Here is a 54678-nt window from a genome sequence, read left to right as displayed (position 1 = left end):
CGACTCCCTGGTCGGGTCGATGCACCAGGGTTCCGCCAACCAAGGCGCTTTCGCTTCCCTGGTCGCGACGGATTGGCCGGAGCGGCTGCTCGACTGCGCAGCCTTCGACCCGACCTGCTTGACCTTCGTCAGCGTGCTCGGCCTCAGCTACTACTTGCCGCGGGAGGCGTTTCTCCGTCTGCTGCGGAAGCTGGCGAACCTGCTGCCTGCAGGCAGCGGCCTCGCGTTCGACTACCCCGACGAGCTGACCTTCACGCCAAAGGCCTGCGAGCGCGCCCGCAAGCAGGTGATGATGGCGGCGCAGGCCGGCGAGCCGATGGTCTCCTCCTACTCCTCTGCCGAGCTGGAGTCGCTGCTGAAGGAGGCGGGACTGCTCGCGTACGAGCATCTGGCGTCTGCTGACATCGACGCCCGGCTGCTCGCTGCCTGCAACGCCAGCCGGACGGGCGAGCCGCTGGCCGCCTTCGACAACGTCCATTATTGCCTGGCGGTCAAGCGGTCCTGAGTTCTGCCTGATATGCGCCGCAGGCCGATGACGCCCCAACGGCAAAAAAGAGCTGCGGCATCTTGGCAGATGCGGCAGCTCCTTGCGTTGGTCGAGTCTCGCTCATGAAGGGATTGGAGGAGATCTTGTTGGTTATACCGGCGGAATCTGTGGGATCGGTGGGATCGGCGGAATCGGCGGGATCGGTGGAATTGGTGGGATCGGCGGAATCACTGGCGGAACCGTCAGCTCGACTACGCCTGCGCAAGAGGTCTGCTCCAGCACAGCTCCGGAAACATCCTTCCAAGCTCCCGGCTTGAGCGTCACAACGACGGTTTGACCTGATGCAAACGTCGCCTCGGGAAGCTGCACAAGGAAAGTGGAGGTCATGGAATCCCATATTACGAAGCTGGATTGAATCCAGCCCGGAGCCGATTCACCGCCGATGGAGATAGATTCCAGCAAATCAGCGGTATTTGTCAGGGAGGTCGTGTCGGCATGCAGTTCTCCGCTTGCACGAAGGCTCAACTGGCCTACACCGGCATGGAGCGGACCCAAAGTGACCTCAACGGCAGGTTCTGGAATGTAAACCGCCACAGCGTAACGGATAACGCGATTGTCTGCATCGGTGGCCGCCACCAGGATGAGCGGATGCTCTGTGTCGAGGTCAATGTCTTGGCCGGATGCATAATCGACGCCATCGAAAAAGGCTCCCGACGCCGGAGTATACACATTTTCCCCAACTGTGCGGATACGCCATTTCTCTGCGCCTACGCTGCTCGGGTTCACCAGCGTCAGCTTGGCCGTGCCGGGAACGGAACCTGCTGAAACATAGAATTGCGTATGCAGCAGCTGTTCTGCCGCCACACCGATCTGCGCGGCCGTCAGCGTGATGTCGCTGAACCGGACGACCTTACAGGCGACGGCATCGACCTCAAAGACGCCGATATGCTCGCCCGCCTCGACGTCCCGGATATCGGCGCCCGGCTCGTATTCATCGCTGATCTCGCCTGCGAAGAATCCGACATTCGGCACCTCGAACGGACCTGGCTGCCGGACGATGCGCAGGATGTTGCCCGAAGCCGGCTCGTAGACGAGACGAACCGAGCCGGCTACCGTCCCGGATTCGACCGTAAGCCCCGTGATTGCTGGCGCCGGGGTCGCTGTCGGCGACGCGGTTGGCGTCGGCTGAACGGTCGGCGTGGCCGTCGGTGTCGGTGTCGGCTCCAGCGTCGGCCACACGATAGGCGGCGTTGCGCTCGGCGTCGGGCTTGGACTTGGCGAGGCGCTCGGCGTCGGCGTCAGGCTCGGCGAAGGAGTCGGCGTTGGCGTTGCGCCACGCGGAACGTATTGCTCCTTCGCCTCATAAGCGCCCAGCACGAGCAGATCGCGGGTCGCGTTGGAGCCTCCGCCGAATTTGCCGTCCGCGCCGTTGCTGAGCAGCTTCAGCTCCAGGGCGAGCTCGACGTAGCCTTTGGCCCAGTCCGAAACGGTCTGGTCGTCCACGCCGGGAGCTGACTTGGCGTCGTCGTCCTTGCCAAGGCCCCTCACCAGGAACGTGGCGAGCTGCTCTTTCGTGACTTTTCCTGCCGGGTCGAACTTTCCGCCGCCATATCCTTCCGCGATGCCCGCGTTCTTGAGGGCCTCGATGTAAGGCAGCGCATAGCCGGTTCCCTTGTCGTCCGGCTTGACGTCATTGAAGCTGGACGTCTTCAGGCCCGAGTCGACCTCCAGGCCGAAGATCATCGCAGCGACCTTGGCGAACTGGGCGCGGTTCATTTCGCTCTTCAAGTCGAACGTGTCCTGGCTCACGCCGTTGAACACGCCCGCGCTGAGCAGCGCGTCAATCTTCGCTTTCGTCGCGGCATCGAGATCCTGCAAGTCTTTGAAGTCAGCCGATGTTTTGGCCGCGAGCGCAGTCGTTCCCGGCAAGCTCAGCGCTAGGGCGAGCCCCAGGATCAGACTCCTGCTTTTCCTCATTCAGACTATTCCTCCCTATTTTAAATCAACTCTTTCAAAGGGATCTATCGGCATAGGCCGGAGGTGTTATAAGAGGCGAGGCGAAATCATTCGCCGCCCCGCATCATCCGCATCATCCGCCGCGAGCTCGACGACAGCCGGCCCAGATCCGCGGCGAGCATCCGGACCTGCTCGCGGAGCACAGGCGCTTCATCCGTGCCTTCCCAGAAGCGGCTGACGAAGTGCAGGAATACGTCTGCTTTGCGGAGCTGCATCAGCAAAGGCACCGCTTCCATCTCCTCGCGGGACAGCCGGACGACGCCGCTGAAGCCGCGCCAGAACGCTTGCGCCGCCGCCTCTTCCTCCGGATGTCCGACAAGGCCGGAAAGAACGACCGCCGGCTCCATCGCCCGCAAGTCCCACGTGCAGAACTCGAAGTCGAGCAGCGCGGCTACCTGCCGGCGATCCGCCGGCTGCAGCAGCAGGTTCGACGCGTTCAGATCCCCGTGCACGAGCTGATGCGGCAGCCGCTCCAGCTCCGCCAGGCGACCGAAGATGTCTCCGCACGCTTCATACAGCGCCCCGAGCTCCGCAGCCAGATGGCGGAAGGGCTCGGGCGGCTCGAGGCACAGCTCGCGCAGCGCTTCGTCGGTGCAGAGCGGATAGGCCGCTCTCAGCTCGTAATACGGGCGATACGCCGGAGACAAGCTCGGGCGGACGCCGGCAAGCGCCGCCGACAACAGGCCCGCCGCTTCGCCGAACGACGCCTCGTAGCCCGACTCCTCCTCCGCCGGGGAGTCGCCTTCGATATAGCGGAACAAGCAAGCGAGCTTGGGAGGCTCGTCCTCCGTCTCGGCCACGGTCGCCCCGTTCCGGGCCGGGATTGGCTGCGGCACCTGAAACGGCAAGGAGAGCTCCGCCAGCCGCTTCAGCACCTCGTGCTCGAACTCGATCTTGTCCCGGTCGCGATGCGTCTCGTAGATGCGCAGCACCGCGCGCCCGGCTCGGCTTTCCATGAAATACGTGCTGTTGTTCCACCCGCCGCTCCGCCGCCGCAGCGTTCCGCTCCACTCCGGCCACAGCCGGCTCATCCAGGATTCCATCATCCGCATCGTTGCCGCTCCTTCATCCGGTCCGGGAGCCTTCATGCCAGCGGCGGCAGGATCCGGCTGAACGACCGGAAATCCTCCGGGCGGAATCCGGCCAAGCGGCAGAGCCTGAGGTAGCTGTAAGCGTACTTGCCGTAATGCCCGTGCCGGCTGTCCGCAAGGGCTTCTTCCCAATAAGACGGCTCCAGCGGATTACGCGCGCCGGCCACGGCGTTTGAAGCGGGTTCCGTCTCTTCCTTTTCGAGCGCATTCGCATAAGCCAACAGGGCTGTTCTTTTGAAAAAAGACTGATCCAGAATCGGCCCGTGCTCCTCCAGAGCCTCGGCACGCAAGGCCCGCTTCAGCTCCACGACGGCATGTCCGTGCGTGAGCAGATGGCCGAGCTGCATGTCTCCTCTCTCCATCCGTTCCGGTCTGGAGAAAGCATGGAACAGCTCCAGCACGGATGATGGAGCAAGCTCAGGCTGATTTTCCGCTTCCGGCACCTCGCCGGGTTGAACGACCGTATGGATGCCGTTGATCGTGACATAACCGGGACCGGAGTCGGCAAAGCCCTGCAGCATCGTCGCCATCGCGTCGAACAGCTCTTGCGTCGCCGGAATGCCGGAGCGCTCGATCAAGTCGAGCATGTAGGACGCATAGATGGCATCGTGGCCAAGCGAGTTGTCTTTGCCGCCATTTCGAATCAACAGGCGCAGCAGCTCCGGCCGAAAGCCGATCTTCGGCTCCCCTTCATCGTCATAGATGCCCTGGTTCCCCTTCTCCTTGACGATCTGATCGAGATTGCGGCGGACCAAAGGCTCCAGACCCGCGGGCAGAAGCCGCTCGTCCAGCAGCCGGGCCATGGAGAGGACCGCGCACGCCCAGTGGCCGTCCCATAGGTTCGACGAAGCCGACTCGATCATTTTTTGGCAGGCCCACCTGCCGTAGAACGCTGACTTTTCCATTTTCCTCCCCCTCCTTAAAGGTTAAGCATAGCGGGAAAGGCGCGATTTGAACATGCCGGCGGCTCGTCAAGCAGGGACAGCCAAAAGGCCTGCGCCAGCTGCCCCCTAGGCAGCCGTCACAGACCTCTGTGCTGACCTTCGCATCGACAAGCGTTCGCTGCGGAGCAGAGCCTACAGCGCCTCTACCAGCATGGAGACGCCTTGCCCGCCGCCGATGCAGAGCGAGGCGAGGCCGAGCCGGCCCTCGCGGCGGCGCAGCTCATGCAGCAGCGTGACGAGGATGCGGGCGCCGCTCGCGCCGATCGGATGCCCGAGCGCGATGGCGCCTCCGTTCACGTTGAGCTTCTCCGGCGGCAGCTCAAGCTCGCGGCCGACGGCGATCGCCTGCGCCGCGAACGCCTCGTTCATCTCGAACAGGTCGATGTCGCCCATCGACACCCCTGTCCGCTCCAGCAGCCGGCGCGTCGCGTGCACGGGGCCGAGCCCCATGAAGGCCGGGTCGAGCGCCGCGCTCGCGTAGCCGCGAATGGCGGCGAGCGGCTTCAGGCCGAGCGCGGCCGCCCGCTCCGCCGACATGACGACGAGCGCGGCCGCGCCGTCGTTCAGGCCGGACGCGTTGCCGGCCGTGACGGTGCCGCCCGCGCGGAACGCCGGCCGCAGCCGGCCGAGCGACTCCGTCGTCGTGCCGGCGCGAGGATGCTCGTCGGCGCCGACCGACAGCGGCTCGCCCTTGCGGCGAGGGACGTCCACCGGCACGATCTCCTCGGCGAAGCGGCCGGCCGCGATCGCCGCCTCGGCCTTTTGCTGGCTCCATGCCGCGTACTCGTCCTGCTCCTGGCGGCCGATGCCGTACTTGTCCGCGATGTTCTCGGCCGTCTCCCCCATGTGGATGTCGCCCATCGCGCACCAGAGCCCGTCCCGGATCATCGAGTCGACGAGCTTGGCGTCGCCGAGGCGCAGGCCGGTCCGCCCGCCGGGCAGCAGGTAGGGAGACTGGCTCATCGACTCCATGCCGCCGGCTGCGACGATCTCGGCGTCGCCGAGCCGGATCGCCTGCGCGGCCAGCATGACGGCCTTGAGGCCGGAGCCGCACACCTTGTTGACGGCCGCCGCCGGCACCGAGGACGAATAGCCGTTTTTCAGCCACGCCTGGCGAGCCGGATTTTGTCCCACTCCCGCTTGCAGCACATGGCCGAGGATGACCTCGTCCACCTGCTCCTGGCCGACGCCCGCCCGGGCGAGCGCCTCCCGGATCGCCGCCGCGCCCAGCTCGGGCGCCGGCACCTCGGCGAGCGCCCCCTGAAAGCTGCCGATCGGCGTGCGGACGGCGCTGACGATGACCGCCTCATGCAAGCTCGACATCACGCTCTCCCCCTCTCCAATTCCGCTGCGACCGCGTAGCGGGCCTCGGTATGGTCCCGCACCTGCTCCAGCGTCGCGCCCTCCTGCAGCTCCACGAGCACCATTCCCTGCTCGGTGAAGTCGAATACGGCCAAGTCCGTGATGAGCCGGTCGACGACCCGCTGCCCGGTCAGCGGCAGCGTGCAGGCGGCCTTGACCTTGGACTCTCCGTGCTTGCTCATATGCTCCATGACGACGACGACGCGCCGCGCTCCGTGCACGAGATCCATCGCGCCGCCCATGCCCTTGACCATCTTGCCGGGGATCATCCAGTTGGCGAGGTCGCCCTGCTCCGACACCTCCATGCCGCCGAGGATCGCGAGCTCGACGTGGCCGCCCCGGATCATGGCGAACGACTCCGCGCTGTCGAAATAGGATGCGCCCGGCACGGCCGTCACCGTTTCCTTGCCCGCGTTGATCAGATCGGGATCGGCCTCGCCCTCCAGCGGGTACGGCCCGATGCCGAGCAGCCCGTTCTCCGACTGCAGCAGCACCTGCATGCGGGCCGGAATATGGTTGGCGACCAGCGTCGGCATGCCGATGCCGAGATTGACGACCATGCCGTCCCGGATCTCCTGCACCGCCCGCATGACGATCGCGCTTCGGCTGCCGCTCATCGGCCTTCCCTCCCTTGGACTTGGACGCCTGCGCCGCGCACGGTCAAGCGCTCGATCCGCTTCTCATAGCCGAAGCCCTGGACAACCCGCTGCACGTAGACGCCCGGCGTATGGATCTCGTCCGGATCAAGCGCGCCTGCCGGCACGATCTCCTCGGCCTCCGCGATCGTGATGCGGCCGGCGGCCGCCGCGAGCGGATTGAAGTTGCGCGACGTCTTGCGGTAGACGAGGTTGCCGAGCGTATCCGCCTTCCACGCCTTGACGAGGGCGAAGTCGCCGACGATGCCTCGTTCGAGCAGGTAGGTCCTTCCGTCGAATTCCTTCTGCTCCTTGCCGTCCGCGACGACCGTGCCGACGCCGGTCGGCGTGTAGAAGCCGGGGATGCCCGCCCCTCCGGCGCGGATGCGCTCCGCGAGCGTCCCTTGCGGGACGAGCTCTACCTCCAGCTCCCCGCTCAGGTACTGGCTCTCGAACGTCTTGTTCTCCCCGACATAGGAGGAGACCATCTTGCGGATCTGCTTCGTCCGCAGCAGCAGCCCGAGCCCCCAGTCGTCGACGCCGCAGTTGTTGCTGACGGCCGTGAGGCCGCTCGTCCCCTGCTCGACCAGCGCCTGGATGAGCGTCTCGGGGATGCCGCATAGGCCGAATCCGCCGACGATCAGCGTCGATCCGTCCGGGATATCGCGCACGGCGTCCGCAGCCGAAGCCCATGTCTTGCTCATAAGTTCCATCCTTTCTGTTGTCGCGCCCCGGCCCTCCCGCTCTACTGCGCGGTGTAGCCGCCGTCGATCAGCAGCGTCGCGCCGGTGACGCCGCGCATCCGGTCCCCGGCGATGAGCGAGGCGAAGTCGGCGATCTCCTCCACGGAGAGCAGCCGCTTCTGCGGAATGAGCGAGTACAGCACGTCCTCCAGCACCCGCTCCAGCGGAACGCCGCGCGTGCGGGACAGGTCCTCGAGCTGCCCGCGCACGAGCGGCGTGTCGACGTAGCCCGGGCAGAGCGCGTTCACCGTGATGTTGTGGGCCGCGCCCTCGAGCGCCGCCACCTTGGTCAGGCCGATCAGACCGTGCTTGGCGCTGTTGTAGGCCGCTTTGCCGGCGAAGCCGATGACGCCGTTGATCGACGCCATGTTGAGGATGCGGCCGTACTGCTGGCGCTTCATGATCGGGAACGCATGCTTGATGCCGATGAACGCCCCCGTCAGCATGACCCGCAGCATGAAGTCGAATTTCTCCACGGGGAACTCCTCGATCGGAGCGACATGCTGCAGGCCGGCGTTGTTGACGAGGATGTCCAGCCGGCCGTAGGCCGCCTCCGCGCGGGCGATCGCCTGCGCGTACTGGCCTTCGTCGGTGACGTCGCAGGCGAGGCCGAGGCACTCTCCGCCTACGTCCTGGAGCGAGGAGGCCGCCTGCTCCGCCGCCTCCCCGCGGATGTCGGTCAGCACGACCGCCGCTCCCTCCGCCGACAGCTTGCGGGCAATCTCGAGTCCGATGCCGCTGGCCGCGCCCGTGACGAGCGCGACCCTTCCTTTCATCTCCGGCTGCATATGGATTCAGGCCTCCATTCCTCTGATGCGATGAAGCGTTCTAGACGATGACGGTCAGCACCGCGGCGAGCGCGAATACGACGACCGTCTTGATGATCGTGATGGCGAAAATGTCCTTGTACGACTGGCGATGCGTCAGGCCGGTAATCGCGAGCAGCGTGATAACGGCGCCGTTATGCGGCAGCGTGTCCATGCCTCCGGACGCCATCGAGGCGATCCGGTGCAGCAGCTCGGGGCTGATGCCCATCGCGTTCGCCGCATCGAGATACGTCTTGCTCATGACCTCCAGCGCGATCGACAGGCCGCCGGAGGCGGAGCCGGTGATGCCGGCGAGCAGGTTGACCGAGACGGCTTCCGACAGCAGCGGCGCCCCGTTCATGCTGTGGATGCCGTTCTGGATCGCCTGGAAGCCGGGCAGCGTCTTGACGACGTTGCCGAAGCCGACCTCGGAGGCGGTGTTGAAGATCGCCAGCAGCGCGCCCATCGCGCCTGCCGTCAGGCCGGCGGCGAGCTTGCCCTTCACCTGGCGGACGTTGATGCAAAGCGCGGCGATGACGCCGACCGTCAGCGCGATGATGAGCGCCCAGATCGAGGAGACGGACTTGACGTTCGCGATGTTGAACGACTGGAGCAGCTCCTCGTCATACCACGTCGTGACGGTCAGCGCGCCGCGGCTCAGCAGGAAGTTCAGCACCAGCACGAGCGCCAGCGGCAGCAGCGCCAGCCACAGCTTCGGATAGTTCGTCTCCTCCGCCGCCTCGGGCTCGTTCTTGTGGTTGTCGCCGTAGCCCTCGCCGGCGAGCTCGGCCTGCTTGCGGCGGCGCTCCAGCCAGTACAGGCCGGCCGCGAAGATGAGCGCGCCGCCGATGATGCCGACGACCGGAGCCGCATAGGCGTCCGTCCCGAAGTAGGCGGTCGGGATGATGTTCTGGATCTGCGGCGTGCCGGGCAGCGCGTCCATCGTGAACGTGAACGCGCCGAGCGCGATCGTGCCGGGGATGAGCCGTTTCGGGATGTTGCCTTCCCGGAAGATGGCCGCCGCGAACGGATACACGGCAAAAGCGACGACGAACAGCGAGACGCCGCCGTACGTCAGCACGGCGCAGGCGAGGACGACCGCCAGCATCGCCCGCTTGCTGCCGAGCGACCTCACGATCGCGTGGGCGATCGACGAGGCCGCTCCGCTCAGCTCCATCGCCTTGCCGAAGATCGCGCCGAGCAGGAAGACCGGGAAATACGTCTTGATGTAGCTGGCCGCGTTGGTCATGTACACCTCGGTGTAGCTCGGCAGCAGCGCCTTGCCCGAGATGACGACAGCCAGCAGCGTGAAGATCGGCGCGAATACGATGACCGGGAACCCTCGATAGGCGAAAAACATGAGCAGGCCAAGCGCGAGCAGGATGGCGAAAACTTCTAGGAACATAGACATGGCTCCTCTGCCTCGGGTTGTAAAACGCTTTCATTTCGTTCCGTCTCAGTTTACAACCTGCTCGGCGAAAAGGTAAAATTCAGACATCGAATCATTGCCATTCCATAATTCTATGAATGGAGCTATTCGGCTTGGAACTTAGACATCTTTCCTACCTGCTGGAGATCGCCAAGCAGCAGAACATGACCAAAGCGGCCGAGACGCTCCATCTGTCCCAGCCGACGCTCAGCAAGATCGTCCGCTCGGTGGAGGACGAGCTCGGCGCTCCGGTGTTCGACCGCTCCGGCAAGCAGCTCAAGCTGACGGACTCCGGCGCCGCCGCCATCCGCCAGATCCCTGCCGTGCTGCGCGCCGTGCAGGATCTGCACACCGCCATGGACGACGTCGCGGAGCTCAAGACGGGCAGCATCGCGATCGGCCTGCCTCCCGTCATCGGCTCCGTCTTTTTCCCCCGCGTCATTCCTCCCTTTCAACGGGAATTCCCCAATGTGAGCTTCCAGGTGACCGAGGAGGGCGCGAAGAAGATCGAGTCGCTGCTGCTGAGCGGGGAGCTCGATATCGGAGTCGTCGTCGGCCCCGTGAACGCGCAGGCGTTCCACTCCGTGCCGTTCATCCGGCAGCGGCTCGCGCTGCTCGTGCACGAGGCGCATCCGCTCGCCGGCCGGGAAGCCGCGTCGATCCGGGAGCTCGAGCAGGAGCCGTTCATCCTGTTCTCGTACGGCTTCGCCGTGCGGCAGCTCGTGCTGCGCGCCTGCCAGGCGGCCGGCTACGAGCCGCAGATCCTTCATTCCAGCTCCCAGTGGGACCTCATGGCGGAGATGGTCGCGGCCGGCGTCGGCATCTCGATCGTGCCCGACGTCATCTGCAGCAAGATCACCGACCCGCGCATCCGCTTCGTTCAGCTGGACGATCCGGTCATTCCCTGGCAGCTGGACGTCATCTGGCCGAGGGACAATTACGTGCCGCATTCCGTGCGTTCGTTCATTAAGTTCATTCGATTGTCGGAAGGAATGAAAGAGTGAATCGGAGGCCCCGCAACCGGGAAAGATGACCAAAAGCGTGTCGAGCCGGCCACAATTGGCGGCGGAATGCGATGATTTTTCGAGGAAGCGAGGGATGTCTACTTGACAGTCATTCTCAACAAAATTAATATTAGATTGTAATCATTATAAAAAAACTCCAAGGAGGAACCATATCATGTCCCTGATCGGAACTGAAGTAAAACCTTTTAGCGCGAAAGCGTACCAGAACGGCAATTTCATCGACGTAACGGAGCAGAACTTCAAAGGCAAATGGAGCGTCGTCTGCTTCTACCCGGCCGACTTCACCTTCGTATGCCCGACCGAGCTCGGCGACCTGCAAGACCAATATGAAACGCTGAAATCGCTCGGCGTGGAAGTATATTCCGTCTCGACCGACACGCACTTCACGCACAAGGCTTGGCATGACAGCTCCGAGACGATCGGCAAGATCACGTACATCATGATCGGCGATCCGACGCACACGATCTCCCGCAACTTCGACGTGCTGATCGAAGCGGACGGCCTGGCCGACCGAGGCACGTTCATCATCGATCCGGACGGCGTCATCCAGACGGTCGAGATCAATGCCGGCGGCATCGGCCGCGACGCGAGCGCGCTCGTCAACAAGATCAAAGCCGCTCAATACGTGCGCAACAATCCAGGCGAAGTCTGCCCTGCGAAATGGCAAGAAGGCGGCACGACGCTGAAGCCTAGCCTTGACCTCGTAGGCAAGATCTAAGGGGCATTTCCAATGGTACTTGACGGAGATATCAAGGCACAGCTAGCCCAATACATGGGACTCATGGAAGGCGACGTGCATATCCAGGTCAGCGCGGGCACCGACGCGGTGTCGCAGGACATGCTCGGCCTGATGGACGAGATCGTCGCCATGAGCCCCCGCATCCGGGTGGAAAAAGCGGAGCTGCCGCGCACGCCGAGCTTCAGCGTGAACCGCCCGGGCGAGGATACGGGAATCGTCTTTGCCGGCATCCCGCTCGGCCATGAATTCACGTCCTTCGTGCTGGCGCTGCTGCAAGTCAGCGGCCGCGCGCCGAAGGTCGACCAGAGCGTCATCGATCTGATCAAGGGCATCAAGGGCGAGTACAAGTTCGAGACGTTCGTCAGCCTGAGCTGCCACAACTGTCCGGATGTCGTCCAAGCCCTCAACGTCATGAGCGTGCTCAATCCGGGCATCTCGCATACGATGATCGACGGCGCGGCGTTCAAGGATGAAGCGGAGGAGCGCGGCGTCATGGCCGTGCCGTCCGTCTACCTGAACGGCGAGGCGTTCGGCGGCGGCCGGATGTCGATCGAGGAGATTCTGGCCAAGATCGTCGAAGCTCCGAGCGCGGAGGAATTCAACGGCAAGGAGCCGTTCGACGTGCTCGTCGTCGGCGGCGGCCCGGCCGGCGCAAGCTCCGCGATCTATGCGGCCCGCAAAGGCATCCGCACCGGCATCGTCGCCGAGCGCTTCGGCGGCCAGATCATGGACACGGTCGGCATCGAGAACTTCATCAGCACGAAGTACACCGAAGGTCCGAAGCTGGCCGCGAGCCTCGAGGAGCATGTGAAGGAGTACAACGTCGACATCATGAAGCTTCAACGGGCGGTCCGCCTGGAGAAGAAGGATTATGTCGAGGTCGAGCTCGAGAACGGCGCCGTGCTGCGCAGCAAGACGGTCATCCTGTCGACCGGAGCGCGCTGGCGCAACGTCGGCGTGCCGGGCGAAGCCGAGTTCAAGAACAAGGGCGTGGCGTACTGCCCGCACTGTGACGGACCTCTGTTCGCCGGCAAGGATGTCGCGGTCATCGGCGGAGGCAACTCCGGCGTCGAAGCGGCGATCGACCTGGCCGGCATCGTGAAGCATGTGACCGTGCTGGAGTTCAACACCGAGCTCAAGGCCGACTCCGTGCTGCAGGACCGCCTGTACTCGCTTCCGAACGTCACGGTCATCACGAATGTCGCGACCAAGGAATTCACCGGCACGGACAAGCTCAGCGGAATCACGTTCACCGACCGCGAGACCGGCGAGGACCGCCACATCGAGCTGCAGGGCGTATTCGTGCAGATCGGCCTCGTGCCGAACACCGAATGGCTCGGAGGCGCGGTGGAGCGCAACCGGATGGGCGAGATCATCGTCGACGCGCGCGGCGCGACGTCGCTGCCCGGCGTGTTCGCGGCAGGCGACTGCACGAACAGCCCGTTCAAGCAGATCATCATCTCGATGGGCTCGGGCGCGACCGCGGCGCTCGGCGCGTTCGACTATCTGATCCGCAACTAATAAGAACCGTTTCTCGGCAGAGGGGAGCCTGATCGCTCCTCTCGACCCGGGGAGCGGTTTTTTTCGTCATGCACGATAAAAGGACAGCACCCAACAGACCCCGTTCCGGTCGGAGACGATGGCCAGCAGGCCGTTGAACGGAGCCTCGTACAGCTCCGTGACGATCGCCCCGCCGGAAGCGAGGGCTCCATAGACGCGGCGGAACTCCTCCTCCGTGCCGAGCTTGAGGAAGATCCGGACATAGTCGCCCTTCTGCACCGGCTTCGCCGCTTGAACGTCGGCGAACTTGAGGGCGACTCCATCTACGTGCAGATCCGCGTTCAGGACCGTCTCCCCCTGCCTTCGCAGAATCTCGACCTCTCCTCCAAAGACGCCTTGATAAAATCGGATTTCCTCCGCGCAATTCTCCACGACGACAAACGGAGCTGCAGCCAGCATCGTCATCCTCCTCCTTGGTTTGAAAAAGCCAGGTTCTTCAGCAGGCGGACCTTCGCCTCTACAGCCCGGTCAAGTTGCCGAGCACCGTCTTCAGCAGACGGATGAACGTGGCGTACTCCGCTTCGTCGATGCCTTCGGCGGTCTTGCTGCGAACGCGGTTCAGCGCTTCCTGAACCTGGGGCGCGACCTCTCGTCCCGCCTCCGTCAAATAAAGCAGCTGAAAGCGCTGATCCGCAGGATCCGCTTCCCTTCGGACATACCCTTCCGCCTCGAGCTTGGCGATCGCCTTGGCCGTCGTCGTCTTGTCGACCAGCAGCTTCTCGCTCAAGGCCTTTTGCGTCAACGGCTCCTGCTGCGCGATCGCCATGAGGAACATGTACTGGCCGCTGCCGATGCGATGCGGCGCCAGCTCGGCGGAGATCAGCACCTGCATGTGACGGTAGATCGCCGAGATATAAGGGCCATGCGATTCCGAGCTGTCCTTGCTTTTGAGCGCCCAGGGCTCGCTCATGGCAATTCCCCTTCCCCTCCAGATATGATGCTATTGCAACTAATTGGAGTTTATCTTAGTTAGAATGCTATTGCAACTAATAAATGGGTTTGCTTGTCCTTTGCAGCCGCCGGCAGCGGCAAGCACGCCGTATCGTCTCTCGGACGATGGAAGCCCAAATAGCCGCAGCTCGTATGAGCTGCAGCCTTTTGAGCTGCTTTACGACGATCAGAGCAGATGCATCTTCGCCTCCGCCTCGTCCCAAGGCACGGCGTACCCGCTGCCTTTGGCGCAAAAGATCGAGGAGGACGTATACAGCGGGTCCGCGTCCTTGCGGTACCCTTTCCGCTGGATCACCTCCGGCGTATTGTGGCACTCGTCGTAGCCTCCGAATACGCAGCGGATGGCGCCCCGCCCATGCGTGAACGAGGCCAGCTCCGCCGCATAGTTCAGAAATGTCGCCACCGGCGCCCGGCCCGTGACGACCGCATGCGCGTCCGTCGTCTGCGGCGGATCGAACTGCCCGCTGGCGCGCTGGATATCGGACAGCACCCGTCCCAGCTCGTCCAAGCCGACCTTGATCTTGAAGGTGTAAAATGGCTCCAGCAGCACGTTGTCGGCCTTTTCCAGCCCCTGCCTGAGCGCGCGGAAGGCGGCTTCGCGGAAGTCGCCTCCATGCGTATATTCCTTGTGCGCGGCGGCCCGCAGCAGCGTAATCTTGAGGTCGGCGACCGGCATGCCCGTCAGCAGGCCGCGATGCTCCCGCTCGTAGAGATGCGTCTTCACGAGGTTCTGGTTGCCGACGCTGAATTCGTTCGGATGGCAGACGCTCGCGAACGCGATTCCGCTGCCCCGCTCGCCCGGCTCCAGCCGCAGATGCACTTCCGCATAATGCCGAAGCGGCTCGAAATGCCCGTATCCGGTGACCGCGGCGCGGATCGTCTCCTTGTACAGAATTTCTGGGCTGCCGAACGAGACGTCCATCCCGAACCGCTCCCGCACCACATGCCCCAGCACCTCCAGTTGAATGAGGCCCATCACATGCACATGAATCTCCTGCAGGCTCTCCTCCCAGACGACGTTCAGCGACGGGTCCTCCGCATTCAGCATCCGAAACGCGCTCAGCACGTCCTTGACGTGAAGCGTCTCCGGGAACGCAACCTTCGTCATCAGCGTCGGCGCCATCTCGTAGGCCGGCTCGTCCCTGCAAGCGCCGAGCCCTTGGCCGGCCTCGACGGCGGACAGTCCGGTCACGGCGATCAGCTCGCCTGCCTCCGCCTGCTCGAGCGCATGCGACCGGCTCCCGTTGAATGCCAGCAGGCGCGTCACCTTCTCCTCCTGCCGCTTGCCGCCGCTCTCGTAGACCAGCTCGTCCCGGACCCGCAGCGTGCCGGCCAGCATCTTGATGAAGGTCAGCCGCACGCCGCTTGAATCATGACGGATCTTGGTCACGCGTCCGGCGAACGGCGCCTCCTTGTCATAGGCAGCGGTCGTCAAGCCGTGCAGCAGCTCCAGAAATTCGGTTACGCCGATATCCTGCAGCGCGGAGCCGCTCGCGCACGGGAACAGCCTTCCTTCGCGGACGAGTCCGCGCAGAGCCTCCAGCCAGTAGGCCGGGTCGTCCCGGCCTTCCAGGTACGCCTCCAGCTGCGCCTCGTCCCGCTCGGCCATCCGCTCCCGCAGCGGCTCTCCGACGATGCCGTGCGCAAAGCTGTCCATGACCGGCACTGCGTCCGGCGTCAGATGCAGGCGGATCTCGTCCAGCGTCGCTTCCGCGTCGGCGCCGACGCGATCCGTCTTGTTGATGAAAAAGAACGTCGGAACCCGGTGCTTGCGCAGCAGCTGCCACACCGTCTCCGTATGTCCCTGGACTCCCTCCGCCGCGCTGACGATGACGATCGCGTAGTCCATCGCCAGGACGGCCCGCTCCATCTCCGGCGAGAAGTCGACGTGTCCGGGCGTGTCGATCAGATCATAGGCCGAGCCCTTGTACGACAGCTGCGCTTGATCGGCAAACACCGTAATGCCCCGCGCGCGTTCGATCTCGTGGCTGTCCAGATAAGCGTCCTTATGGTCGACCCGTCCGCGCGACCGGATGCTGCCTGCATGGTAAAGCAGCTGCTCCGCAAACGTCGTCTTGCCCGCGTCCACATGGGCGAACAGGCCGATGGTCATCCTCATGGCGGCATCCCCCTTCTTTATTCGGTCAGCAGCGGACATGCTTCCGCTTGAAGCCGATCCGCCCTTTTTCCAGCTGACTTTGAATCTGCTCGGAGGCGTTCAACAGCTTGCGCTTCGCGCCGCTCCCGCCGATATCCACCGGACCGATCTGCTGCGCGATCTCCACCGCCCGCTCATGCAGCGGCACATAGGACACGCCGACCGTGTACACGAAGTTGTTCATCGAGATCTTCGCCCGCTTGGGCGCGTCGTGGATCATCCGCTTGGCTTGGTCCAGCAGGCCGGCCAGCTTCTCTTGCGAAAAGGCGGCGTCCGAACGGTTGCCGAGCAGCCAGCAGTAGCAGCTCCAGCCGGCCGACATGCGCAGCTCGTCGCCGCTCGCAATCCAGCGGTCGGCCACCTCCTGCGCAATGTCCGACTCCGCCAGCGTGACCGCGACCACATAGTCCGACAGCATGTAAAAATAAGCCGTCTCGATCCAGCGCTCGAAATCGGCTGCCGACATGGCGTCGGGATCGGCGATGACGCCGGCGAAGTACATGGCGTCATAGTTGCCGGTCGCGTAGAGCTGCTCGGCGAGCGGCTGGTTCCGCTTGATCTTTCGGTAGAGAGGCTTCATCTCGCCCGTAGCCACGCCGAACAAGGGCTCATGAGCGCCGTTGCCCAGGTACATCTTCTTCAGGCGTTCCTTGCCGAGAGCTTCGAGCTCGTGCAGGATGGTTTCCAGATCCATTGGTTTCAGCTCCTTTGCATGGAAATGAGCAGGCGATTCCAGCTATAATAAGGCCGTTCCGCTTATTGTTCGTTCGTTGGTTGCAGTCGATTCGAGAGGAGGCAGGCAGAGATGCCGCAATTGATTTTCAGAGGAATTCCAGCCGAGGGCATACGCGCGATCAGCATCCCTCTCGTAGAGGAGATGGCGGCGATATGCCGATGCGGCACCGATAATTTCACCTTGGAGTGCCTGCATGTCACGGCGATCTTCGACGGGAAATATACCGATTCCTATCCGTTCATCGATGTATGGTGGTTCGAGCGCGGGGACGAGATCCGCGACAAGATGGCCGAGGCGATCGACAGGCATGTCCGCTCGCTCGGCATCCCCGATCTGGAAATTTCCTTCCGGGTCGGCCGGGAGGACAATTTCTACATGAACGGCCGCCGGTACGGCTCCTAAAAAGGAGCCGTACGCGTTCGGCAACTACTTTTTGCGTACCGCGAACCACAGCTCGATGTAGTTGAGGCCGTCCTTCGTCCCGTTCATCTCGAACTCGATTCCGTCCGCCTGCTCATAGCCCGCCGTTGGGAGCCATTCGGTGTAGAAGCGACGGTAAAGCGTCTCGATCGTCTCTCCGAACTGCTCCCACGGATGCGGCTCCGACGGGAAGATCGCCCATGTATGCGCGGGAATCGTCGCCGTGGCGTAGCCGTCCGAATCGCTGGCCTCATCCTTGAAGGCGCAGAGCATGTAAGGAAACGTATCGGGCCCGGTTTTCCGGTAGCTGCAGACCGCATTCACCGCGTATAGATTGGGGCTCACGAAGGACGGCAGCCCGCCTGCACGCTCTTCAAGCCGCTTCGCCTCTCCGTTCGCATGGCTCTGCTCCCACAGCCGGGCCGGCGTTTGGGGCGCTTCCCCGCCTCCATCCGTGCGGAATACGCGTTCCAGGCCGAACACCTCGAACTTTTCCTTCGTCTCGATCCGATAATTCATCGCCTCTGCCCCCTTGATCGTGATGAGGAAGGACAGACGGGGATAGGCTTTGAGCTCCATGCCGCCCTGGCGGGCCATAGCCGGCGTCATTCCATGCAGCGCATGGAACGCCCGCGCGAACGAGACCGGCGAGTCGTACCCGTAGGTCAGCGCGACATCGATGATCTTCGCCGCCCCGCCTTGCTGCAGCTCCAACGCAGCCAGCGTCAGCCGTCTGCGCCGAATGTACTCCGCCAGCGTCACATCCGTAATGAATGAGAACATCCGCTGAAAATGATACGTCGAGCAGCAGGCCCTGCGGGCCGCCTCGCTCAGCTCGATCTCCCCCGTCAGGTTCTCCTCGATGTAGTCCATCGCCCGATTCATCCGCTCCAGCCACTCCATCTTATCCCTCCTCTCTTGATCAAGTATAGGGGCAGCCGAGATCGGCTTCGCAACGATTCGTGCACCAAGAAGTTGCCTCACTTGAGTTCTTTTTGCTCCTGCCACTTCAAAGCAAGCTGTTCCATTTCGCTGACGATGGATTTGCTATCCTCCATTATACGACGTTCCTCGTCCAAGGCATGCGAAAAAACCTTCCGAATCCGCCGGAACGGCGAATCGGAAGGTTGGAATGCCGCGTGCTAGGCTCGCTGGACGGCGCTGAGCGTGCGCTGGCCCGCCGCGTAGTCGTCGAGCTTGGCGTAAAAATCGCGGAAGACGGCATCGCGATCGATGAAATAGGCCGATCGGATCAAATGGCGCGACGAATTGAAGCTCCAGGTGACGTTGTCGGTCAGCAGCGGACTGTGCACGATGTGGCTCCATACCGCCTGGGGCTGCGCCAGAAAGGCGACGGCGGACAGATCCCAGATGACGCGAGAGCGGCCGAAATGGTCGTCGCTGCAGCTTTCATAGCGCTCCGCGAGAAAATCGCCGATCGCTCCGCGGCCGCGTACGCGCTCGTTCACTTCAGGCAGCGTGGTCAGAAGCTGCGAGGCGACGCCCATGCACGGCACCAGGACAAACGGAACGCCGCTGTCCAGAAGCACGCGGACCGCATGGACATCCTGCTGCAGATTGAATTCATTCGCATCCGGCCAGTGCAGCGCATGTCCGCCGAGCCAGATGACGACGATCTTGCGGAGGATCGACGGCTCCAGCAAGATCGCCGAAGCGACGTTCGTGACCGCGCCGATCGCCACGACATACAGCGGCTCGTCATCCGGCATCGCCTGCGCGCGCGCGACGAGATCCCTGGCTGCCGGGCTGTCGACCGGCTCCTCCGCGCCCGGCAAATACCGCTCCGACCCGCGGAACGCGTATCCGTCCGTCGGCAAGCCGAACCGGCTCAGGATGCGCTCGATCTCCTCGTAGCTTTTTTCCATCCCGTCCTTCGGTCCGGAGGACAGCTCGTTGAAAAACGGCGCCGCGTACACGGCCTCGAGCGATACCTTCTCCGGCGAAAGCAACGCGTACGCCAGCGCGAACTGATCGTCGATCTCATTGAACGTATCGGTATCGAGCACCATCCTCGCCCTGCCCTGCGGAGCCGCCAAGCGCTCCAGCCGGAACGCTTCCTCTACCTTTGGATATCGACTCATGACGGTCCATCGCCTCCCTGTCATTTTGGCTGCCTCAGCTTCACAATGATTCGAACTTGAGCTAATCTTAACGAATCATGCCTCGGTTACCTATACCGATCTGGCTTTAATCTTGCTTGAAGTGGCTAAGGGAGGACGATGCGGGTGATCGCGCAAACGGTGTTTTTATTTCAAGCGGCCCATGAAGCGGGCAGCTCGGTCGGCATGCATCAGCACGGCTGCTGCGAGCTGGTCTACTATGCGAGCGGGAGCGGAACGACCCGCATCCACGACGTCGCCTACCGCTACGGTCCCGGCTCCTTCGCGGTGATTCGTCCCGGAACGCCGCATGACGAGAAGCGCGCGGCCGATACGCGCGTCGTCTGCGTCGGATTCCAGCTGCCGGACCGGCAGCTGCCCGCACCTCAAGAGGGCTTGTACCAAGACGCTCCGGAGCGGCCGCTCGGCCGGCGTCTGGAAGGAATGCTGGACGAGCTGGCGGAAAAGCGCGCCCATTACGCGCTGCAGCTCGATTTGGAGCTGAGCTCGCTGCTCATCCAGCTTGTCCGGGAGCAGCGGGACCCGGCGGCAGCCGTGGCGGACAGCGGGCATTGGCTTGCTTTCGCGCTGCATTATATCGACGAGCATTACCGGGAGCCGATCCGCCTCGAGCAGCTGGCCGCGATGTCCGGCTACAGCTATCATCATTTCCGCCATTGCTTCAAGCAGCGGTTCGCCGTCCCTCCGCTTGCCTACGTGCTCGGAAAAAGACTGGACGAGGCGCGCCGGCTGCTCCTGCATGCCGACCTGTCCGTACTGGAAATCGCCCTGCACTGCGGCTTCTCCAGCGACGCGCAGCTGTGCGCGATGTTCAAGCGCAGATTCGGCATGACGCCGGGGCAGTTCCGGCGCAGCGTCTAAGCCCCTGTCCCGCCGGCCGCCGGACAGGGGTGAATCGAACGCCTGCCACGGCCCCAAACCCGCTTCCGACGCGGCCCTCAGCTTCTACTCTTCCCCTGTCGCGATCAGATTCCCCGAATACGCTATTGAGGATTATAATTAAATACTTGGAGCTTAAGTTTTAGGCGGCTCCTAGTTGAGATGGTTTGCACGACGGATCAAATTCAGCCCCGTTGTGACCACTCCCCTGAACCAATCCGTTCTCATATACCCATGCTTCTGAACCGGGAGTTGCAAACCACGCCGAGGAAGACGAGGCGAAGTGTTCCTAAAAGGCAATCCAGTTTTTGCTTCGCACGAAAGGTTATGACGAACCAGCTTGTGAATGACTGCAAGCAAAGCTTCCAAGCATACAACACAACCTGACTCATTATGGGCTGGCCAGGACACACTTGCAATCTCATTTAAGTACCCATTGTTTACATTCTTCTTACATAAAAACCCAAAAATGGCCGAAACAGGACGTTTGCTCACAACCTGTCACAGCCCCTCAATCCGCGTCCGACGCGGCCTCCCGGCTCTTACTCTTTACCCGTCGCAACCGGATTCTCACTGTACGAAATCCAATCGCTCCAGCTCCCCGCGTAAAGCCTTACGTTCCCGTACCCGGCGGCTTGCAGGCCGAGCACGTTCGGGCAGGCGGTCACGCCGGAGCCGCAGTAGACGATCAGCTCGCGGTCCTGCGGGATGCCGTCCAGCGCGGCGGAGAGCGCGTCGCCGCTCTTCCAGCGGCCGTCCTTGTCCAGGACGCCCTTCCAGAAGCGGTTGACCGCCCCCGGGATATGCCCGGCCGCGCGGTCGATCGGCTCCTCGAGCCCCGCATAGCGGCGCGGCTCGCGCGAGTCGATCAGCAGCGGCGCGCTCTCGGCGGCCGCCGAGCCGCTTTCCGCTCCCGCGCCAGCGGCCGAGGCCCATGCCTCCGGCTCCGCGGTCCGCGAGGCGGCGCGTACGGCGTCCACGTCCGCCAGCAGCTCCGGACGCACGCGCGCACGGAACGCTCCCGGCACGACGACGCGCGTCGCGTCCGTGACCGGATAACCCGCCGCCTGCCAGGCAGAAAACCCCTGGTCCATCACATAAACCGCGTCATGGCCGAGCCAGCGCAGCAGCCACCAAAGGCGCGACGCCATCGCGCCGCCCTGGTCGTCGTAGGCAACGACGCGGCTGTCCGGGCCGATGCCCGCGCGGCGCAGCGCCGCCTCAAGCTCGGCCGGGTCCGGCAGCGGATGGCGGCCGCCATGCTCGCCGACCGGGGCGGACAGGTCCCGCTCCAGGTCCAGGTAGACGGCGCCCGGAACATGCGCCGCCTCGTACGCCTCGCGGCCGGACTCGGGCTTGCCGAGCGCGAACCGGCAGTCCGCGATGACGAGATCGGGCTCGTACATGCGGGCGAGCAGCCATTTCATCGAGACGATCGGATTCGGTTGATTCATCATGCCTCGCCTCCTGCTTGATGAGATTGAGGATCGGACTTGAGCTTGAACGCCGGGTTCAGGCTTCAGCGCGGCTTAAGCCTCCGCCGCCTGCCGACCCCGCAGCGCCAGCAGCACGAGCAGCAGCACGAGCAGCACCGCCCCCATGACCGCCGTCAGCTGCAGCAGCCGCTGCCAGCCGTGCAGGTCGAACAGCCAGCCGCCCAGCTTGGGGAAGATCGCGCCGCCGAGGCCGCCGCAGGCGACGAGCAGGCTCGTCGTGCGGTCGGTCATGCCCGGCAGCCGCTCGTTGACGTAGATGAGCGCGACCGCGAAGATGCCGGCCATGCAGAAGCCGGCCAGAGCGACGAGCACGAGCGTCCAGGTGAGCGTGCCCGCAGTCGCCAGCAGCACGAGCGCGGCCAGCGTCGAGGCGACGGAGCCGAGCAGATAGACGCGGTAGCCCGCCGCTCGCGTGGCGAAGCCGATCAGCAGCCGTCCGGCGACCATCGTCGCCCAGAACAGGCTGAGCACGGCGGAGGCTTCCGCCTCGCCGATGCCCGACCCCTTCGTCATGATGGACGGCAAATAGTTGGCGAACACCATCTCGAGCCCGACATACAGGAAAAAGAACGCCATGCCGACCGCGAGCAGCGGCCACGAGCCGCGGCCGTAGCCGAGCCAGCCGCGGCCGCCGGCGGGCGCAACCGCCTTGTCGCTCGCCAGCGCGCCGGCGGCCGGCACGGCCGCCGGCCCGTCCAGGCCGGGAGCGACGATCGGCTCGTCCGCCTCGCGCGCGGCCGCGGCAGGCCCGTCCGCAGGCGCAGCCGCCGCAGGCTTCGCCGTCCGCGGCGTATGGGCGACCGCTTCGTCGGCCGGGCCGAACGACAGCGTCATCCAGAGCAGCATCGAGATGCCGGCGAGCGCGGTCAGCACCGGGAAGCTCATCATCCAGATGCCGTCCCGGATGAGCAGCGCCGCCAGGCCCGGCATGGCGAGCGCGCCGGCGCCGAAGGCGACCTCCAGCCAGCCCATGACCGAGGCCTTGCCCCGGGCGAATACGTCCATGATGAGCGCGCCGACGACCGCCTCGGTCATGCCGAAGCCGAAGCCGGCGACCGGCGCGGCGACGAGGATGACGTCCCACGGAGGCAGCATGCTGTAGATCGCCTCGGCCGCCGTGAGGAAGCCGAGCGCCAGCACGAGGCCGCTTCGGCGCCCGATCCGGGACGTGATGGCGGGAGCGGCGAGCACGCCCAGCAAAAAGCCGAGGAATTGATTCGTAATCCATTGGCCGGCCGCGCCGTAGCTGAGGTCATAGTTGGCCATGACCGGCTCCAGCAGCGCCCCTGCGACCACATGGGCCAGGCCGATGACGAAATAGGAGAGACAACCGAGCAGAATCAGTTTGCGCATCGCGGCTCCTTCGATGGATTCGTTGAAGTAGGATGATTCCAGTGCTTCCTATTTTACCATGACCCGGAACCGGAATGGTATAATGGCCCTGTCCGAAGATGGCTATTATGCGAACAAGCGACAGGCGCAAGGCGCCGGAGAGGAGCCCTCATGACCATCGATCCGTTCGATCCCGCCGCCGCGTGGCAGGTCGTCCCCATGACCGAGGCCCATGCCGAGGAGGTATGCCGCTGGCGCTTCGAGCCGCCGTACGACGTGTACAACAACGATCCGTGGGACACGCTGAAGAAGCTCGAGATCGAGTTCGGCGATCCCAAGCTTCGCGAGGAGCAGTATGCGGCCGTCATCGATCCGGACGACGGCGAGCTGATGGGCTACGCCCAGTTCTTCCCGATCGTCGGCGTCACCCGCCTCGGCCTGGCGCTGCGGCCGGACCTGTGCGGCGACGGCATCGGCCCGTCGTTCGTCCGGCTGCTCGTGCGGGAGGCGCGCCGCCGCAAGCCCGAGGACGAGATCGACCTCGAGGTGCTGCTGTGGAACGTGCGCGCCCGCCGCGCTTACGAGAAGGCCGGCTTCCGCGTGACCGACCAGTACGAGCGGGGCACGCCGGACGGGCCGAAGCCCTTTTACTGCATGACGTACAAAAAAGGCCGCTGAGCTCCCGGGAGCAGCGGCCTTTCGCTTCCGGCGGCGCCGGCCCTATCGCGTCAGATGAGGCGGACGATGCGGGCTTCCTTGCCGTCGACCATCACTTCGATGACGTGGAACTTCGGCTTGTAGGCGACGACGCCCCCGCCGACATGCAGCACCGGCTCCTCGCCGAGGCCGTAGAACACATCGTCCGCCAGCGCCTCCATCACTTCCCGCTTTTCCTGGTCGCCGAGCTCGCCCCACTCTTCTCCCGTCATCTCGAAAAACGAGTACGAGTCGCGAATCGCGCTCACCGCCTCGGTCAGATCATCCAAAATATCCTTGTATTCCCTCGCATGCCTGACGCCCATCCGTCATCCCTTCCTTCCTTTTCCTTCCGCAGCTTCATGGCTCTATTGTACACGGTTATGCCATCTTCTAACGCAATGTGACTATGGTTCTGCAAAAATTTCTCTAATCTCCCCTCAAGGGGGAGTCGATATATAGGAGAAACGGGACGAAGCAGCGGGAGGGCCTGCCGGCCTGCCGCTCTCCCTCATCTTCAGATTGGACGGGGTGCATTATGGAAAAGTCAACTTTCATCGGTATCGTACTCGGCCTTGCCGCCGTTCTCGTCGGCATGGTGCTCAAGGGAGCGCCGCTCCATAACCTGGCGAATCCGGCCGCCTTCATGATCATCATCGTCGGCACGTTCGCCTCCCTGTTCATCGGCTTCCCGATGAACGAGATCGCCAAATTTCCGACGCTGCTCAAGCTGACGTTCATCAACCCGAAGCTGGTCAGCCGCCAGGACCTCATCACGATGTTCGCGGATTGGGCAAGCATCACGCGCCGCGAAGGCCTGCTCGCCCTGGAGGCGAAGGTCGAGGAGATCGAGGATCCGTTCCTGAAGAACGGCATGCGCATGGTCATCGACGGCAACGATCAGGACTTCGTCCGCGACGTGCTGCTCGAGGACATCAGCGCGATGGAGGAGCGCCACAAGGCCGGCGCCCTGCTGTTCACGCAGGCCGGCACCTACGCGCCGACGCTCGGCGTGCTCGGGGCCGTCGTCGGCCTGATCGCCGCCCTGTCGGACATGAGCGACATGAACAAGCTCGCGCATGCGATCGCAGGCGCCTTCATCGCGACGCTGCTCGGCATTTTCACCGGCTACGTGCTCTGGCATCCGATCGCCAACAAGCTCAAGCGCATCTCCAAGCGCGAATCGCAGGTCAAGCTGATGATGGTCGAAGGCCTGCTCTCGATCCAGTCCGGCGTCTCCACGATCGCCATCAACCAAAAGCTGTCCGTCTACCTCTCGCCTAAAGAGCGCCTCCAAATGCAGGAATCGAAAGAAGGGAAGCTGATTGAGCAAGAAGCATAAGCACGAGGAGCACGAAGAGCATGTGGACGAATCCTGGCTCATCCCTTACGCCGACCTGCTGACGCTGCTGCTGGCGCTGTTCATCGTCCTGTACGCCTCCAGCAGCGTCGACGCCAAGAAGTTCGAGGAGATGAGCCGCGCGTTCAACATCGCTCTGAGCGGCGGCAACGGCGTGCTCGAGAGCTACAAGTCGATCGACAAGGAGGGCATGGTCGCCGACGAGAAGACCAAGGAGCAGAGCTCCAAGGACGCGCAGTCGGAGAGCACGACGACCTCCCAGCAAGTGAATGCCGCGAACCTGGACAAAGCGATGCAGGAGCTCATGCGCCAGGAGCAGGAGGATCTCGAGAAGCTCAAGAAGCAGGTCGACCAGTACATCGAGGACAAGGGCCTGACGACCTCGCTCGAGACGAAGCTCAACCAGTCCCGTCTCATGATCACGATCAGCGACAAAGCGCTGTTCCCCTCCGGCAGCGCCACGATCAAGCCGGAGGCCGAGCAGCTCGGCACGTACATCTCCGGCATCCTGCAGAAGTATCCGAACTACGAGGTGATGGTGTCCGGGCATACGGACAATCAGCCGATCTCCAACGCCCAATTCCGCTCCAACTGGGATCTGAGCACGATGCGCGCCGTCCGCTTCATGGACGTGCTGCTGCATAACGACAAGCTCGATCCGAAGCGCTTCAGCGCGGTCGGCAACGGCGAGTACGAGCCGGTCGCGAGCAACGACACTGCCGCCGGACGGGCCAAAAACCGCCGCGTCGAGGTGTCGATCATCCGCAACTACGGCCAGCCTTCGGCCGCGCAGATGATTTCCGCCGGCTTCAAATGATCGGCTCGGCAAAAAGCCCCGCTTTTCCTGTCGCACAGGGAAAGCGGGGCTCTTTTTGATGCTCGTTTCTCGCGCGTCTTCACGATCAGCGCAGGGAGAATGGCCGGCCGCGCGACCGGTCCGCGAACGCCGCGGCCAGCTAGCCGGTTACGTGCCGGGACGCCCGGCAGGCGGCGACGGCTCGTAGCTCAGCTCCGAGAACAGCTCCTGCAGCTCCTCGCGGGTCAGATCGCGCCATTTGCCGGACGGCAGGCTGCCGAGCGTGATGTTCATGATGCGCACGCGCTGCAGCCGGCGCACCCGGTAGCCGAAGGCGCTGCACATGCGCCGGATCTGCCGGTTCTTGCCCTCGGTGAGCACGATGCGGAACACCCGCTCGCTGACGCGCGTCACTTGGCAGGGCAGCGTCATGCCGCCAAGGATGCGCACGCCCTCGCTCATTCCTTTGAGGAAGGACGGCGTCACCGGCCGGTCGATCGTGACGATATATTCCTTTTCATGCTTGCCTTCCGCCCGGAGGACGCGGTTGACGATGTCGCCGTCGTTGGTCATGAGGATGAGGCCCTCGGAGTCCTTGTCCAGCCGTCCGATCGGAAAGATCCGCTCCTGATGCCCGACGAAGTCGACGATGTTGCCCTCGACATGCAGCTCCGTCGTCGACGTGATGCCGACCGGCTTGTGCAGGGCGATGTACACATGGCGGCTGTGCGTCGACAGCAGCTCGCCCTTTACCCGCACCTCGTCGCCCGCCTCCACCTGGCTGCCGAGCAGCGCCGTCTCGCCGTTGATCGTGACCTCTCCGCCGCTGACCAGCTTGTCCGCCTCCCGGCGGGAGCAGTAGCCGGTCTCGCTAATCCACTTGTTGATACGCACCTTGCAGACACCCCGTCTTCTACGCGGTCCGGCATCGCCGGCGCCGCTGCTGATGGCTTGATTGTACCATATTTCTACTCCGCTTCACCCTGGTAAGCCGGCAAAAGCACCGTCACCGACGTGCCCTCGCCAAGCTTGCTCGCGATCCGCATGCTTCCCTTATGCGATTGGATGATCCGCTGGCTGACCATGATGCCGAGGCCGGTTCCCGTCTCCTTGGCGGTGAAGAACGGATCGCCGATGCGGGGAATGATGTCCTCGGGTATGCCGACGCCTTCATCGGTGATGCAGATCGCGACCTCCCCTTCATGGGGATGGTCGATGTCGAACGTGACGTTGCCGCCGGCCGGCATCGCTTCGATCGCATTTTTGATGATGTTGATGAACACCTGCTTGAGCTGGTTCTCCTCGCAGGAGACGAGGCATGGCTCGCGGGTGAAGCGGGTGTGGAAGACGGCATTTTTGAGATGGCCCTCGCTGTCGAGCAGCGAGATGACGTCGCCGAGCACGTAGCGCACGTCCTTCACCTGGAACCGCGCCGCCTGCGGCTTGGCCAGGATGAGGAATTCGCCGACGATCAGGTTGATCCGGTCGAGTTCCGCCAGCATGATGTCGTTATGACGCAGGCTCAGCTTGCCCGTCTCCTGCTGCAGCTGGAGGAAGCCGCGCAGCGTCGTGAGCGGATTGCGGATCTCATGCGCCACGCCGGCCGCGAGCTGGCCCACCGTCGTCAGCTTTTCCGAGCGGAGCAGCAGCTCCTCCATCTGCGAGCGGGAGGAGATGTCGCGCACGACGCTCACAAAGCCCCACGCCTCGCCCTGCGCGTCCCGCAGCGCGTTCAGCGAGCAGCTGACGCGGATATACGTGCCGCAGCGATGCCTCCACTCCTCCTCCGCGGGAGGCAGCAGCTCTCCGCTCACGAGCCGGGCGAGCTCCGCCTCCTCGTAGACGCTGTGCTGCGGATGCACGAGCTCGCGGATGTCCTTGCACAGCGCCTCCTCCTCCGTGTAGCCGAACATCTGGCAGAAGGCGCGGTTCACCTTGAGCAGGCGGAAGTCCAGGCCGATGATGACGATCGAATCGGCCGTATTCTGGATGATCGACTCCAGCTGATCCTTGATCCGCTCGTTCTCTTCGGAAGCCGCCCGCAGCTCCCCGGTATGGCGGAGCAGGTTATGGGACATGACCTTGACGCGCCGCGCGAGCTGCGACAGCTCGTCCCGTCCCTCCGCCTCGAGCGGCGTATCGAAGCGGCCTTCGGCCACGTCGCCGACCTTGCGCACGATCGCGCGCAGCGGACGGAGCACGGAACGGATGATGAGCCAAATGAGGCCCATCAGCACGAGGAATATGCCGGCGGCGCCGATCAGCTCGTTGCGGGCATGGATTCCGGACTGATGGTCGATATCGATGCGCTCCACGGCGAGGCTGATCCGGTAGGGGACGCCGTCCAGCGCGAACGGATAGCTGGTGCGCATGATATCCGTGTCCGGCACCTCGGCTTGCGCCATCGCCTGCGCGCTCTCGCGAAGCAAGCGCTTGCCCGTCTCGTCGTCAAAATAGCCGCTGGTCCCTTCGACCAGCAGCGGAGCGCCGCCGTCCTCCATGCGCCAGATGCCGATCTCGAGAATTTGCGGCTCGTATTGGACGATGAGCGGCAGCAGCTCTTCGGGCGTCATGCCCGGGCTGGCCGAAGCGCCTTCCGACCGATAGGTCGAAAAGAGCTTCACGGTCTGATCCGCAACGCTTTGCGTGAAGCGCTCGTATTGGCGCGCCAGCTCCTTGCGGATCAGCACGTCGCTGAAAGCGAGATGAAACAGAAGCATGAGGCCGACCAGCAACGAAATGAACAGGGACAGCTTCGTTTTCAACGTCACCGTCGGATACACATCCTTTGTCGTCCGCGTCTCTTTCGATCATACCATAATTATCGAACCGCCCGATATTCGCCGACAGAAGCAAAAGACTCAAAAGCTAGCGGGACTCCAAACGGCCCTTCCATCCCCATGTGGATGATTTATAAACAGAACTATCCCCAGTCCGAGCAAGTTATCCCCATAATTACGGCGTTTTCCACAGGGGAGTCGTGGATAGATGGAAAGAAGATTCAAACAATTTATCGTTATCCACAATCTTGTGCACAACATGTTAACAAAAGAATGTTTGTTCGGGGCATAATTCGACAAATTATGACGATCCCGATTCGCGCTTGCGGCGCTCGTTTCGAGTCTTGGAAAGCTTGAGGAGGCTTTTCCACAATTGTTGTGCATAATCGGGCGGAGTTGCATTGCGGCGGCGGATCAGGCACAATGGAGCCAAAACTTTACGCGGCCGCTGGCGGCCGCAGCAAGGCAGGGATGAAAGCTTGCAGCATCGAGAAGAAGACGAGCGCTGGATGAGGGAAGCGATTGCCGAGGCCCGCAAGGCCGAAGCGATCGGAGAAGTGCCGATCGGCGCGGTCGTCGTGCGCGGAGGAGAGATCATCGGCCGGGGCTTCAACCGCCGCGAGACCGGGCTCGATCCGACCGCCCATGCCGAAATGCTGGCGATCCGCGAGGCGAGCGAGGCGCTCGGCGCGTGGCGGCTGCTGGAATGCACGCTGTACGTCACGCTGGAGCCTTGCCCGATGTGCGCCGGAGCGATCGTGCAAGGAAGGGTGCCACGCGTCGTCTACGGAACGCCGGATCCGAAGGCCGGCTGCGCCGGCACGCTGATGAACCTGCTGCAGGAGCCGCGCTTCAATCATGAGGCGGCGCTCTTGTCGGGCGTCCTGCAGGAAGAATGCGCCTCTCTGCTGACCGATTTTTTCCGGCGGCTGCGCCAAATAAAAAAATCAAGCCCCTCGTAAGCGCAACAAAGGCCTCTGCCGATCCGAGCGACGGAATCCCACCTTCGCTCTCCCCGGTCAGAGGCCTTTTTTCATCTGCTTTTCCAGTCTCTGCTCACGTTGACGCTGCTGGAGTTCCACGATCAAGCCATCCGCTTCCTCGCTGATCGCGAGCACCACCGGATCCGTCAGGCTTCCTTTCGCCTCGGCCGCCTCGTACAGCTTCTTCCTCAGATCCTGCAAGCGCTCCAGCATTTCCTTTTTTTCCATCAATGGCCCAGCTACGCTCCTCGCCTCGGGTCGCCCCTCGTCATGTAGCTCTTATTATACCCCGTATGGCGGGAGCTTGTTTGTAGGAACTTGTCGACGGTTTCCAAGAAAATGAGCGAAATAATCGACAATGGCAGAGAGATTTTCGATCTATTTACCTAATTTATAGGACTTTTATCCCACAACTCTCGGGATCACGATGATCAGAACAATCAGTGCGAGGAGGAACAGCCACGCAAACGGATGGGCCCAGTTGAGCGTGAATCCGATGCCGGACCGCTTCTCCACGAACACGGACGCGTCGTTCCGATTCCAGTAAAAGGCGCCTAGCTTCCAATTGGCATCCTCGCCGGGAACCGGGGCATCCCGGCGGCCGCGGCCGAGCCGCATCATGCCGAATGCCGAACCGCCGGCGAGCAGCAGCGGCACGAGGCCGATCACGCCGATCCAGACGCCATCCTGCCCTCCGCTGCCGTACAGCATGAACGCTTGGGTCGCGCCCATGAAAACGAGGATGCCGAGGCCGAGCAGCAGCATAAGCATCGACATGCCGCGGCGGTAGCGGACCTGCTGGTCGCGGTGCTCCTGCGGCGCCCCCGGGGCGAGCCTGAGCCGCGCCGCGCCGATCGTATAGTTCGCGAACAGGAACGTCGCCAGCACGGTGAGCTGCGCGAGATTCAGCCCGAACACCGCTCCCGGCGACTTCGGCTCGATCCGGTCCGGCAAGCCCTGAGCGTTGTAGTGCAGGATGACGGGATCGACGATCCGGTCGTAAAAGAGCGCCGCCGCTCCGGCGGAGATGGCGATGACGAGCAGATGCGGCAGGAACCAAAGCAGCGGATACGCAAGCCTCTGCCGGCTGCGGATCGTCAGGTCGGCCGCCCCCCGGCTCTCCTCCTCCTCCGCCCAGCCCCGCTCCTCCTTGAGCCGCGTCGCCCTGCCGTGGCTGAGCACGAACCAGCCTCCGGCCGCCGCGAGCTGCAGCAGCAAGGCGGCTACCGGCAGCGCGCTCGTCCAGACGCTCAATTCCTCCTCGGAGCCGCCGCCGTTCAGCACGGCGAGGGCGGCCGCGATGGCGGCGATGAGCGCCGACAGGCCGAAGACGCCGGAGCGGTAGCTGCGTTTCAAGCGAAGCACCTCGGGATCGCTTTCTCGTCCGGCCGGCAGCGCCACGCCGAACAGGATGTTGCTCGGCGCCAGCGACGGCTGCAGCAGCGTAGCGCCCGTCGTGAGGGCATAGGTCCCCCCCAGCACGAGCCATGTGGCGAGTTCATTCGTCATGATCGATCCTCTCCCTTCAAGCTGCGATACGCCGAGCGGCATTGCTCGACGAATTCCTCCTCCTCCATGCTGCGGCAGACCGACTCGGCGGCCAAGGAGCGCAGCTGCCGGCTCATCATGGCCCGGAATTCCGGCGTCGCCGGCACGGAGCCGAGCGGCTGCACGACTGCGCCCTTCTGGCGATGGATCTGCACGTAGCCTTCCTGCTTGAGCCGCTGGTACGTCTTGTTGACCGTATGCAGATTGATGCTCAGGTCACCGGCGAGGCTGCGTACGGACGGCAGGCTGTCGCCTGAAGTCAGAGAGCCGTCCGCGATGCCCCGTACGATCTCGTCGTACAGCTGGCTATACAGCGGCAGCTCGGACTCGTAGTCGAGCGTGACGATCATCGAGAATCACCCCTCATTCCACTTGTTATATATGAAGTATAACAGATATTCAATGCATACCGCAACCCATCGTTCTAGCGGCTTGTCCCTCCTCATACAATGGAGCATCGAGCAGAATTCGGAAGGAGGAAAGCCGTGACGGATCGGACCAGATCGGGCGGACGCGACCGGCGTCCCGAAGCGGCCGGCAGCTTCGAAGGATGGGTGTATTGCCTAGACAGCGGCCGGCTGCAGCCGGCAGGCGAAGGACACTACGTCTTCCGCACCGGATTCCGCACCTGCGGTGGCGTCGTCTATCCGGTCGCCGTCCGCCGGCGCAGCCTGCGGGGGCCGCATCTCATCCTCTCCTCCTGAAGCTGGCGGCGATGGCGCAAAGCGCGGAGCGCGGTTGCATCGTCCGGCGGAAGCGTGCTATATTGGTTCTGATGCGCGCCCGTAGCTCAGCAGGATAGAGCAACAGTTTCCTAAACTGCAGGTCGTACGTTCGAATCGTATCGGGCGCGCCATTATATTCAACCTCAAACCCTTGCGGAGCAAGGGTTTTTCTTTTATCACAGAGTGGACCTTCTGGACTGGTTTTTGCTCGTGGGGTCAATCTGGGGTCACTTGCTTGGGGTCATCTGCTTTTTTGAGGATAAATTCGAATTCAGCGGTTGAGGACTTCACTCGAATGCGCGCAGGCAGCTCGATCCCCATTACTTTGACAGCTGCGCGTGCCCAGATCTCGGCATGTTCCTTCGAAGGCATGCTTGCGTAAACAATTTCATGTGTTGTCATGGAGGACCCCCTGCTTTGTAGTATAATTTGGAAAGAATCTGTTGAAAGGGGACAGCGATCTTGAACATCTCCCGAGGGAGATGCTTACTATCCGACCTGATCGACAAGCGGGGCTGGAACCAATCAGAATACGCCCGTCGATCTGGCCGATCCCAAAGGACAATATCGTATTTTTGCAATGACGAGCGGGTCATGAAACCAGAAGACCTGAAAACGGCGTCGATGCTGCTTGGTTGCAAAATGGACGACCTTTACGAATGGGATATTAAATAGTAAGTTGCGGTGAGATACCGCACCTCCCTCGGCACAAACTAGAACAAAATGTTCTAACTGGTCTGTGGTGGTAGCGTACCAAAATCCAACAGCAGATGCTGTCGAATCCCTTACCATTATTTTTTGTAATTTATAGCACGGTTCCATTTATCGGGATAAATATTGATATCTTACTGTCCTCCAAATTATAGTGCTCGCAGTCATTATGAGCAAAGTCCAAAAACAGCCGTATTCCGTGAATTTCAGAATTCGTTACAAAATAAAAAATGAATGTGTACGAAAAAGAATGGGCCATAATTTGAGTTCTTCAACAAAAAAAGTCTCGTACGCTCCCGATTTTGTCTGTTTAATTAGTCGATATATATTTTTAATTTCGCCAAATCAGCCTTTTCAAAGTGCCAGAACCCATTTTTCTCAGTATTCCTAAAAATTTCTCCCGTTTACTCCCTATCTCTCTTTTTTTGGCCTAGAATGTAGCAACTATTGAAGAGTTCTTTTGAAGTTCTCTCCAGTTCCGTCCGTACTGGCGCGCATGCCGAGTCGTCAGGAGCGATCGTCGGCGGACTGCTCACAGGCGGAATCAGTTTGATCGCTGGCGGCGCCATCGGCGGACGGAAGAAGGGCACTTCGCTGGCCGGCGTCACTTGTCTCGTCGATAGACAGGAATCCGATGTGTATCTCCAAGCAGATAAAGACGATTTCGGAAAAATCTCGAACATGCTGATATAAAAAAATCCTCCATTGGCCTTCGCGGCTGGTGGGGGATTTTCAATACTACTTTTCGCGAAACCCTTCAAACTCAACTCCATAGTTGCCAGCTGGGGTATTAGCAACTAGCTTTACCTTTTTGCTATTGGTGATCCTATAAACCTATGCAGCACCTACCCCAACAATAAAAGCTGGTATCAACAATTTGTCCAAAGCTGGTCCCATTCTCTCACCTCACACATAATTTACCTGTTTCTATTATGAGGGAAGCTTGTAAAGAAATGCAATGGTTCAAGAGGACAAGCTGAGATTAGTTTAATGGGATCCCGGCGCAGACGCGAAACGCGTTGGCCATCTGATTGTACCTACTCGAGTCGCGCCCCGACTCCTTGGCCGCGAACCAGGCCGGCGACAGCCAGGAGTAGATGATCTCCTGCGCGTTGCTCTTGGGCAGCCCTTCGCCAGCCGCCGCGGCGCGGACGTTGGCCGCCAGACGCTCGTAATGCGCAGCCTCCTCGCGGAGCCCATGCTGCAGGGCCGCATGCCGCGCCGGCTGGATGTACGAGACGATGACATGGTCCCGCACGTCTGCCGGCAGCTTGGCCATCGAAGGCGCCGGGCGCACGGCCGTCGCCATCTCTGCGGTGACGTCGCGGATCAGGTCACCGAGCGTCTTGCCGCCGGCCGCGAGTGCCTGGTCGATATCCCGCTTGCGGGTCGGATCCAGCTGCCGGTGGCTAACAATGTGCGTGGACGGCGTCTTGTCCCAGCGCGCGCAGCACAGCGCGAGGTACCAAACAAGCCGAGCATAGGCCGCGGCAAAGACGATCGAGCCGCCGAAGCACAGCTCGATGCCAAGTGCAGCATGGTTGGCGTCGTAGCCGTACAGCTCGTTGTTCGTCTTGACCGAGCGGACGACATGGTAGGCCCGCTCCGCCGGATCCGCGCCGGTCCCGGTCGGGATGATCTCCAAGATGCGCTTGTCGTCGATGAACACATGGGCCGAAGCGGTCCGCTCCGTCTGGCGGTCGAAATAGCGGTAATGGGCGTCGGCCGTCGCGCCCGGGTTGCCGGTGTCGTGAGCAACAAAAAAGGCCGGGCTGCCGGTTACGAGCCGGGTGCCTGGCCTTACATTGGGGCGCCGGTCGATGTATCTGCGCTCGATCGGATACTTATTGAGGTCCATGCTGGCCCTCCTCGCCGGCGACCGCCTCGCGGGTCTGCTTCACAAGCTGGTTGCCGTAGACGGACACGGCGCCGCACAGGACGCCTTGGATAACGCCCTCGACGCTCCAGCCGAGCAACAGGCAGGTCAGCAGCACGGCGACCGCCGTGACGGCGTAGACGATGCTCCAGTTGGGCACGCGCGGCGTCTGGCCAGACTTGTTATTGTTCAACTTGCTGGCAACAGCAAATTAATCTGATTGGTGCCTTTCACATCAATTGATGTGACTTGGCTGTTCACTGTTTTCATCGCGGCCGGCTTGAATCCCTGATAACTCTTGAGGTAAAGTTTCTTCGTAACGCCGATATCCATCACGATAAATGTCAGGATGTCCTTGTCATTGGCGGCAAAATAATCAGCGCCCCCGAAATCAAAATTTCCCGTTGTCCGAAACGTGAAGCCGCCATTGAGGCGAAGCGTCAGTTCCTCTCCAGGCATGAGCATATGGTTAATCTGCTTGATCTCATTCGCGTTCGCAGCATCAAGCCAAATAAACTGCTTTCGTTTTATCGTAATAGAATCCGATGAAGGAAAGATGCGCGGAACCATGCCCTGATGTTCGGCGTCCCGCTCGAGACGATCGTGAAAGGGCATGACAACTACAAATACCGGCCGTTCGGAAAAGTGGCGGAGCTCGCGTGCGGCTTCCAGGGCGGCGCCGGCGCGCTCGAGGCGATGGACAGTAAGCGGGGAATCGACCCGGAGGAGTATCCGCGGCTCGTGCGGCAATGGTGCGATGCCAATCCCAACATCCGGAAGCTGTGGTATGCGGCAGAGGAAGCGGCGGTGCGGGCGGTGACGCAGAAGACGACCGTCAAGCTGAAGCACGGCGTCCAGTACCGTTACGCCGGCGGCATCCTGTTTGCGGATCTGCCGAGCGGCCGCAGCCTTGCCTACGTACAGCCGCAAGTGCAGATAGAGACGATTCGCCCTCCGGGCAAGGATCCGTTTGAGAAGGAGTGCCTGAGCTTCTGGGGCATGGATCAAGTCAAAAAACATTCATGTCCGTTCCGTTCACAATCCATCCATGAAAAAGTGGATCTTTACTTCGGCTGTCTAAAATCTCTTCTACTTGTCAAAGCTAGGTTTAAGAGGGGCAGAGAAATACGTGGTTTTTAATGGTGGTATATCCCCGTGCAAAAAACCGTTTTGTGGTCGTCATGAGCACATTCCATTGTCGCCATCCCTTTTGTGATGAGCACTTGTAAAAAAATTCTGCCTCTCATCGACCTGTCTGTCCCTCCACTACTTGCTGGAGGGATTTTTGCTATGGACGCTATTTTAGAACGCTGCTGCGGACTGGACGTTCACCGCAATACCGTTGTTGCTTGCCTGCTCACCGGTCCGCTCGATCGCAGACCAACGAAAGAAATCCGCACCTTCTCCACCATGTCCAAGGGGCTGCATGAGCTGCTGGAGTGGCTAACCGCAGCACAGAGTGCGAGCATGTCGCGATGGAAAGCACCGGCCTCTATTGGAAGCCCGTGTACCATATGCTGGAGGAGACCATGGACATCAAGCTCGCCAATGCCCAGCGCATCATCTCCGATGTGTTCGGTGTGTCAGGGCGAGCCTTGCTCCATTCGATTATGGCCGATGGCTGCTTAAACCAAGAAACCGTAGCGTCGCTCGTCAAAGGCTCGATCAAGAAAAAGCTCCCTCAGCTCATGGATGCGCTGAACGGCACGTTGTCCGCGAACCATCGTTTTCTCCTCCAAGAGTCGTGGGAGCATCTCATGTACGTCGAGCAATCCCTCGCCCGGTTTGATGCCAAGATCGACGCTCACCTCGAACCCTATCGACTAGAGGTCGAGCTCATTCGCTCCATACCTGGCATCGATTCGACTTCCGCGGCGTCCATCTTGGCCGAGATTGGGGCGGATATGCTCCAGTTTCATTCGGAGAAGCACCTTGCTTCTTGGGCCGGACTTTCTCCGGGAAACAACGAAAGCGCCGGAAAGAAGAAATCATCCCGCATTTCCAGTGGAAATCCTCACGTTAAATCCGTCTTGGTGGAATGTGCATGGGCTGCTTCTCGAACCAAACGAACATACCTATCTTCAACGTTCTGGAAACTCGCAGCAAGACGAGGGAAGAAGAAAGCCCTGATTGCGATCGCTCATAAAAAGCTCACGATTGTGTATCACTTGCTGCTTCGACAAGAGCCTTACCACGATCTTGGCGAGGATTATTTGGATACGCTCGTTCGAGATTCCAAAGCGAAGCGGTTGATTCGACAGCTTCAATCCTTAGGGTATGATGTTCCGCCTCTCATTCAACCTGAAGAAGCCTCCTGAACGACTCTACGAATACGGTTTTTCAATCAGGGACGGCCAAAAGCATAATCAGCCGCCTCGGACATCCTATTGCCGTTTTTCCCTTGAGCTGGGTTGATGGTGCCACTGCACGACTGACTCTGGGGTAACTCGAAGAAGTCCATTTTCGTAAAAAAAAGTGGGAGAAGCAGCGGACCTACGGCGGTCGGCTGGTGGAGAACTTGGTGCAGGCGATCGCGCGGGACTGCCTGGCGGAGATACTGCGGCGGCTCGATCGTGCGGGGCTGGAGATCGTCATGCACGTGCACGACGAGGTGGTCATCGACGCAACCGGCGACGACGGGCTGCTGGAGCGGGTTACGGCTCTCATGGGAGAGCCGATCGACTGGGCGCCAGAGCTGCCGCTGGCGGCGGCAGGGTTCGAGTGCGAGTTTTACCAGAAGGACTAATGGAAATAACCCAATTTATTTAAAATTTCAATAATACCATTTCTAAGTATGCTATTTGGGATTCCGATTGATTTCTCTTCGAGATGGTTTTGAACGAAGGTAAATGCATCTTTGCTATTTACTTCTCCAGCAGGTGTAACATCTAAATACTTTAGAAGTAAATCCTCGACTAATTTCTCATGATTCGGCTTTAAAATTTTTCTCGGTACGCTAATTTTTATTTTATTAACATCATTTTGAAGTTCACTCAAACGATCAAGTACTAAATCCATTGGCGTTACTTCTGTTTCATCAAGCTTTACAACTTTAAATTCACCAAAGCTTTTTAGAAATGGAGAATGACCCGGATTATTTTTAGCATCCTCATAGGTTGCAATTACTTTTCTTAATAATGAAGCTTTAAAATCAACTATTTTTGAAAAGCGTAAATCTCTTGGGTACTCGAGATGTTCTATTCCACCAGTATCAAAGGAATAGTTTGTTTTATCATCCTTTATGATGACAGTTGGTTTATCAAATGCAAGACGCATTCCTAATTCAAACATAACATTTGGATTTTTGCAGCTTACATCACAAATAATAATATCTGAATTATAAAGACCTTGAACAATCCGCTTATGAATTAACCCGCTACTATCAGATTCACTTACTAATTTTGATTCAAATTCGTAACCTTCGATATCTGTAAGTGCTTCCACAATTATTGACTTTACGTCAATCCAATGGTCTGGTCCGCAATTGTCAATGGAAGCTATCGGCATTACAAGTCCAGCCTTGAGCTTAGTTACTTCTTTATCCATATGCTAACCCCCTCCGACAATTTGTTTATCATTTTATTTCATAAAGATTTCAAAGTAAATAAGAGAAATGAGTGATCTAAATGAGTCTCGATAAAGCGGTTGAGAAGATCAAGGCCGAGATGGCCAGCTCCAATAACAACGGCTACGTGAAGGTTGTCGGCGAGTTCCTGCTGCAGCACCTGGAGGCTGACCCGAGCTTCGCCGTCCACGTCCTGGCCGAGAGCAAGTCCATCACGCGCAGCCTAGACAGCATGCGCAAGATCGCCGAGAAGCAACAGGTCGGCAACATGGCCGTGCTCTCGGATGCGGATGGCTTTGCGATCGTCGTCAAGTACTTCGCCGAGCCTGTGCCGCCAGCGGCTACCCCGGCGCCTGCATCTCCGCCCGCTGAGGCCAAGCCGGAGACGCCATCGGCAGCAGCACCTGTTCCGGAGCCCGTTGAGCCGCCGGCGCCAGAGGTCGAAGAGGATGAAGACTTCGACTTCGACGCGCTGCTCGGGTAGGGGTACGTGTCATGCCCAAGAGCAGCCGATTCGACGAGTTGGAGTTCATGCGGCATTTCCCCTCCGACATCAGCGATGAGATCCGAGATTACTGCACGGACGAGGTGCTGGCCAGCAGCCGGTACCTCTTTACCACCCGGGAGGGCAGGCAGCAGATCGCCTACTGCACGCACTGCAAGCTCGAGCACCACAGCTACGGGCTCCGGCACGGCAAGATCGAGGAGTGCCCGTTCTGCCGTTCGGCCTGCCGGGTCAAGGCGTCCGGCCGCGGCTGGAAGAGGCTAATCGACGAGGCGTACCTGATTGGGTAGGGCCTTCCTGGACAACTGCATCGACCATGTCCTCTCCATCCAGAAGAACAAGATCGACGTCCAGAAGGGCAGCTTCTCCTCGTGGTGGGAGAACAAGCAGCGCGAGGACCAGTTCGAGCTCGGAGAGAACGAAAAGCTGCAGAAGGAGATCAAGCGCCTGACCGACGCTTCCCGCCGGACGCGGGAATGGTCGCATGCGGTGGAGAAGAGCAAAAACGGCACGACGAACTCCGGCTCCAAGCTCGACAAGGGCTATGTCGGCCACAAGGCCGCCAAGATGATGAAGCGCTCCCTGACGGCGGAGCGGCGGCGGCAGTCGTCCGCGGACGAGAAGGCGAAGCTGCTCAAAAACGTCGAGAGCGCCGACAGCCTGAGCCTGTCGCAGCTGAGCTATCATCGCGACCGGCTCGTCGAGGCCGTCGACCTGTCGATCCGCTACGGCGGCCAGGCGGTGTGCTCCGGCGTGCGCTTCGACATCGGGCAGGGGGACCGCGCCGCCATCACAGGCCGCAACGGGTCCGGCAAGTCGAGCCTGCTGCGGCTCGTCTGCGGCGAGCCCGTGCCCCATGAAGGCGCGCTCCGCATCGGCAGCCAGCTGAAGATCTCCTATGTGTCGCAGGACACCTCCCGTCTGCAGGGCGATCTGACGAGCTACGCCCGCTCCTGGGGCATCGACGAGAGCTTGTTCAAGGCGATCCTGCGCAAGCTCGACTTCGCCCGCACGCAGTTCGACAAGGATATCTCGTCCTACAGCGGCGGGCAGAAGAAGAAGGTGCTGATCGCGCGCAGCCTGTGCGAGCCGGCGCATCTGCATGTGTGGGATGAGGCGCTCAACTTCATCGACGTCATCTCCCGCATGCAGATCGAGGAGCTGCTGCTCGAGCATGACCCGACGCTGCTGTTCGTCGAGCATGACCGCGAGTTCAGCCGGGCGGTCGCGACGAAAACGATCGAGCTGTAAGCTTTTTTCTCCTTGATCTGGAATATCGAGGCGTCCCTTCCGTTATAAGGAGTAGGAAGCATCGACTTGAGAGGAAGTGGCGGCATGGGGTTGTTTGACGGATTGATGGGCAATGCATCCGAGCTGAATCCGGCCGATGTGCAGCGGGAGTTCCAGCATATGCTCGCCCGCAACGAGCGGGTCGAGAAGGGCTACAAGCTAATCCGCGACATGTTCATCTTCACCGATCGTCGGCTCATTCTGGTCGACAAGCAGGGCCTTACCGGCAAAAAGACGGAGTATCACTCGTATGCGTACAAGAGCATCACGCATTTCTCCATCGAGACTGCCGGTCATTTCGATCTGGACGCGGAGCTGAAATTCTGGGTGTCGGGGAACCCGAGCCCCGTCACCAAGACGTTCAACAAATCGCTCAACATTTACGAGCTGCAGAGCGTGCTGGCCGAATTCGTCTGCAAGTGAACGGAGAGCCTCCTTGGCGGGGCTCTTTTTTCTTTACAGCTTTTTCGCGTTGTGATATTATCATTTATGCTAAATTGATGTTTTCGAGACGTGGCTCAGCTTGGTAGAGCGCTTGCTTCGGGAGCAAGAGGTCGCAGGTTCAAATCCTGTCGTCTCGACCATATTTCTTCGATACCGCCCCGCTGTCGCCGACAGCGGGGCTTTTTGCATCCTTTTTCCGCCAGGCGTCGTATGTTCCGGACCGGAAGTTTATAATAGAACCATAGACTCAGCATAGAAAGGCGGACGGATATGGGCATTTTCGACTTTCTCAAAGGGCAATTCATCGAGGTCATCGAGTGGCTGGACGGCACGGGAGACATGGTCTACCGCTTCCCCGTCTACGACAATGCGATCAAAATGGGCGCGAAGCTCGTCGTACGCGAATCCCAGGCCGCGATCTTCGTCAACGAAGGCCAGATCGCCGATGTGTTCGGCCCCGGCACCTACACGCTGAGCACGCAGAACCTGCCGGTGCTGACGGCGCTGCGCTCGTGGAAATACGGCTTCAACTCGCCGTTCAAGGCGGATGTCTACTTCGTCAGCACGCGCAATTTCACCCAGCTCAAGTGGGGCACGACGAATCCGGTGCTGATGCGCGACGCCGAGTTCGGCATGGTGCGCCTGCGCGGCTACGGCACGTATGCGCTGCGCGTCGGCGATCCGGCGCTGTTCCTGAAGGAGATCTTCGGCACGCAGGCGAGCTTCTCGGCCGAGTCGATCGCCGGCTACCTCAAGTCGCTCATCGTCTCCGGCGTCAGCGACCTGCTCGGCGAATCCCGCATTCCCGCGATCGACCTCGCCGCCTCCTACGACGAGCTCGGCCAGACGGCCGCCGCGAAGCTGCAGCCCCGCTTCGCCGCCATGGGCCTCAGCCTGACGGCGCTCACGGTGGAGAACCTGTCTCTCCCCGAGGAGGTGGAAAAGGCCGTCGACCGCCGCTCGTCGATGGGCGTCGTCGGCAATCTCGACACCTACCTCAAGTACCAGTCCGCCGAAGCGGTGCGCGAAGCGGCGAACAATCCCGGCGGCGACGCGGGAGCCGGCATCGGCCTCGGCGCCGGCATGGCGATGGGCCAGGCGCTCGGACGGGCGCTCGCCGGACAGGGCGAGCCCGCAGCCGCGGACAACGCGGCGGCCTCCGCGCCAGGCGCAGCCGGAGCGGCCGCGCGCAGCGACGGCCCGCCGTCCGGCGGCCAGCCCGCACGCGGCGGCGAAGCGCCGGCAGGCGGCGCGCCTGCGGACCGCTCCGCCGCCACTCCGGAGGCGACGGCCAAGAAGTTCTGCTCCGAATGCGGGCAGCCGCTCGCTCCCGGCGCGAAGTTCTGCTCGAACTGCGGGACCAAGGTGTAGCGCGCCATGGAGGAGCAAGCCATCGCCAAGGACGCGATCCGCTTCCCCTGCTCGAGCTGCGGCGGTCCGATGCTGTTCGACGCCGACACGCAGCAGCTCAAATGCGCCTACTGCGGCCGGCTGCAGGACATCGAGGCGGACGGTTCGGCGCCGATCGAGCATGCGCTGGACGGCGACGAGGACGGCGCCCCGACGGACTGGGGCCTCGAGCAGGTCGCGGTGCGCTGCGGCAGCTGCGGCGGCGAGAGCTTGATCCCGGCGCAGCAGACGGCGGCGATCTGTCCGTTCTGCGGCTCGCCCAAGGTGCTCCCGCATGCGCAGGAGCAGCTGATCCGCCCCGAGTCGCTCATTCCCTTCCGCATCGACAGGGACGACGCGGCCGCATCCTTCCGCGCCTGGAAGAAGAAGCGCTGGTTCCTGCCGAACGCCTTCAAAAAAGAAAACACGGCGGTCCAGCTCTCCGGCATCTACATTCCCTACTGGACCTACGACGCCGACACCGCCTCCTCCTACAGCGCGCGGCGCGGCGACTACCACTACCGCTCGGTCACGCGGACGCGGGTTGTCGACGGCAAGACGCAGACGTATACGGAGACGGAGCGCTACACGGTATGGAGGTCGGTCAGCGGCCATTACGACCGCTTCTTCAACGACGTGCTCATTCCCGCATCCGGCCATTATGACGCGCAGCTGCTCGACCGGCTCGGCAACTTCCGGCTGGACGGCCTGCTCGGCTACAAGCCCGACTACTTGAGCGGGTACATCGCCGAGCGCTATTCGGTCGGCCGCGACCAAGGCTGGGAGCGGGCCCGCCGGCGCATCGACGCCATGCTGGAGGACGACATCCGCTCAGAGATCGGCGGCGACGAGATCAGCGGCCTGACCATCGGCACCCAGGTGGCGGGCCGCACCTACAAGCATCTGCTGCTCCCGGTCTGGAACGCCGCCTATACGTACCGCGGCAAGCCGTTCCGCTTCATGGTCAACGGCCAGACCGGCCTCGTCTCCGGCGAGGCGCCGCGCAGCCCGTGGAAGATCGGCTTCTTCACGCTCGCCTGCCTGGCGGTCGCCGCCGCCATCGCGTGGTTCGTCATGCAGCAGCAAGGTTAGCTCCGGTTCGAATCGTATCCGGCCTCTTCGTTCCCATTCGGCGCAGCTGCGCCGATCCGCATCCGCTGCGGACCGCAAAGAAGCGCCCGCCCTCTCCGGAGGGCAGACGCTTCTTTGTGTGTTCTTGGGCCAAGGAGGGCTCCGGTTTCGGCTGAACGAACCGGCAACGAACCGGCACCCGCGGATGGCGATGCCGCTATCAGCGGGTTGGAGGGGCCGCCGCGCCGAGCGCTTCGGCGAGCTTGTCGACCGGCTGCGCGTCCGCGGGAATCTCCTGCGTGAACGCGGCCGGCTCATTCAGCTTGCTGTACGTCGTCGCGCTGCTCAGAACGGCCTTGAACGAGGCCGCGCCCCGCGGATCCGTGTAGGAGACGTTCAGGTCCAGGCTCTGGTAAGCCAGCTTGCCGTCCTTGATCGCGCCGATGAGCTTGACCTGCTCCAGCTTGAGCTGCTCGCGCAGCTGCTTGAACAGCTCGGAGTTCGGATCGGCCAGCTCCTTGCGGCTCGCCTCGGCCTCGGCCCTGTCCAGGCCGAGCGCCTGCAGATAGGCTTCGTTCGCCAGCACGACGTCGAGCACCGCCGGCAGCGCCTGCTCGGCCACGACGGCCATCGCCTGCTCGCCGCTCGCGCCGTCCGCCTGGAACTGCACGATAGAGTCCGCCTCCAGCCCTTGGGGCAGATTCGCTTCCTCCGGCTTCAGGCTCTTGAAGTAGGTCTTCTCCTCGAACGGCTTCATGAAAGCCGCTCCCGCCTCCAGCATGAGCCGCTGCTGGACCGACGGATCGAGCTTCTGCATCGGCTCGCCCTTCTCGCTGGCGAGCTTGTCGGCATCAATGACGACGTACTTGCCGGCCAGCTCCGACGGGATGAGATCCGGCACCTGGATGTATACCTTATCGCCCGTCATGATCATCGGCAGCGTCAGCTCCATCGGCGCCGACGGCAGCGTCAGCTTGACGGTCGCGTCTGTCCGCATCGGCTCCCGCTGGTAGATGCCGTCCATCTGAATCGTCATCCCCTTGGCCAGCTCCGCCATCAAGCCCGACAGATCCGGCTGGCCCTCCGGCTTCGCCGGCTCATCGGCGGCCGGCTGCGGCAGCTGAAGCTCCTTGAACGTCGCGGTCGACTGGAACGCGTACGAGCCAGCCGCGCTCAGCCCGGCAAGCGCCTGCTCCAGCTCCGCCTTCGGCGAAGCCTCTTCCCCCGTGCAGCCGGCGACCGCGAGCAGCGCGGCAGCGCCGAGCCCGGCAGCGGCAAGCTTCAAGGGGCGTGTCATGAACTTCAATGCATTTCCTCCTCTATCTCATTCCCATGCTCGTGAACCGACTCTCTGTATTCTACCATCGCCCGCGGCCGTTGAATAAGAGCGAGAACAAGACGGCCTGCTTTTCGCGATACGAATAACCTCCAGTATAGCAAATAAAGCCGCTCCCCTCAAAAGGGAAACGGCTCCAATCCGATCGCGGGGTCAGTCGGTCAGCCGCCTTCCGGATTATGATGATCGACATGATTCCGGTTTTTGACCTTCTTGCTGCCGGAAAGAGGCTGCTGCGGCTGTCCATGATCATGCCCCTGGCGGGAGGCCTTGCGGTCCTCGTCGGGGTTCGGGACAGGAATGCTGTCTGGCTTGCTCATGCGCGCGTCTCCTCCTTTCGTGCATTGTGAATGGAATCAAACCGAGCGGCTCAGCTCAGCGGATGATCCAGGTCGGTTTCGTTTTCATGGTTCAGATGGTCCTGGTGGCGCCGATCCTCGGTCTGCCGCTGAAGCTGGTTCGCATGATGAGCGTTGACCGGCTCCTGCTCCAGATCCTTCACGACGTTCTGCAGGTTCTTGTCCACGGCGCTTTTATTTTTGGTCATCGCTCGCTCTCCTCCCGCTACGCTTTGGTCAGGCGATGCAGAGCCTGCGCGCATTCATGCAGATGGCGGCGATAGTCGGCCACCTGCTGCTGCACGAGCTCCTTGCGCTCGTCGATCGTCTTTTTGGCTTCGTCCACATCAATGAGGCTGATCTCCACCTCGCGGCTGTCCACATAGGTCACCTTGAAGTCGTACGAATACATCTGATGCCCTGCCCCGTAAATCGTAACGCGGAGCGAGCGGTCATCCGCCTCGTCCTCGAATACCTCGCAGCGATCGGTCTCGTTCAAGACCGTCGGCAGCGTCTCCCGCCAGGCCTGCGCCAGCCGGGCCTGATCCAGCTTCAGCTCGTCAACTTTGCTCATGGTCGCCTTCCACCTCCATTCCCTAGGGTGCGACCGGATCAAGGTTTCTATGCTTGGCGGGTGCTGGAACCGCCGCTCCATTTATGCAAAAAACCGATCCCTCTTCAGGGATCGGTCGATTTTTCCGTATGGCGGAGAGAGTGGGATTCGCTCCGTCGCACAGCGCCTAACCGGCACTGATCATGCTCCTATCACGCCTGGGCCTACAAACACGATGTGTTTGCTTTACGGCCCGTTCGAATCCCACCTCGCCCTACGCAAAAAACCGATCCCTCTTCAGGGATCGGTCGATTTTTCCGTATGGCGGAGAGAGTGGGATTCGAACCCACGTGGGCTTGCACCCTAACGGTTTTCAAGACCGCCCCGTTATGACCGCTTCGGTATCTCTCCTCAAGGCAGTTACCCGAGCATTGTACCATAGGGCACTTGTCTCAGGCAACCGGCCCCGAACGGAAAGCTAGCCGCGCGGACCGATCTTTTCGATGCCGCCCATGTAAGAACGGAGCACCTCCGGCACGACGATCGTGCCGTCCGCTTGCTGGTAGTTCTCCAGCACGGCTGCGACCGTACGGCCGACCGCGAGGCCCGAGCCGTTGAGCGTATGCACGAACTCCGGCTTGCTCTTGGCGTCGCGGCGGAACCGGATGCCGGCCCGGCGCGCCTGGAAGTCCTCGCAGTTGGAGCACGACGAGATCTCGCGGTACGTGCCGGCGCTCGGCAGCCACACCTCCAGATCGTACGTCTTCGCCGCGGAAAAGCCCATGTCGCCCGTGCACAGCTGCAGCACGCGATAAGGCAGGCCGAGCAGCTGCAGGACGCGCTCGGCATTTTGCGTCATCGACTCAAGCTCGTCGTACGACTCCTCGGGCTTGGCGAGCTTGACCAGCTCGACCTTGTTGAACTGATGCTGGCGGATCAGGCCGCGCGTATCGCGTCCGGCCGCTCCCGCCTCGCTGCGGAAGCAGGCGCTGAACGCGACGAAGCGCTTCGGCAGCTCCTCGGCCGTCAGAATCTCCTCGCGGTGAAGGTTCGTCACCGATACCTCCGCCGTCGGAATGAGGTAGTAGTCGCTGTCCGTCAGCTTGAACAGATCCTCCTCGAACTTCGGCAGCTGGCCGGTGCCCACGAGGCTGTCGCGGTTGACGATCTGCGGCGGCAGCACTTCGGAATAGCCGTGCTGGTCGCTGTGCAGATCCATCATGAAGTTGAGCAGCGCGCGCTCGAGCCGCGCCCCGAGACCCGTGTAGAACACGAAGCGGGAGCCCGTCACCTTGGCGGCGCGCTCGAAGTCGAGCAGCCCAAGGCTCTCGGCGAGATCCCAGTGGGCCTTCGGCTCGAAGTCCAGCGCTGCCGGCTCCCCATGACGGCGGATCTCGACGTTGTCTTCCTCGCCTCCGCCGACCGGCACCGATTCATGCGGCAAGTTCGGCACGGCCAGCACGATCGCTTCCATCTCCTCGTCGAGAACGCGCAGCTCTTCGTCCAGCTCCTTGATCCGGTCGCCGACCTCGCGCATCTCGATGATCAGCGCTTCGGCGTCGCCGCCGCTTTTCTTGAGCTTGGCCACTTCCTGGGACACCGTGTTGCGGCGGGCCTTGAGCGTTTCGCCTTCCTGGATGATCGAGCGGCGCTTGGCATCCAGCTCGGGGAAGGCGCTGATCAGCTCCAGCGGCTTTTTGCGGTCGTTCAAGGCCTGAGCGACGCGGTCGTATTCGTTGCGAAGCAGTTTGAGATCCAGCACGAGACGTCTCACCTTTCTTTATGGGGAAATAACGGAAGGAAGGGCGGACGGTCAGCCCGTTCGCCCTGTCGCTTCCTTTGTTATGCTTGCGTCTTGGCCGCTGCCGCCTCACGGACCATGTCCGCGAAGTAGGCATGCAGCCGGTAATCGTCGGTCAGCTCCGGATGGAACGACGCTGCGAGCAGCGAGCCTTCGCGGGCCGCGACGATTTCGTCTTTGTATACCGAAAGCACGTCCACGCCTGGACCGACGCGGCCGATCAGCGGCGCGCGGATGAATACGGCGCGAATCGGCTCGTCGATGCCCTTGATGTCGAGCTCCGTCTCGAAGCTTTCCCGCTGACGGCCGAAGGCGTTGCGGACGACCGTCATGTCCATGAGGCCGAGATGGGCCTCCTCGCCGCCTTCGATTTCCTTGGCGAGGACGATCAGCCCCGCGCAGGTGCCGAACAAGGGCTTGCCCTGGGCATGGAACTGCCGGATCGCCTCGATGAAGCCGTACTTGCGCATCAGCTTGCCGATTGTCGTGCTCTCGCCGCCAGGAATGACCAGTCCGTCCAGCGCCTCCAGCTCTTCCGGACGCTTGACCGGAACGGCCTCCGCTCCGGCGGACTGAAGGCTGTGGATATGCTCGGCCACAGCGCCTTGCAGCGCCAGGACGCCAATTTTAGGGGCCATGAAGCGATTACCAGCCGCGGTCGGACATGCGCTCATGCGACGCCAGCTTGGAGATCTCGATGCCTTTCATCGGCGCGCCCAGGTTTTTGGACACTTCCGCGATCAGCTTGTAGTCGGTGTAGTGGGTCGTCGCCTCGACGATCGCGCGGGCGAAGCGCTCCGGATTGTCGGACTTGAAGATGCCGGAGCCGACGAAGACGCCGTCTGCGCCCAGATGCATCATGAGGGCGGCATCGGATGGCGTCGCTACGCCGCCAGCGGCGAAGTTGACGACCGGCAGCTTGCCCGTCTCATGCACGTTCAGCAGCAGCTCGTACGGCACGCCGAGATTTTTCGCTTCCGCGTACAACTCGTCCTTGGACAGGCTTTGCACCTTGCGGATCTGGCCCGTGATCAGGCGCATATGACGCACGGCTTCGACGATGTTGCCCGTTCCCGGCTCGCCCTTCGTGCGCATCATGGACGCGCCTTCCTGGATGCGGCGAAGCGCCTCGCCCAGATCCTTGGCGCCGCATACGAACGGCACGGTGAATTCGCGCTTGTCGATGTGGAACACCTCATCGGCAGGCGTGAGCACTTCGCTCTCGTCGATGTAGTCCGCTCCCAGCGCTTCCAGCACGCGCGCCTCGACGTAGTGACCGATACGGGCTTTGGCCATGACCGGGATGGAGACGACCTTCATGACTTCCTCAAGGACGGTCGGATCCGCCATGCGGGCGACGCCGCCGGCCGCGCGGATATCGGAAGGCACGCGCTCAAGCGCCATGACCGCCGTAGCGCCGGCCGCCTCCGCGATTTTCGCTTGCTCCGCATTCATGACGTCCATGATGACGCCGCCTTTTTGCATTTCTGCCATGCCGCGCTTGACGCGCGATGTACCTGTCTCCAACATTCCCATTTCCTCCTATAGTCTGATCAATCCGAGCGGATTATCCGAGCATGATTATCCCAAATTCTATCATCATTCCCCTTGGCGGGACAACATCTTAAAACAAATTCACGATGCCTTTGAACAAGCCGGAGAAGAACTCTCCGATGCCGCGCATCATGAGCGAGAACCAGCCCGCCTTCTCGACGTCCTCAGTCGCGACCAGATTGAGCTGCTTCGTCACGACCGAGCCGGACTCCGGATCCTTGAACTCGTACGTGACGGTGCCGATCTTCTGTCCGACCTTGACCGGCGCGACGAGCTCTCCGTCCGCCGGCAGGCTCGTCGAGGATACGACCGCCTGCGGCGTCGAGCCCTTCTTGACCATGAGCGAGAAATCCGATTCGGTCGCGATCGCTACGGTCTTGCTCTTGCCTTTGGCTAGTTTAACCGTTTCGGCCGATTCTACGACGGACTTGGGCTGCACGATCGTCTTGCGCTCCAGGTTGGTGAACGCCCAGTCGTAAAGCTTGCGCGTCTCGAGGAACCGCTTGCCCTTGTTCTTGGTGCCGTATACGACGCTGATCAGACGCGTGTCGCCGCGCTTGACGGTGCCGGTGAAGCAATAGCCGGCCGCGCTCAGGTAGCCCGTCTTCATGCCGTCCACTCCGTCATACGTATACTGGGCAAAGTTCGCATTGCCCTTGTTGCCCTCGAGCATCCAGTCGTTGTTGATCATCGGCTTGTCGTCCCGCTCGCGGAACTTGATGGAAGGAATCTTGGAATAGTCCAGAAACTCCGGATGCTCCTTGAGGATCGTCATCGCCAGCTTGGCCGTGTCCTTGGCTGCGATCAGAGTCGTATCGAGCAGGCCGGTCGAGCTGGTGAAGGTCGCCGTCGTCAGTCCGATCTCCTGCGCCGTGGCGTTCATCATCTCCACGAAGCCCGCCTCGCTGCCGCCGAGCTGCGTCGCCAGCGCGACCGTAGCATCGTTGGCCGAAGCGACGGACATCGCCGTATAAAGCTCCTTGACCGTATGCGTATCGCCTTCGGCCAGGTAGATCTGCGAGCCGTCTGCCGGCGTGCTTGCCGCTTCCTTGCTGACGGAAACCTCCTGCTCCCAGCTGAGCTTGCCTTCCTTGATCGCCTTGAGCACCATGTACTCGGTCATCATCTTGGTCATGCTCGCCGGCGGGAGCGGCTTGTCGATGTTGTAGCTGTACAGCAGCTGCCCCGTGTCCGCGTCGATGACGATCGCGGCGCTCACCGCCAGATCAAGCGGATTCGAGCTCGGGTTCTTGTCCGGATAGCTTGGAATCGTTGCAGGCGCGGTGGCTGCGGGCGCATCGGCTGCGGACGCCGCGTTCGTTGCCGTATTGGTAGTCGCTGCCGCATAGGCAGCTGGAATCGTCGAAGTCGCCGCGCAGGATCCTGCGAGCAGGGAGGCCGCCATGATAGCGGAGATGACCGGCTTTGCGAGCGCCGGAGCCAATCTTGCTTTCAACGTTTATTCTCTCCTTCACATGGGTTTGTCCAGCCCTTATTGTACCATACCGTCAACGAGACAGGGGATGTTTTTGCTTCGCCCTACGGCCCCTCGATCCCGCAAGACGCAAAAAAACAGGCCGCGCTGGCGGCCTGCCGTTGTAGAAGAAGCGGTTCCGGCGAGCTTCCTCTCGCTTAGAGCGAGTAGTTCGGAGCTTCCTTGGTGATCTGGACATCATGCGGATGGCTCTCGCGCAGACCGGCGCCCGTGATGCGGATGAACGACGTGTCGTTCTTCAGCTCCTCGATCGTCGCCGTACCGCAATAGCCCATGCCCGCGCGCAGGCCGCCGATCAGCTGATGGACCGTATCGGCCAGAGGTCCCTTGTACGGGAGACGCCCTTCGATGCCTTCCGGCACGAGCTTGTTCTCGTTCTCTTGGAAATAGCGGTCCTTGCTGCCTTCCTTCATCGCGCCGAGCGAGCCCATGCCGCGATAGACCTTGAACCGGCGGCCTTGATAAATCTCCGATTCGCCCGGGCTTTCTTCCGTTCCGGCGAACAGGCTGCCGATCATGATCGCGCTCGCTCCAGCGGCGATCGCCTTGGTGATGTCGCCGGAATATTTGATGCCGCCGTCTGCGATGACCGGCACTCCATATTCGCGGGCAACCGTCGCGCAGTCATAGATCGCCGTGATCTGCGGCACGCCGATGCCGGCGATGACGCGGGTCGTGCAGATCGAGCCGGGTCCGATGCCGACCTTGACGACAGAGGCGCCTGCTTCGATCAGGTCGCGCGTCGCCTCGCCGGTCGCCACGTTGCCCGCGATGATCGTCAGCTCCGGATATTGGCCTCTGAGCGTGCGGACCATCTCGATGATATTGATATGATGACCGTGCGCGGAGTCTACGACCAGCACGTCGATCCCCGCCTTGACGAGGGCTTCTGCGCGCTCCAGCGAATCCTTGGATACGCCGATCGCGGCTCCGCAGAGCAGCCGTCCTTGCTTGTCCTTTGCCGCTTTCGGGAACTGGATCGCCTTCTCGATGTCCTTGATCGTGATGAGGCCCTTGAGCGTGTTCGTCTCGTCGACGAGCGGCAGCTTCTCGATCTTATGCTTCTGCAGCAGCACCTCGGCCTCCTGCAGCGTCGTGCCGACCGGAGCGGTGACCAGCTCCTCGCGCGTCATGACGTCGCTGATCTTCATGGAGTAATCGTGTACGAATCGAAGGTCGCGGTTCGTCAGGATGCCGACCAGCTTGCCTGCATCATCGACGATAGGAACGCCCGAGATCCGGTATTTGCCCATAAGCTCCTCGGCGTCATAGACATGATGCTCCGGCGTCAGGGAGAACGGATTGGTGATGACGCCGCTCTCGGACCGCTTGACCCGATCGACCTCTTCCGCCTGCTGGGCCACGCTCATGTTCTTATGAATGATGCCGATGCCGCCCTCGCGAGCCAGCGCGATCGCGAGCGCCGCCTCCGTCACGGTGTCCATGCCCGCGCTGATGAGCGGAATGTTGAGCTTGACTGACTCGCTCAGTCGCGTACCGATCTCCACTTCCCGAGGAAGCACTTCCGAGCGGCGGGGGACAAGCAGAACATCGTCGAAGGTAAGGCCTTCCTTAGCGAATTTCGTTTCCCACACGAATGATTTCCTCCTAATTCTTATGGCTTGCCGAATATATTATTGACCATCTTAGCAGAGGGGTCTAGGGCTGTCAAGGCAAGGAAAATCCTGCTTTCATAAGGATTTTCAAGCCTTTCCGGCACCGATTCGGACCGTTTTCGCGAGCCTTTAGGAGGAGGCTCCGGCCGGCTTGGCCGGCATCGGATACAGGCATTTCGGACTCCAGAGCAGATACTCCTTGACGCCCGCATCCTGCGCTGCGCGAATCTGCTCCCGCAGCTCCGCCTCTCCGTACACCCGGTGCGGATGAAGCCAGGTCGCCGTAAAGCTCTGCAGCCAAGGACGGATCGCAGCCGGCTGCGTCCCTCCTTGCAGCAGATGGCGGTTGCGCGCCGAAGCATCCGTCATCGCTTTATGAATGACTTCGAATGGACTCAGGTCCGGCTCTGCGATGCCGTACATCCCCGGCGAATAATGGGAAGGATACACCATCGGCGAGATCGAGTCCACGCGCGAAGCGACGGTGCGCCAGGACTGGCCGATGCCCATATCGTCCGGGGAAGAGGTCACGAGTCCAAAAACATCGGCCGAAACCTTCGCTCCTGTGCGATGGATCGCATCCGCGGCTTGTCCGAGAAAAGCGCCGATCGCCTCGCTCTTCGCTCCCGCGCCGGCTCCGTAGTCGAGCTTCGCCTCCGTCGCAGCGCCGTTGGCGGGGAAGCGGACATAGTCGAACTGAATCTCGTCGAATCCAAGCTCGGCCGCTTCCTTGGCGATAGCGATGTTGTAGCTCCATACTTCCTTGCGGTGAGGATTGATCCAAGCCTTGCGCTTCGCGTCCCGCCACACCTTCCCGTTCTTCTGGTGAATCGCCCAATCGGGCACTTTGCTCGCCAGCAGCGCGTCCTTGAATACGACCTGCCGCCCGATGACATACACGCCGGCTCGATGCAGCTGCTCGACCAGCGCTTTCGGATCGTCGATCAACGGCCTGCTGTCGGTGCCTAGCCGCTTCGCTAGCTTGACCTGGGAAGCATAGGTCATCAAGCCGTAGTCATCCTTGATGTCGATGACCATCGCATTCAGCTCGGTGCGGGCGACCAGCTCCATCAAACGCCCCATCGCCCGTCTGCTGCCTGCGGCGTAGCCGGACACATAGATGCCTCTTACCGGCTCTTCCCGCTTTGTCGCAGACGCTCGGGCCGGCGTCTCGACCGCTGCCGCCAGCTCTACGTCCGCCGGGGGCGAAGCTCGCCAGACGCCAGGCAACGAAGAAGGTACGGCCGCACCTTGCGCGTTTCGTTCCAGAACAGACGGCACGCTATTGGGCCGACCCTGCTCTTTCTCAGGACTGGTTCCATCCAGCCCCCCTTGCGAGCAGCTGGCCATCAGCAGCGCAGCAGCGGCTGCCAGTCCAATTTCCCGGCCTTTCCTGCGGCCCTTTTGCATGACGCTCCCTCCTTGAACCCATCGGTGAACGTAGTATGGACTTTATTCCCTTTAAAAACCCCATTGCTCCAGCTCCAGAAAATGATGGCAACAAGTTCAGGTCGGAACGAAGGCATGCTTGGTTCGTCCCGTTCCGGTTTATGCCCCAAATGCAAAAAGCCGCCGCATCCGAAGATGCGGCGGCTCGTGATTGCAAGTGCTTGGCGACGTCCTACTCTCCCAGGACCCTGCGGTCCAAGTACCATCGGCGCTGGAAGGCTTAACGGTCGTGTTCGGGATGGGTACGCGTGGTTCCCTTCCGCCATCGCCACCAAACGTCCTGCTTGCTCAAGGCGTAGGCTTGCGCCCTGAAAACTGGATCGAACGAAATGCCGTGCTGACCGGCTGGTTCTTGCTTGAATAGGATAAGCCCTCGACCGATTAGTACTCGTCAGCTGCACACGTTGCCGCGCTTCCACCTCGAGCCTATCGACCTGGTCGTCTTCCAGGGGTCTTACATACTGGGAAATCTCATCTTGAGGGGGGCTTCGCGCTTAGATGCTTTCAGCGCTTATCCCGTCCGTACGTAGCTACCCAGCGGTGCTCCTGGCGGAACAACTGGTACACCAGCGGTACGTCCATCCCGGTCCTCTCGTACTAAGGACAGCTCCTCTCAAATTTCCTACGCCCACGACAGATAGGGACCGAACTGTCTCACGACGTTCTGAACCCAGCTCGCGTACCGCTTTAATGGGCGAACAGCCCAACCCTTGGGACCTACTTCAGCCCCAGGATGCGATGAGCCGACATCGAGGTGCCAAACCTCCCCGTCGATGTGGACTCTTGGGGGAGATAAGCCTGTTATCCCCAGGGTAGCTTTTATCCGTTGAGCGATGGCCCTTCCATTCGGTACCACCGGATCACTAAGCCCGACTTTCGTCCCTGCTCGACTTGTTGGTCTCGCAGTCAAGCTCCCTTATGCCTTTGCACGCTTCGAATGATTTCCAACCATTCTGAGGGAACCTTTGGGCGCCTCCGTTACATTTTAGGAGGCGACCGCCCCAGTCAAACTGCCCGCCTGACACGGTCCCTTCACCGGTTTCACGGTGACAGGTTAGAACTCCGATACGATCAGGGTGGTATCCCAACGGCGCCTCCACCGAAGCTGGCGCTCCGGCTTCCTAGGCTCCCACCTATCCTGTACAGATCGTACCAAAGTCCAATATCAAGCTGCAGTAAAGCTCCATGGGGTCTTTCCGTCTTGTCGCGGGTAACCTGCATCTTCACAGGTAGTAAAATTTCACCGGATCTCTCGTTGAGACAGCGCCCAAGTCGTTACGCCATTCGTGCGGGTCAGAATTTACCTGACAAGGAATTTCGCTACCTTAGGACCGTTATAGTTACGGCCGCCGTTTACTGGGGCTTCGGTTCACAGCTTCGGGTTACCCCTAACCGCTCCCCTTAACCTTCCAGCACCGGGCAGGCGTCAGCCCGTATACTTCGCCTTACGGCTTCGCACAGACCTGTGTTTTTGCTAAACAGTCGCTTGGGCCTTTTCACTGCGGCCCCCTCGGGCTATTCACCCTACCGAGGCACCCCTTCTCCCGAAGTTACGGGGTCATGTTGCCGAGTTCCTTAACGAGAGTTACTCCGCGCGCCTTAGCATGCTCTGCTCGCCTACCTGTGTCGGTTTGCGGTACGGGCACCTTCGCCTGGCTAGAAGCTTTTCTTGGCAGCTGGAGATCATGACCTTCGGTACTGTAAGTTTCCCTCCCCATCACAGCCCAGCCTTACGGTTTGCGGATTTGCCAACAAACCAGCCTCACTGCTTGGACGGACACATCCATCGGTCCGCGTCACTACCCTTCTGCGTCACTCCATTGCTCATAACGGCTTACGGTGGTACA

At 61.6% G+C, this 54678-nt stretch carries 57 protein-coding genes, 3 tRNA genes, 2 rRNA genes and 2 pseudogenes (1 of these 64 cut by a window edge); 24 read left to right on the top strand and 40 right to left on the bottom strand.

The genetic code is table 11. The annotated features are described in order from the left end of the window. Positions 1–19 precede the first annotated feature (19 nt). On the top strand, positions 20–505 hold the full coding sequence (locus NYE40_RS00870) for a class I SAM-dependent methyltransferase (RefSeq protein WP_339279185.1): 486 nt from the start codon (positions 20–22) through the stop codon (positions 503–505). 132 nt (positions 506–637) lie between these two features. On the opposite strand, the gene NYE40_RS00865 is transcribed toward NYE40_RS00870, so the two are convergent. The 8 genes from NYE40_RS00865 to NYE40_RS00830 form a co-directional block, all read right to left on the bottom strand. Next, positions 638–2464 (bottom strand): S-layer homology domain-containing protein, encoded by a 1827-nt coding sequence (locus NYE40_RS00865; protein ID WP_339279184.1) that lies wholly within the window; start codon positions 2462–2464, stop codon positions 638–640. Between the two features lie 86 nt (positions 2465–2550). Continuing rightward, the gene (locus tag NYE40_RS00860; RefSeq protein WP_339279183.1) at positions 2551–3555 is read right to left on the bottom strand and encodes a phosphotransferase; all 1005 of its coding nucleotides are present in this window, start codon (positions 3553–3555) and stop codon (positions 2551–2553) included. A 32-nt stretch (positions 3556–3587) separates the two neighbouring features. Continuing rightward, positions 3588–4499 (bottom strand): hypothetical protein, encoded by a 912-nt coding sequence (locus NYE40_RS00855; protein ID WP_339279182.1) that lies wholly within the window; start codon positions 4497–4499, stop codon positions 3588–3590. Between the two features lie 171 nt (positions 4500–4670). After that, complete coding sequence (locus NYE40_RS00850; protein ID WP_339279181.1) at positions 4671–5861, bottom strand: acetyl-CoA C-acetyltransferase; 1191 nt, start codon at positions 5859–5861, stop codon at positions 4671–4673. After that, a complete protein-coding gene (locus tag NYE40_RS00845; RefSeq protein ID WP_339279180.1) occupies positions 5861–6517 on the bottom strand; it encodes a 3-oxoacid CoA-transferase subunit B in 657 nt (218 codons plus the stop codon). Before NYE40_RS00845 ends, NYE40_RS00850 begins: the two co-directional genes overlap by 1 nt. Further along, positions 6514–7239, bottom strand: coding sequence for a CoA transferase subunit A (locus NYE40_RS00840; protein ID WP_028600700.1), 726 nt, complete (start codon positions 7237–7239; stop codon positions 6514–6516). The genes NYE40_RS00845 and NYE40_RS00840 overlap by 4 nt, the downstream gene beginning before the upstream one ends. Before the next feature lie 41 nt (positions 7240–7280). Then, positions 7281–8066, bottom strand: coding sequence for a 3-hydroxybutyrate dehydrogenase (locus NYE40_RS00835; protein ID WP_339279179.1), 786 nt, complete (start codon positions 8064–8066; stop codon positions 7281–7283). A gap of 40 nt (positions 8067–8106) precedes the next feature. Further along, positions 8107–9489: a GntP family permease gene (locus NYE40_RS00830; protein ID WP_153782544.1), complete on the bottom strand. Its 1383-nt coding sequence runs from the start codon at positions 9487–9489 to the stop codon at positions 8107–8109. A 137-nt stretch (positions 9490–9626) separates the two neighbouring features. Here NYE40_RS00830 and NYE40_RS00825 point away from each other — a divergent pair, with 137 nt between their 5' ends. The 3 genes from NYE40_RS00825 (at position 9627) to ahpF (ending at position 12798) form a co-directional block, all read left to right on the top strand. After that, positions 9627–10517 (top strand): LysR family transcriptional regulator, encoded by an 891-nt coding sequence (locus tag NYE40_RS00825; protein WP_028600703.1) that lies wholly within the window; start codon positions 9627–9629, stop codon positions 10515–10517. 175 nt (positions 10518–10692) lie between these two features. Beyond that, entirely contained in the window at positions 10693–11256 is a 564-nt protein-coding gene (gene ahpC / locus NYE40_RS00820) for an alkyl hydroperoxide reductase subunit C (protein WP_028600704.1), read from the top strand. 12 nt (positions 11257–11268) lie between these two features. Next, positions 11269–12798 carry an alkyl hydroperoxide reductase subunit F gene (gene ahpF, locus NYE40_RS00815; RefSeq protein WP_028600705.1) on the top strand — a complete coding sequence of 510 codons (1530 nt, stop codon included), beginning with the start codon at positions 11269–11271 and terminating at the stop codon, positions 12796–12798. Between the two features lie 66 nt (positions 12799–12864). Here the strand turns inward: ahpF and NYE40_RS00810 are convergent, their stop codons facing one another. The 4 genes from NYE40_RS00810 to NYE40_RS00795 all read right to left on the bottom strand — a co-directional run bounded on the left by NYE40_RS00810 (position 12865) and on the right by NYE40_RS00795 (position 16640). Beyond that, entirely contained in the window at positions 12865–13236 is a 372-nt protein-coding gene (locus NYE40_RS00810) for a VOC family protein (RefSeq protein ID WP_228551218.1), read from the bottom strand. A gap of 58 nt (positions 13237–13294) precedes the next feature. Then, positions 13295–13747: a MarR family transcriptional regulator gene (locus NYE40_RS00805; protein WP_101808306.1), complete on the bottom strand. Its 453-nt coding sequence runs from the start codon at positions 13745–13747 to the stop codon at positions 13295–13297. 207 nt (positions 13748–13954) lie between these two features. Next, positions 13955–15907 carry a translation factor GTPase family protein gene (locus tag NYE40_RS00800; RefSeq protein ID WP_339279178.1) on the bottom strand — a complete coding sequence of 651 codons (1953 nt, stop codon included), beginning with the start codon at positions 15905–15907 and terminating at the stop codon, positions 13955–13957. A gap of 25 nt (positions 15908–15932) precedes the next feature. Next, positions 15933–16640 carry a DNA alkylation repair protein gene (locus NYE40_RS00795; RefSeq protein ID WP_339279177.1) on the bottom strand — a complete coding sequence of 236 codons (708 nt, stop codon included), beginning with the start codon at positions 16638–16640 and terminating at the stop codon, positions 15933–15935. Positions 16641–16751: 111 nt separating this feature from the next. Here NYE40_RS00795 and NYE40_RS00790 point away from each other — a divergent pair, with 111 nt between their 5' ends. Continuing rightward, positions 16752–17084 (top strand): DUF1904 family protein, encoded by a 333-nt coding sequence (locus NYE40_RS00790; protein ID WP_028600710.1) that lies wholly within the window; start codon positions 16752–16754, stop codon positions 17082–17084. 24 nt (positions 17085–17108) lie between these two features. Here NYE40_RS00790 and NYE40_RS00785 read toward each other — a convergent pair whose 3' ends face one another. Together NYE40_RS00785 and NYE40_RS00780 are read right to left on the bottom strand one after the other, a co-directional pair. Continuing rightward, entirely contained in the window at positions 17109–18005 is an 897-nt protein-coding gene (locus NYE40_RS00785; protein WP_339279176.1) for an AraC family transcriptional regulator, read from the bottom strand. A gap of 239 nt (positions 18006–18244) precedes the next feature. Beyond that, entirely contained in the window at positions 18245–19204 is a 960-nt protein-coding gene (locus tag NYE40_RS00780) for a nucleoside hydrolase (RefSeq protein ID WP_339279175.1), read from the bottom strand. A 144-nt stretch (positions 19205–19348) separates the two neighbouring features. Between NYE40_RS00780 and NYE40_RS00775 the strand changes: the two genes are divergently transcribed. Further along, a complete protein-coding gene (locus NYE40_RS00775) occupies positions 19349–20104 on the top strand; it encodes an AraC family transcriptional regulator (RefSeq protein WP_339279174.1) in 756 nt (251 codons plus the stop codon). Positions 20105–20664: 560 nt separating this feature from the next. Here the strand turns inward: NYE40_RS00775 and NYE40_RS00770 are convergent. Next, on the bottom strand, positions 20665–21579 hold the full coding sequence (locus tag NYE40_RS00770; protein ID WP_339279173.1) for a sulfurtransferase: 915 nt from the start codon (positions 21577–21579) through the stop codon (positions 20665–20667). A gap of 72 nt (positions 21580–21651) precedes the next feature. Beyond that, a complete protein-coding gene (locus NYE40_RS00765) occupies positions 21652–22971 on the bottom strand; it encodes an MFS transporter (protein WP_153782542.1) in 1320 nt (439 codons plus the stop codon). A 150-nt stretch (positions 22972–23121) separates the two neighbouring features. Between NYE40_RS00765 and NYE40_RS00760 the strand changes: the two genes are divergently transcribed. Continuing rightward, positions 23122–23628, top strand: coding sequence for a GNAT family N-acetyltransferase (locus NYE40_RS00760; protein ID WP_028600717.1), 507 nt, complete (start codon positions 23122–23124; stop codon positions 23626–23628). A 50-nt stretch (positions 23629–23678) separates the two neighbouring features. Here the strand turns inward: NYE40_RS00760 and NYE40_RS00755 are convergent, their stop codons facing one another. Beyond that, the gene (locus NYE40_RS00755; protein ID WP_028600718.1) at positions 23679–23972 is read right to left on the bottom strand and encodes a hypothetical protein; all 294 of its coding nucleotides are present in this window, start codon (positions 23970–23972) and stop codon (positions 23679–23681) included. Positions 23973–24184: 212 nt separating this feature from the next. Here NYE40_RS00755 and motA point away from each other — a divergent pair, with 212 nt between their 5' ends. Together motA and motB are read left to right on the top strand one after the other, a co-directional pair. Next, on the top strand, positions 24185–24988 hold the full coding sequence (gene motA / locus NYE40_RS00750; protein WP_028600719.1) for a flagellar motor stator protein MotA: 804 nt from the start codon (positions 24185–24187) through the stop codon (positions 24986–24988). Further along, positions 24972–25823, top strand: a complete 852-nt coding sequence (gene motB / locus NYE40_RS00745) for a flagellar motor protein MotB (RefSeq protein ID WP_028600720.1) — start codon at positions 24972–24974, stop codon at positions 25821–25823. The genes motA and motB overlap by 17 nt, the downstream gene beginning before the upstream one ends. Positions 25824–25970: 147 nt before the next feature. Here motB and rluF read toward each other — a convergent pair whose 3' ends face one another. Both rluF and NYE40_RS00735 read right to left on the bottom strand, forming a co-directional pair. Beyond that, a complete protein-coding gene (gene rluF / locus NYE40_RS00740) occupies positions 25971–26696 on the bottom strand; it encodes a 23S rRNA pseudouridine(2604) synthase RluF (protein ID WP_028600721.1) in 726 nt (241 codons plus the stop codon). Positions 26697–26770: 74 nt separating this feature from the next. Then, positions 26771–28573, bottom strand: a complete 1803-nt coding sequence (locus tag NYE40_RS00735; protein ID WP_339279172.1) for an ATP-binding protein — start codon at positions 28571–28573, stop codon at positions 26771–26773. A 488-nt stretch (positions 28574–29061) separates the two neighbouring features. Here NYE40_RS00735 and tadA point away from each other — a divergent pair, with 488 nt between their 5' ends. Then, the gene (gene tadA, locus NYE40_RS00730; RefSeq protein ID WP_339279171.1) at positions 29062–29544 is read left to right on the top strand and encodes a tRNA adenosine(34) deaminase TadA; all 483 of its coding nucleotides are present in this window, start codon (positions 29062–29064) and stop codon (positions 29542–29544) included. Between the two features lie 57 nt (positions 29545–29601). Here tadA and NYE40_RS00725 read toward each other — a convergent pair whose 3' ends face one another. From NYE40_RS00725 to NYE40_RS00715, 3 genes are all read right to left on the bottom strand, one after another. After that, a complete protein-coding gene (locus tag NYE40_RS00725; protein ID WP_028600724.1) occupies positions 29602–29793 on the bottom strand; it encodes an aspartyl-phosphate phosphatase Spo0E family protein in 192 nt (63 codons plus the stop codon). Positions 29794–29967: 174 nt separating this feature from the next. Continuing rightward, positions 29968–31074: a DUF5808 domain-containing protein gene (locus NYE40_RS00720; RefSeq protein WP_339279170.1), complete on the bottom strand. Its 1107-nt coding sequence runs from the start codon at positions 31072–31074 to the stop codon at positions 29968–29970. Continuing rightward, positions 31071–31463 carry a GntR family transcriptional regulator gene (locus NYE40_RS00715; RefSeq protein ID WP_339279169.1) on the bottom strand — a complete coding sequence of 131 codons (393 nt, stop codon included), beginning with the start codon at positions 31461–31463 and terminating at the stop codon, positions 31071–31073. Before NYE40_RS00715 ends, NYE40_RS00720 begins: the two co-directional genes overlap by 4 nt. Positions 31464–31598: 135 nt before the next feature. Here NYE40_RS00715 and NYE40_RS00710 point away from each other — a divergent pair, with 135 nt between their 5' ends. Next, on the top strand, positions 31599–31817 hold the full coding sequence (locus NYE40_RS00710; RefSeq protein WP_028600727.1) for a hypothetical protein: 219 nt from the start codon (positions 31599–31601) through the stop codon (positions 31815–31817). A 75-nt stretch (positions 31818–31892) separates the two neighbouring features. Next, a tRNA-Arg gene (locus NYE40_RS00705) sits at positions 31893–31969 on the top strand. Between the two features lie 85 nt (positions 31970–32054). On the opposite strand, the gene NYE40_RS00700 is transcribed toward NYE40_RS00705, so the two are convergent. Continuing rightward, the gene (locus NYE40_RS00700) at positions 32055–32240 is read right to left on the bottom strand and encodes a hypothetical protein (protein ID WP_339279168.1); all 186 of its coding nucleotides are present in this window, start codon (positions 32238–32240) and stop codon (positions 32055–32057) included. A 60-nt stretch (positions 32241–32300) separates the two neighbouring features. Between NYE40_RS00700 and NYE40_RS00695 the strand changes: the two genes are divergently transcribed. Beyond that, the gene (locus NYE40_RS00695) at positions 32301–32513 is read left to right on the top strand and encodes a helix-turn-helix transcriptional regulator (protein ID WP_339279167.1); all 213 of its coding nucleotides are present in this window, start codon (positions 32301–32303) and stop codon (positions 32511–32513) included. A 483-nt stretch (positions 32514–32996) separates the two neighbouring features. Then, positions 32997–33242: a hypothetical protein gene (locus NYE40_RS00690; protein ID WP_339279166.1), complete on the top strand. Its 246-nt coding sequence runs from the start codon at positions 32997–32999 to the stop codon at positions 33240–33242. Between the two features lie 289 nt (positions 33243–33531). Here the strand turns inward: NYE40_RS00690 and NYE40_RS00685 are convergent, their stop codons facing one another. The 3 genes from NYE40_RS00685 to NYE40_RS00675 are packed head-to-tail and all read right to left on the bottom strand — an operon-like array spanning position 33532 to position 34995. Beyond that, positions 33532–34407, bottom strand: a complete 876-nt coding sequence (locus tag NYE40_RS00685) for an N-acetylmuramoyl-L-alanine amidase (protein ID WP_339279165.1) — start codon at positions 34405–34407, stop codon at positions 33532–33534. Next, positions 34394–34618: a phage holin family protein gene (locus tag NYE40_RS00680; protein ID WP_339279164.1), complete on the bottom strand. Its 225-nt coding sequence runs from the start codon at positions 34616–34618 to the stop codon at positions 34394–34396. Before NYE40_RS00680 ends, NYE40_RS00685 begins: the two co-directional genes overlap by 14 nt. Beyond that, positions 34615–34995, bottom strand: a complete 381-nt coding sequence (locus NYE40_RS00675) for a hypothetical protein (RefSeq protein ID WP_339279163.1) — start codon at positions 34993–34995, stop codon at positions 34615–34617. Before NYE40_RS00675 ends, NYE40_RS00680 begins: the two co-directional genes overlap by 4 nt. A gap of 6 nt (positions 34996–35001) precedes the next feature. Here NYE40_RS00675 and NYE40_RS00670 point away from each other — a divergent pair, with 6 nt between their 5' ends. The 3 genes and pseudogenes from NYE40_RS00670 to NYE40_RS00660 all read left to right on the top strand — a co-directional run bounded on the left by NYE40_RS00670 (position 35002) and on the right by NYE40_RS00660 (position 37171). Next, positions 35002–35565, top strand: a complete 564-nt coding sequence (locus NYE40_RS00670) for a hypothetical protein (RefSeq protein ID WP_339279162.1) — start codon at positions 35002–35004, stop codon at positions 35563–35565. A gap of 150 nt (positions 35566–35715) precedes the next feature. Then, positions 35716–36743, top strand: a pseudogene (locus NYE40_RS00665) (IS110 family transposase). Between the two features lie 191 nt (positions 36744–36934). Further along, a complete protein-coding gene (locus NYE40_RS00660) occupies positions 36935–37171 on the top strand; it encodes a hypothetical protein (protein ID WP_339279161.1) in 237 nt (78 codons plus the stop codon). Here NYE40_RS00660 and NYE40_RS00655 read toward each other — a convergent pair. Further along, the gene (locus tag NYE40_RS00655; protein ID WP_339279160.1) at positions 37168–37971 is read right to left on the bottom strand and encodes a hypothetical protein; all 804 of its coding nucleotides are present in this window, start codon (positions 37969–37971) and stop codon (positions 37168–37170) included. The genes NYE40_RS00660 and NYE40_RS00655 overlap by 4 nt on opposite strands. A gap of 80 nt (positions 37972–38051) precedes the next feature. Here NYE40_RS00655 and NYE40_RS00650 point away from each other — a divergent pair, with 80 nt between their 5' ends. The 7 genes and pseudogenes from NYE40_RS00650 (at position 38052) to NYE40_RS00620 (ending at position 42710) form a co-directional block, all read left to right on the top strand. Beyond that, positions 38052–38474: a hypothetical protein gene (locus tag NYE40_RS00650; RefSeq protein WP_339279159.1), complete on the top strand. Its 423-nt coding sequence runs from the start codon at positions 38052–38054 to the stop codon at positions 38472–38474. Positions 38475–38485: 11 nt separating this feature from the next. Continuing rightward, positions 38486–38785: a hypothetical protein gene (locus NYE40_RS00645; protein WP_339279158.1), complete on the top strand. Its 300-nt coding sequence runs from the start codon at positions 38486–38488 to the stop codon at positions 38783–38785. Further along, positions 38784–39746: pseudogene (locus NYE40_RS00640) on the top strand (ATP-binding cassette domain-containing protein); the annotation flags it as partial. The gene NYE40_RS00645 and the pseudogene NYE40_RS00640, both read left to right, overlap by 2 nt. An 84-nt stretch (positions 39747–39830) precedes the next feature. Beyond that, on the top strand, positions 39831–40208 hold the full coding sequence (locus NYE40_RS00635; protein ID WP_028600729.1) for a PH domain-containing protein: 378 nt from the start codon (positions 39831–39833) through the stop codon (positions 40206–40208). A gap of 84 nt (positions 40209–40292) precedes the next feature. After that, positions 40293–40369 (top strand) — tRNA-Pro (locus NYE40_RS00630). Positions 40370–40499: 130 nt separating this feature from the next. Beyond that, positions 40500–41600 (top strand): SPFH domain-containing protein, encoded by a 1101-nt coding sequence (locus tag NYE40_RS00625; protein ID WP_339279157.1) that lies wholly within the window; start codon positions 40500–40502, stop codon positions 41598–41600. Between the two features lie 6 nt (positions 41601–41606). Next, complete coding sequence (locus NYE40_RS00620; RefSeq protein ID WP_339279156.1) at positions 41607–42710, top strand: hypothetical protein; 1104 nt, start codon at positions 41607–41609, stop codon at positions 42708–42710. 199 nt (positions 42711–42909) lie between these two features. Here the strand turns inward: NYE40_RS00620 and NYE40_RS00615 are convergent, their stop codons facing one another. The 13 genes from NYE40_RS00615 to NYE40_RS00555 form a co-directional block, all read right to left on the bottom strand. Beyond that, entirely contained in the window at positions 42910–43995 is a 1086-nt protein-coding gene (locus tag NYE40_RS00615) for a hypothetical protein (protein WP_339279155.1), read from the bottom strand. Positions 43996–44186: 191 nt separating this feature from the next. Continuing rightward, entirely contained in the window at positions 44187–44345 is a 159-nt protein-coding gene (locus NYE40_RS00610; protein WP_028600732.1) for a small acid-soluble spore protein P, read from the bottom strand. Positions 44346–44395: 50 nt separating this feature from the next. Continuing rightward, positions 44396–44572 (bottom strand): hypothetical protein, encoded by a 177-nt coding sequence (locus NYE40_RS00605; protein ID WP_164820126.1) that lies wholly within the window; start codon positions 44570–44572, stop codon positions 44396–44398. A 17-nt stretch (positions 44573–44589) separates the two neighbouring features. Further along, complete coding sequence (locus tag NYE40_RS00600) at positions 44590–44937, bottom strand: hypothetical protein (protein WP_028600733.1); 348 nt, start codon at positions 44935–44937, stop codon at positions 44590–44592. Between the two features lie 301 nt (positions 44938–45238). Continuing rightward, positions 45239–45327 (bottom strand) — tRNA-Ser (locus NYE40_RS00595). A 67-nt stretch (positions 45328–45394) separates the two neighbouring features. Beyond that, entirely contained in the window at positions 45395–46678 is a 1284-nt protein-coding gene (serS, locus tag NYE40_RS00590) for a serine--tRNA ligase (protein WP_028600734.1), read from the bottom strand. An 80-nt stretch (positions 46679–46758) separates the two neighbouring features. Continuing rightward, positions 46759–47355, bottom strand: a complete 597-nt coding sequence (gene pdxT, locus NYE40_RS00585) for a pyridoxal 5'-phosphate synthase glutaminase subunit PdxT (RefSeq protein WP_028600735.1) — start codon at positions 47353–47355, stop codon at positions 46759–46761. Between the two features lie 7 nt (positions 47356–47362). Beyond that, positions 47363–48247 (bottom strand): pyridoxal 5'-phosphate synthase lyase subunit PdxS, encoded by an 885-nt coding sequence (gene pdxS / locus NYE40_RS00580; protein ID WP_205621437.1) that lies wholly within the window; start codon positions 48245–48247, stop codon positions 47363–47365. Between the two features lie 94 nt (positions 48248–48341). Continuing rightward, positions 48342–49727, bottom strand: a complete 1386-nt coding sequence (locus NYE40_RS00575) for a D-alanyl-D-alanine carboxypeptidase family protein (RefSeq protein ID WP_028600737.1) — start codon at positions 49725–49727, stop codon at positions 48342–48344. 176 nt (positions 49728–49903) lie between these two features. Continuing rightward, on the bottom strand, positions 49904–51361 hold the full coding sequence (guaB, locus tag NYE40_RS00570; protein ID WP_028600738.1) for an IMP dehydrogenase: 1458 nt from the start codon (positions 51359–51361) through the stop codon (positions 49904–49906). Between the two features lie 150 nt (positions 51362–51511). Beyond that, positions 51512–52792, bottom strand: a complete 1281-nt coding sequence (locus NYE40_RS00565) for a putative glycoside hydrolase (protein ID WP_052333664.1) — start codon at positions 52790–52792, stop codon at positions 51512–51514. A gap of 198 nt (positions 52793–52990) precedes the next feature. Further along, a 5S ribosomal RNA gene (rrf, locus tag NYE40_RS00560) occupies positions 52991–53107 on the bottom strand. A gap of 85 nt (positions 53108–53192) precedes the next feature. Then, positions 53193–54678, bottom strand: a 23S ribosomal RNA gene (locus tag NYE40_RS00555); it runs 1443 nt beyond the window's last position.

Source organism: Paenibacillus sp. FSL W8-1187, from assembly GCF_037965485.1.
In the GTDB taxonomy this organism is placed as follows: Bacteria; Bacillota; Bacilli; order Paenibacillales; family Paenibacillaceae; genus Paenibacillus_O; species Paenibacillus_O pasadenensis.
This window is presented reverse-complemented; position numbering and strand designations above follow the sequence as displayed.

Excerpts from the sequence above, each read along its gene's own strand:
- NYE40_RS00670 (WP_339279162.1), top strand. The coding sequence starts at position 35,002 with ATGTTCGGCGTCCCGCTCGAGACGATCGTGAAAGGGCATGACAACTAC.
- NYE40_RS00810 (WP_228551218.1), bottom strand. The coding sequence starts at position 13,236 with ATGCTGGCTGCAGCTCCGTTTGTCGTCGTGGAGAATTGCGCGGAGGAA.
- NYE40_RS00600 (WP_028600733.1), bottom strand. The coding sequence starts at position 44,937 with ATGAGCAAAGTTGACGAGCTGAAGCTGGATCAGGCCCGGCTGGCGCAG.
- NYE40_RS00830 (WP_153782544.1), bottom strand. The coding sequence starts at position 9,489 with ATGTTCCTAGAAGTTTTCGCCATCCTGCTCGCGCTTGGCCTGCTCATG.
- NYE40_RS00700 (WP_339279168.1), bottom strand. The coding sequence starts at position 32,240 with ATGACAACACATGAAATTGTTTACGCAAGCATGCCTTCGAAGGAACAT.
- NYE40_RS00870 (WP_339279185.1), top strand. The coding sequence starts at position 20 with ATGCACCAGGGTTCCGCCAACCAAGGCGCTTTCGCTTCCCTGGTCGCG.
- NYE40_RS00565 (WP_052333664.1), bottom strand. The coding sequence starts at position 52,792 with ATGCAAAAGGGCCGCAGGAAAGGCCGGGAAATTGGACTGGCAGCCGCT.
- NYE40_RS00650 (WP_339279159.1), top strand. The coding sequence starts at position 38,052 with ATGAGTCTCGATAAAGCGGTTGAGAAGATCAAGGCCGAGATGGCCAGC.
- NYE40_RS00850 (WP_339279181.1), bottom strand. The coding sequence starts at position 5,861 with ATGTCGAGCTTGCATGAGGCGGTCATCGTCAGCGCCGTCCGCACGCCG.
- NYE40_RS00800 (WP_339279178.1), bottom strand. The coding sequence starts at position 15,907 with ATGAGGATGACCATCGGCCTGTTCGCCCATGTGGACGCGGGCAAGACG.
- NYE40_RS00620 (WP_339279156.1), top strand. The coding sequence starts at position 41,607 with ATGGAGGAGCAAGCCATCGCCAAGGACGCGATCCGCTTCCCCTGCTCG.
- NYE40_RS00865 (WP_339279184.1), bottom strand. The coding sequence starts at position 2,464 with ATGAGGAAAAGCAGGAGTCTGATCCTGGGGCTCGCCCTAGCGCTGAGC.
- NYE40_RS00635 (WP_028600729.1), top strand. The coding sequence starts at position 39,831 with ATGGGGTTGTTTGACGGATTGATGGGCAATGCATCCGAGCTGAATCCG.
- NYE40_RS00715 (WP_339279169.1), bottom strand. The coding sequence starts at position 31,463 with ATGATCGTCACGCTCGACTACGAGTCCGAGCTGCCGCTGTATAGCCAG.
- NYE40_RS00780 (WP_339279175.1), bottom strand. The coding sequence starts at position 19,204 with ATGAGTCGATATCCAAAGGTAGAGGAAGCGTTCCGGCTGGAGCGCTTG.
- NYE40_RS00770 (WP_339279173.1), bottom strand. The coding sequence starts at position 21,579 with ATGATGAATCAACCGAATCCGATCGTCTCGATGAAATGGCTGCTCGCC.
- NYE40_RS00795 (WP_339279177.1), bottom strand. The coding sequence starts at position 16,640 with ATGGATCTGGAAACCATCCTGCACGAGCTCGAAGCTCTCGGCAAGGAA.
- NYE40_RS00790 (WP_028600710.1), top strand. The coding sequence starts at position 16,752 with ATGCCGCAATTGATTTTCAGAGGAATTCCAGCCGAGGGCATACGCGCG.
- ahpC (WP_028600704.1), top strand. The coding sequence starts at position 10,693 with ATGTCCCTGATCGGAACTGAAGTAAAACCTTTTAGCGCGAAAGCGTAC.
- pdxT (WP_028600735.1), bottom strand. The coding sequence starts at position 47,355 with ATGGCCCCTAAAATTGGCGTCCTGGCGCTGCAAGGCGCTGTGGCCGAG.
- NYE40_RS00755 (WP_028600718.1), bottom strand. The coding sequence starts at position 23,972 with ATGGGCGTCAGGCATGCGAGGGAATACAAGGATATTTTGGATGATCTG.
- NYE40_RS00860 (WP_339279183.1), bottom strand. The coding sequence starts at position 3,555 with ATGCGGATGATGGAATCCTGGATGAGCCGGCTGTGGCCGGAGTGGAGC.
- NYE40_RS00610 (WP_028600732.1), bottom strand. The coding sequence starts at position 44,345 with ATGAGCAAGCCAGACAGCATTCCTGTCCCGAACCCCGACGAGGACCGC.
- NYE40_RS00675 (WP_339279163.1), bottom strand. The coding sequence starts at position 34,995 with ATGGTTCCGCGCATCTTTCCTTCATCGGATTCTATTACGATAAAACGA.
- NYE40_RS00785 (WP_339279176.1), bottom strand. The coding sequence starts at position 18,005 with ATGGAGTGGCTGGAGCGGATGAATCGGGCGATGGACTACATCGAGGAG.
- NYE40_RS00760 (WP_028600717.1), top strand. The coding sequence starts at position 23,122 with ATGACCATCGATCCGTTCGATCCCGCCGCCGCGTGGCAGGTCGTCCCC.
- ahpF (WP_028600705.1), top strand. The coding sequence starts at position 11,269 with ATGGTACTTGACGGAGATATCAAGGCACAGCTAGCCCAATACATGGGA.
- NYE40_RS00720 (WP_339279170.1), bottom strand. The coding sequence starts at position 31,074 with ATGACGAATGAACTCGCCACATGGCTCGTGCTGGGGGGGACCTATGCC.
- NYE40_RS00805 (WP_101808306.1), bottom strand. The coding sequence starts at position 13,747 with ATGAGCGAGCCCTGGGCGCTCAAAAGCAAGGACAGCTCGGAATCGCAT.
- NYE40_RS00655 (WP_339279160.1), bottom strand. The coding sequence starts at position 37,971 with ATGGATAAAGAAGTAACTAAGCTCAAGGCTGGACTTGTAATGCCGATA.
- NYE40_RS00645 (WP_339279158.1), top strand. The coding sequence starts at position 38,486 with ATGCCCAAGAGCAGCCGATTCGACGAGTTGGAGTTCATGCGGCATTTC.
- NYE40_RS00605 (WP_164820126.1), bottom strand. The coding sequence starts at position 44,572 with ATGACCAAAAATAAAAGCGCCGTGGACAAGAACCTGCAGAACGTCGTG.
- NYE40_RS00725 (WP_028600724.1), bottom strand. The coding sequence starts at position 29,793 with ATGGAAAAAAAGGAAATGCTGGAGCGCTTGCAGGATCTGAGGAAGAAG.
- NYE40_RS00835 (WP_339279179.1), bottom strand. The coding sequence starts at position 8,066 with ATGCAGCCGGAGATGAAAGGAAGGGTCGCGCTCGTCACGGGCGCGGCC.
- NYE40_RS00685 (WP_339279165.1), bottom strand. The coding sequence starts at position 34,407 with ATGGACCTCAATAAGTATCCGATCGAGCGCAGATACATCGACCGGCGC.
- NYE40_RS00625 (WP_339279157.1), top strand. The coding sequence starts at position 40,500 with ATGGGCATTTTCGACTTTCTCAAAGGGCAATTCATCGAGGTCATCGAG.
- motA (WP_028600719.1), top strand. The coding sequence starts at position 24,185 with ATGGAAAAGTCAACTTTCATCGGTATCGTACTCGGCCTTGCCGCCGTT.
- NYE40_RS00855 (WP_339279182.1), bottom strand. The coding sequence starts at position 4,499 with ATGGAAAAGTCAGCGTTCTACGGCAGGTGGGCCTGCCAAAAAATGATC.
- NYE40_RS00845 (WP_339279180.1), bottom strand. The coding sequence starts at position 6,517 with ATGAGCGGCAGCCGAAGCGCGATCGTCATGCGGGCGGTGCAGGAGATC.
- pdxS (WP_205621437.1), bottom strand. The coding sequence starts at position 48,247 with ATGTTGGAGACAGGTACATCGCGCGTCAAGCGCGGCATGGCAGAAATG.
- NYE40_RS00765 (WP_153782542.1), bottom strand. The coding sequence starts at position 22,971 with ATGCGCAAACTGATTCTGCTCGGTTGTCTCTCCTATTTCGTCATCGGC.
- NYE40_RS00840 (WP_028600700.1), bottom strand. The coding sequence starts at position 7,239 with ATGAGCAAGACATGGGCTTCGGCTGCGGACGCCGTGCGCGATATCCCG.